Source organism: Faecalibacterium sp. IP-3-29, from assembly GCF_023347335.1.
GTDB classification, from domain to species: domain Bacteria; phylum Bacillota; class Clostridia; order Oscillospirales; family Ruminococcaceae; genus Faecalibacterium; species Faecalibacterium duncaniae.
On record NZ_CP094471.1, the window covers coordinates 518030 to 575254 of the forward strand.

Below are 57225 nucleotides of genomic sequence, written 5' to 3' on the forward strand. Positions count from 1 at the left end.
TTTTTTGCCGATCTGGCTGCCCGACGGGTCAAGGTAGGTGACCTCCATGCCCAGATCGTGAGCGGCGACCTCAAAGCTGCAGCGGGTGCGGGTGGAGGTCTTTTCAAAGATCAGGGCGATGTTCTTGCCTGCCAGCTGCTCATTGTGGCGGATGCCGGCCTTTTTCCTGGCCTTCAGGTCAGCGGCCAGATCGAGCAGCTCCTCGATCTCGGCAGGGGTGTAGTCCAGAAGCTTCAGAAAACTGCGATTTTTCAGACTCATTGTATACTTTCCTCTCTATGCAATGCAAAATGTATATTTATTCGATAAGATGGTTCTATTATATAACGAATAAACTGTATTTTCAAGGGAAAGTTTTGGGAGAAACCTCTCAGTCGCGGCAGCGCCCGCGACTGAGAGGTTTGATCACAGCTCCAGCAGTTCCTTCCGCCCGCTGGGGGTGTAGGCGGTCAGCCGCACGCCTGCCTTTTTGAACATGAACCGCGCCGCCACGCTGGAATCGGAATCGTGGTACTTGTCGCCGTAGTACACCACCTCGGAGATGCCGGACTGGATGATGGCCTTGGCGCACTCGTTGCAGGGGAAGAGGGTCACGTAGACCCGGGCACCCTTCAGGTTGTTGTGGGCGCTGTTCAGGATGGCGTTGAGCTCCGCATGGCAGACATACATATATTTCGTGTCCAGCGGGTCGCCCTCGCGCTCCCACGGCATGGCATCGTCATCGCATCCAATGGGCATTCCGTTGTAGCCCAGGGAGAGAATCTTGTTCTCCGGGCTGACGATACAGGCTCCCACCTGGCTGCTGGGGTCCTTGGAGCGCATGGCGGTGAGCAGGGCGATGCCCATAAAGTATTCATCCCAGTTGATGTAATCGGTGCGTTTCATGGCAAAGTGCCTCCCTCTATCTTTCATTGGGTCTATTGTACCATGCCAACCCACGTCCTGCAATCGATTTTGCGCGCATCCGGTCAAAATGCACAAAAGAACCCTGGGAAGTTTGGCGGGCAGATGAAAGAAAATTTCGGACAATCTATTTGAAAATCATTTGGAGTGTGGTATTATCTTTGTAAAATATGCCACAAAAACGGAGAGGCTGCTCCGTGCGGCGGAAATGAGGGAAAAACCGATATGAAATACGCAAGCAACAACATCCGTAATATCTTGATTGCAGGCCATGCCGGCAGCGGCAAAACGACGCTGACTGAGGCACTGGTCTATTTTTCGGGCGCAGCAGAGCGTATGGGCCGTGTTGAGGACGGCACCACGATTTCGGACTTTGACCCTGAGGAAGCAAAGCGGAAGGCAAGTCTGTCGGCATCCGTGGTGCCGGTGGAGTACGAAGGCATCAAGTACAACCTGATCGATGCGCCGGGCCTGTTCGACTTTGAGGCAGGTGAGTATGAGGGCATCCGTGCTGCCGAGAGCGTGCTGGTGTGTGTTTCCGGCCGCAGCGGCGTGACCGTGGGCGCGGAGAAAGCCTTCCAGCTGGCCCGCAAGAACGGCAAGGCCACCATGGTGTTCATCTCCAAGTGCGACCTGGAAAATGCCAACTACTTCAAGATCCTGGAGGAGATGAAGATCAAGTTCGGCTCCACTGTCTGCCCCTGTGTTGTGCCCGCCAAGCTGGACGACGGCACCCCTGTCTACATCAACCTGTTCAGCCAGAAAGCCTTCAAGTATGAGAGCGGCAAGCAGATCCAGGTGGAGCTGCCCGATATCGGCCACCGCTTCCAGGGCCTGATCGAGGCTATGAGCGAGGCCATTGCCGAGACCGACGATGAGCTGATGGAAAAGTTCTTCGGCGGTGAACCCTTTACGACCGAGGAGATCGTTGAGGGAATGCGCAAGGGCGTTAAGGACGGCCTGATCACCCCCGTGTTCTGCGGCAGCGCCGTCAACCAGCAGGCATTGGATATGCTGCTGTTCAATATGCACAAGCTCCTGCCCAGCCCGCAGCACGATGCCGCCATCCTGGCCGAGAATGCCAGCGGCGAGCCTGTGGAGCTGCACTGTGATGAGACCGAGCCCACCGCAGCCTATGTCTTTAAGACTGTGGCTGACCCGTTCGTGGGCAAGCTGAGCTACCTGCGCGTGATCAGCGGCAAGGTGACCGGCGGCGCTGCTCTGGTCAACGCCCGCACCGGCGAGACCGAGAAGATCGGCAAGCCCCTGACCGTCATCGGCAAGAAGCAGGTCGAGACCGACGGCATCGGTGCCGGTGATATCGGCGCTGTGGCAAAGCTGGTCAGCGCAAAGACCGGCGATACCCTGTGCGATGCTTCCCGCGTGGTCAAGCTGCCCGCCGCTGCCTTCCCGCTGCCCAGCCTGTTCATGGCAGTCACCGTGGCCAAAAAGGGCGATGAGGGCAAGATCTCCAGCGCGCTGGCCCGCCTGATGGAAGAAGATCCGACCCTGAGTTACATCAATAACGCCGAGACCCACCAGCAGATCATTGGTGGCCTGGGTGAGCAGCATCTGGATGTGGTCAAGGCCAAGCTGAAGAATAAGTTCGGCGTGGAGATCGGTCTGGAAGCTCCCCGCATTGCCTACCGTGAGTCCATCCGCAAGGCCTGCCAGAAGCAGGGCCGCCATAAGAAGCAGACCGGCGGCCACGGCCAGTTCGGCGATGTCGTCATCAACTTCGAGCCCTGTGACAGCGAGCAGGTCGTGTTTGAGGAAAAGGTGTTCGGCGGCAGCGTGCCCAAGAACTTCTTCCCGGCTGTGGAAAAGGGTGTCCGCCTTGCCGCCGAAAAGGGCGTGCTGGCCGGTTATCCTGTGGTCGGCCTGAAGGCCACCCTGCTGGATGGCAGCTACCACCCCGTGGACAGCTCCGAGATGGCCTTTATCATGGCTGCAAAGCTGGCCTATAAGGCTGCAATGCCCGAGGCAGGCCCCGTCATTCTGGAGCCCATCCATACCTTGAAGGCCCATGTCCCCAACGACAACACCGGCGATATCATGGGCGATGTGACCAAGCGCCGCGGCCGCGTGCTGGGCATGGAACCCGATGAGGATGGCATGCAGACCGTTATTGCCGAGGTCCCGCTGGCTGAGCTGAGCAACTTTACCACTTTTATCCGGCAGATCACCCAGGGCCGCGGCTGGTTCACCACCGAGTTTGCCCGCTACGAGATCCTGCCCGAGATGCTGGTGCCCGCTGTGGTGGAGCAGGCCAAGAAGCTGGGCAACCTGGATGAGGGCGCGGAGGACTGAACCTCTCCGTCTCGCATCCGCTCGACAGCTCTCCTGATAGGAGAGCCAAGTTAAGCTCATATTGACATTTCCGGAGCCCTGCTGGCAATTCCCTCTGCCGGCGGGGCTTTTTGTTGTTGGGGGAAGGGAACAAAACAGAAAAAGGCGGGGCATCAGCTTACTGCACTGATGCCCCGCCTTTTGCAGGTCAGATCATTTTTTCCGTTTTCCGGGTTTCTTTTTCCGCACGCTGTACCCGAAGGTGCCCAGCTTTTTGCCCAGGCTCAGGTACTCGCCGTGGCTGTACACGATCAGCTTTGCCTTGTCCAGGCAGAGCTTGCCGTTCTCGTCCAGCAGGCTCTCATCCACATCGCAGGCCACGACTTCGGCCAGGAACAGGTCATGGCTGCCCAGCGGGATGACCTGCGTGACCCTGCATTCCAGATTGACCGGGCTCTCCTCCAGGATGGGGCAGTCGGTCAGAACGCTGCCCGGTGCGGCGTGGAGCTTACAGGCGGCAAACTTGTCGTTGTCGCGGCCGCTCTTCACGCCGCACCAGTCCACCGCACGCACCAGCTGTTCAGTGGGCAGGTTGATGGCAAACTGTCCGCTCTCCTTGATGAGGTGGTGGCTGTACCGCTCGGGGCGGACGCTGATGGATACCATGCTGGGCTGGGTGCAGATGGTGCCTGTCCAGCCGATGGTGATGAGGTTGGGCTGCTCCAGCCCGCCGCAGGAGACCAGCACCGGCGGTTCCGGGTTCAGCAGGGTGCTGCCCCGCCAGCTCTGTTTGCTCATCCGTGATACTTCCTTTCATAGGGGGCCCAGGTGCGCTCCGAGATGATGTAGCGCGGGCGGGCCTTTGTTTCCATATAGATCTTGCCGATGTATTCGCCGATGACACCCAGGCAGACCAGCTGAACGCCGCCCACAAAGCAGACGATGCAGATGGTGGAGGCCCAGCCGGCCACCACGCTGCCCATGGCCGCCTGCACAATGGCCCAGATCACGCCGATGAAGCTGATGAGGCTGACCACGATGCCTGCCCCGGTGATGAGCCGGATGGGCTTGTTGGAAAGGCTGGTGATGCCATCAAAGGCCAGCGCCAGCATTTTGCGCAGGGGATAGTGGCTCTCACCGGCCAGCCGCTCGTGCCGCTCGTAGAGCACCTGCTCGCTCTGGAAGCCCACCAGCGGCACCATGCCGCGCAGGAAGATGTTGACCTCCTTGTAGTCGGCAAAGCTGTCCAGCACCCGGGCGCTGATGAGCCGGTAGTCGGCGTGGTTGAACACGATATCCGCACCAAGGGCATTCATCAGGTGGTAGAAGCCCTCGGCAGTGAACCGCTTGAAGAAGGTGTCGGTGTCCCGGCGGCTGCGCACGCCGTAGACCACCTCGGCACCGTCCAGATATTTCTGCACCATCTCGTCCATGGCGTTGATGTCATCCTGACCATCGCAGTCAATGGAGATGGTGATGTCGCAGTTGTTGGCGCGGGCCTCCATCAGGCCCGCCAGCACGGCGTTCTGATGGCCCCGGTTCCGGCTCTGGGAAATGCCGATGAAATGCGCATCCTGCTTTGCAAAGCTGCAGATGAGCTCCCAGGTCTTATCGCGGGAACCATCGTTGACGAACAGCACCCGGCTCTTGTCGCTGATCATGCCTTTTTCGGTGAGGCTGGTGATCTTTTGCAGGAACATCGGCGCTGTAATGGGCAGCACCTGCTCCTCGTTGTAGCAGGGGATCACGATCCAGAGAATTGGTTTAGACATAGTTACAGATCACTTTCCTTTTATAGAATCATCTGCCGCAGAGCTTCCGGCTCCAGCAGCTTGAAGCTGGAACGGTAGGTGTCCAGCAGGCCGTCCCGCTGCATCAGGCTCAGCTCCCGGGAAAGGGCGCTGCGGTCGCAGTTGAGGTAATCGGCCAACTGGATGCGGGAGAAGGGGATGGTAAAGGTCATGCTGCCCTGCTGCTCGGCCTCGCTGAGCAGGTAGGCGCAGACCTTGGCCCGCAGGGTCTTCATCACCAGCAGGTCCACCCGGCGGGAGAGCAGGAAATATTTATCGCTGATGGTCCGCACCAGATTCTGCAGCAGGCGCTGGCGGGCAGCGGAGCCGTCCGGCTGGAGCAGCTTCTCGTAGGGGAAGAGCAGGACCTCGCAGGGGGCGGATGCCACCACCGTGACCGGGCTGTCCAGGCTGGAACCGCCCAGCACGTCGCCAAACACGCCCCCCGGCCCCATGTGGGTGATGGGGATCCGTGCCCCGCCCGGTGCCGGGCGGTAGGCTTCGATGCTTCCGGTCAGCACAACGCCGACCCGGCGGCTGGGGGCCCCGGCCTGTACCAGCGCCTCGCCCCGGCCATAACTGCGGATGCAGGCCCCCAGCTCACTGAGCAGGGGGCGCAGTTCCCCGGCAGAGATCCCGGCAAAAAGAGAGGTGGATTGTAACAGCGGCAGATAGTTTTCCATGTCAGTTCCGTGAGGTTTTCCCCGGGCCCTCACCGCCCTTCTGCAATTCCGTTGCGTGGGCAACGGTATTTTTAGCTCCATTATAGTAAACTTGAGCGCGTAAAGCAAATGATTTTGCAAAATTTGCAAATTTTGTTTCTGGTTGGAACAACAAAGAGAGGAAGGAATCTGAACCATGATGAAAAAACTGACTTCCCTGCTGCTGTCGGCGGCGCTGATGATCAGCCTGCTGGCCTGCGGGGCTTTTGCCGCCAAAACAAAAAGCGGCGTGCGCATTGCGGGCCTGAAGGGCCCCACCACCATGGGCCTGGTCAATCTGCTGGATATGGAGCGCAGCGGCAAGGCCAGCCAGCACTACGACCTGCAGCTCTATGGTGCGGCGGACGAGATCGTGCCCAAGCTCATCAAGGGTGAGCTGGATATGGCCGCCATCCCCGCCAACCTGGCCGCGACCCTTTACCAGAAGACCAATGGCGGCATCCAGGTGATGGCAGTGAACACGCTGGGCGTGCTGTATGTGGTGGAAAAGGGCGACAGCGTCCACAGCTTTGCCGACCTGAAGGGCCGCACCATCCTGTCCACCGGCAAGGGCACTACGCCGGAGTATGTTCTGCGCTACCTGCTCACCAAGAATGGCCTGGACCCCGACAAGGATGTGAAGATCGAGTATTACAGCGAGGCCTCCGAGGTGACTGCCCAGATGGCCGCCTCCAAAAAGGATGCCATTGCCGTTCTGCCCCAGCCCTATGTGACCGCCGCCCAGCTGAAGGACAGCAGCCTGCGGGTGGTGCTTGACCTGACCAAGGAGTGGAACAAGGTCTGTGACACCCAGCTCATCACGGGTGTCACCGTTGTCCGCACGGAGTACGCCAAAGAGAACCCGGACATCGTGGCAAATTTCCTGCGGGATTACGAGAAGAGCATCAAGGCCGCCCAGACAGATATTGCCGGTACGGCGGCTCTCTGTGAGGAGACCGGCGTGGTGGCCAAAAAGGCCATTGCCCAGAAGGCGCTGCCCCAGTGCAACATCGTTTACCGTGTGGGGGACGAGATGAAGGCCGATGTCAACGCCTACCTCAAGGTGCTGTATGATGCTTCCCCCGCTGCAGTGGGCGGCAAGCTGCCGGATGCAAACTTCTACTACACCAAGGCCACGCCCGGCCAGGTGTTCTGGAAAAGCGTCCAGCGCAGTTTTCAGTAAACCGATAAAAAGGAGAGCCGTGCAGCCGCACGGCTCTTTTTGAGTGAGAACGGAGCAGATAAAATGAAGCAGACAAAAAAACGCTGCACAGGGCTGCTGGCAGCGGCGGTGTTCTGGCTGGCCGTCTGGCAGGCGGCGGCCATGGCCATCGGGCAGGAGGTCTTTCTGGTGTCACCCATTCAGGCGGCGGGCACCCTGATGGAGCTGCTGCCGCAGGCCGATTTCTGGCAGCGGGTGGGGTTCAGCGCCGGGCATATCCTGCTGGGTTTTGCGCTGGGCGTGGTGGTCAGCGTTCTGCTGGCGGCCGCCGCCGAGCGCTGGGCCTGGGTGGACACGCTGCTGGCCCCGGTCATCCAGCTGGTCAAGGCCACGCCGGTGGCCAGCTTCATCATTCTGGCGCTGGTGTGGGTCAGCGGGCGGTCGCTCTCCATCCTCATCAGCTTTCTGATGGTCCTGCCCGTGCTGTACAGTGCCGTACGCACCGGCATCGAGAGCGCGGACGTGCAGCTGCTGGAAATGGCACAGGTGTTCCACCTGCCGCTGGCCCGGCGGGTCAAAGCCATCTGGCTGCCCGCCATTCTGCCGGCCTTCCGGCAGGGGTGCAGCGTGGCGCTGGGCATCTGCTGGAAGAGCGGTGTGGCCGCCGAGGTCATCGGCCTGCCCGATGGCAGCATCGGAGATGCCCTCTACCGGGCAAAGATCACACTCTCCACCGGGGAGCTGTTCGCCTGGACGTTCGTCATCATCCTGCTGAGCGCAGGCTTTGAGAAGCTGTTTCTGGCCCTGCTGGACAAGGCGGTGGCCCGCGTGTTGGGAGAGGATGTGGCAAAAAATGATTAACAAACTGGAAATTTGCGGATTAACAAAACGCTTTGGAGAAAAAACGCTCTTTGAGGATCTGGATCTGACCCTTGCGGAGCCTGCCGTTCTCTGGGCACCCAGCGGCTGGGGCAAGACCACCCTGCTCCGCATCCTGATGGGGCTGGAAGTGCCGGATTCCGGCACGGTGCAGGGCGTGGGCCGGGTCGGTGCTGTCTTTCAGGAGGACCGGCTCTGCCCGCAGCTGACCGCCGTGCAGAACGTGAAACTGGTGCTTCCGGAGGGAAAAACACAATACAAAAAGCAAATCGTGTCGGATTTTCAACGATTTGGATATGATGAGCAGGCGTTTGCCCTGCCTGCCCGGAAGCTTTCCGGCGGGCAGAAGCGCCGTGCGGCCCTGCTCCGCGCCCTCTGGGCCGGGTGCGACACTCTGCTGCTGGACGAACCCTTCACCGGTATGGACCCGGAGACCATGAAAAAAGCCGCAGCGCTCCTGAAAGAGCGCCGCGGCGAACGGGCTGTTCTGTTGGCCACCCATGACCGGGAAGCCATCCGGGAGCTGGGGTGGAGGGTCATTGACCTGACGTAAGCAGGGGGCGGCTGTCCGGTCATTCCCACGCAAGTGAAACGGGCCATTCCATCGCCCGCCCTATTGCCTGCGGCAACAGGGTCCCACCCCAGCGGACACTTGCTTAGGGAACGCCCGGACAGCCGCTTACAGCAGCTCCGCCAGAATGCTGTTCTGCACAATGAGACCGGCGGGGGTGAGGGCAAGGGTGCTGCCATCGAAGGTGGCATAGCCGGACTTTACACAGTTTTTCACAAAGGCGAGCTGGGTGGTGGAAAACTCTTTCCCGTAGCGGGCCTTATAGGCGGCAAGATCCAGCCCCTTGCGCAGCCGCAGCTGTAAAATGAGATAGTCCTCTGCGCCGCAGCCTCCGTCCATAACGGGGGCTGCTTTGTCGTTCAGGAAGGCCTCGGTATCGGCGGGGTAATAGAATCGTCTGCCGCCCATGCAGGAGTGCGCCGCCGGGCCAAGGCCGAGGTAATCCCCACAGTCCCAGTAGATGAGGTTGTGCCTGCCCTCATAGCCGGGCTTTGCAAAGTTCGAGATCTCATACTGCCGGTATCCGTGGTGCTCCAGGTGTTCCACGGCGTAGAGGTAAAAGTCTGCTGCTTCGTCGGGGGAGGGCAGGCCCTCGGGCGGGTGCCTGCCAAAGGCGGAATCCGGTTCGATTTTTAAGAGGTAAGCGGAGATGTGCGTTGCCCCGCCCTCCGCAATGAGCTCCAGTGTCTCGTCGAATTCGGCCTGCGTATAATGGGGCAGGGCCAGCATGATGTCGCCGCTGATGTTGGTAAAGCCTGCCCGCCGTGCCGCCGCAAAAGCTGCCCGGGCCTGCCGGGCGGTGTGGGGGCGGCCCAGCGTTTTCAGCTGGCTGTCCCGGGCCGACTGCACCCCGAAAGAGATGCGGTTCACCCCGGCTTCCCGGAAACCGCACAGGGTCTGCTCGGTCACGGTCTCAGGGTTGGCCTCCAGCGTGATCTCCGCCCCGGGTGCCGGAGCTGCCGCCGCAATGAGCCGGGCGGCATCAGCAGGGGAGAGCAGGCTGGGGGTGCCGCCGCCAAAATAGATCGTGTCCGGGTGAAGAGGCGCTTCCGGCGCAAAGCGGGCAAGCTCCCGCAGAAGGGCATCCACATACTGGGTGGGCACGCCGCGCTGGCCGGGGGCAGAATAGAAATCACAGTACCGGCATTTGGAAAAGCAGTAGGGAATATGCAGATAAAGTCCAAGAGACATACAATATCACAGCCTTTTTCACGAAACGTTCATTTCTATGCAGTATACTATAAAACGTAGACCGGAGCAAGGCGGAATGCCCGCCCCGGCAAAAAGACTGGAGGAGTTCCACAATGGATTACAGAAATTATGACCGCGGCTATGCGGAGCCCACGATGAGCGCATCGGACTATATGACCCGCACCTACCGCTGGATGGCCTGCGGCCTGCTCATCACCTTCGCCATGGCCTATCTCACTGCGACGACCTCGCTTATCTATCTGGTCGATTCGCTCTATCTTGTGCTGACCATTGCGGAGCTGGCGCTGGTAATCGTGCTGAGCTCCCGGGTGCAGACCATGTCGGTGGGAGCTGCCCGCGCGGCCTTTTTCGGTTATGCACTGCTCAACGGCATGGTGCTGAGCTACTATTTCCTTGTTTTCTCGGCAAGCACCCTGATCATGGCGCTGCTGGCAACGTCCCTCTACTTCGGGCTGATGGCTGTTTACGGCACCACCACCCATAAGGACCTGACCGGCTGGGGCCCCCGCCTGATGATGGCTCTGGTTGCCATGATCATCACCGGCTTTGTGGGGATGCTGTTCGGCTTTGGCTTTGGCGGCTCGGTGCTCTACTGCGGCATCGGTCTGGTGGTGTTCATGCTGCTGACCGCTTACGATACCCAGAAGCTGCAGCAGATGTACAGCTACTACTCCGCTGATGCTGAGATGGCCGAAAAGGCTTCCATCTATGGCGCGCTGACCCTGTATCTGGACTTCATCAACATCTTCCTGTATGTTGTCCGCCTGATGGGCAACAACCGCCGCCGCAGCTGATCTGTGTATTTCAGCCCTCTCCGTCAAGGCCTCAGGCTTTGACGGAGAGGGTTTTCTTTTTATAAAATGTGTATAAACCCGGTTCCGGAATCGCATACTGCAATCAGAAAATCAAGCGAAACCATGACGGATTGGAGTAACGAACATGGAACAGATCAGGAAATTTCTGCGGGACAAAGGGTTTGCGCTGGCACTGCTGGCCTGTCTGGTGGCGGCAGCGGCGGCGGGGGTCTGGGCGGTGCGCACCGTGCGCGATGAGCTGGACAAGAACCTTTCGGGCCTGAAGACACCGGACAGCACATCCACGGCCCCCGGCATCGATGAGGGGCTTTCCACCACGCCACAGGAGGACGAAACAACATGGGAATGGCCGACCGAACCCGCCGCAAACAGTGTAAGCAATGTGCCCAAGGCGGCCTCCTCGGCATCGCGGAGTGCGTCTTCGGCCTCCTCTGCGCCGCAGGCTGGCTCTGGCTCGGTGCGCGAACCATCCGCGCTGCAAGGTGCATCCTCGCCTGCCAGCAGTTCGGCAGCGCCTGCTTCCACGCAGCCGATCTCTGGCAGGGTGCTCAATGGATACAGCGGCGATGAGCTGGTCTACAACAAGACCCTGGGCGACTGGCGCACCCACAACGGCATCGACTATGCCTGCGCAAAGGATGCTGCCGTCCAGAGCCCTACGGCGGGCACGGTGGTGCTGGCCGGTTCCGATGGCAGCTGGGGCCCCACTGTGGCGATCAAGGACAGTGCGGGCCGTGTCTGGCGGCTCTGCGGCGTGGCCAGCCCGGCGGTGAAGGAGGGCGAGACGGTCAGTGCCGGGCAGACTTTGGGCAAGGTGGGCAGCGTCAGCTGCGAATGCGCCGAGGAAAGCCATATCCATCTGGAAGTGAAGCAGGACGACAGTTATCTTGACCCCGCAAAACTGATGCAGTGACCCCAAGCGGCAGACACGACCGTCTGCCGCTTTTCTGTGCCTTTCCAAAGGAATGCAGATTGCAATTGCGTGCCGATTCTGGTATGATAAACTAGAACAAATTTCGACAGGCAGTGAATTGCGGGAGGAACCAGAATGGCAAAGGTGTTGATCGTGGGGGCCGGTGCGGCCGGGCTGATGGCGGCGGGTGCCGCTGTGCGGCAGGGGCATCAGGTAACGGTGCTGGAGCATACCGACAAGCCCGGTCAGAAGATCCTTGTCACGGGCAAGGGGCGCTGCAATGTGACCAACGACTGCACTGCGGAGGAGTTTCTGCACCATGTCCGCACCAATCCGCGCTTTCTGTTCTCCTCGCTGGGGGCGTTCCCGCCCGCCAGGACCATGGAGCTGTTCGAGAGCCTGGGCGTGGAGCTGAAGGTGGAGCGCGGCCGCCGGGTGTTCCCGGTGTCCGATAAAGCCGAAGAGATCCGGCAGGCACTGCTCCGCTACGCACAGGACGCGGAGATCGTCTATGATGGGGCAAAAAAGCTGCTTCTGGAAGAGCTGCCCCCGGAGCCGGAAGCCGCCCCTGCCATGCCGGAAAATCCGCGCCATCCCAAAAAGAAAAAAGCCGGGCCTGCCCTGCGGTGTGTCGGTGTGCGGGGGACTTCCGGGAAAGAATACCGGGCCGATGCCGTGCTGGTGGCCACCGGCGGTGTGAGCTACCCCACCACCGGCTCCACCGGTGACGGCTACCGGCTGGCCCGGCAGGCCGGGCACACCCTTGTGGAGCCGGTGCCCAGTCTGGTCAGTCTGGTCAGCCATGACCCGGACTGCAAAAAGATGATGGGGCTTGCCCTGAAAAATGTGACCTTGACCCTTTTTGAGGACGGCAAGGACATCTTTGAGGAGCAGGGCGAGATGCTGTTCACCCACTTTGGCATCAGCGGCCCGCTGACCCTGAGCGCGTCCAGCCATCTGGGCGATATGAAAAAGCACAAGTACCACGCCGAGATCGACCTGAAGCCCGCCCTGAGCGAGGAGCAGCTTTATGACCGCATCACCCGGGATTTTGCCCTGCTGGCCAACCATGCCGCCCAGGGGGCGCTGGTCAAGCTGCTGCCTGCCAGTATGCAGCCGGTCATGGTGGCACGCTGGGGCATTGACCCTGCCACAAAGGCCAACCAGATCACCCGGGAGCAGAAGCGGGAGCTGGTGCGCCTGATGAAGCACTGGAACGTGCCCATCGATGCCCGGGGCGACCTGGCCCATGCGGTCATCACTTCCGGCGGCGTGTCCGTGCGGGAGGTGGACCCCAGAACCATGCAGAGCAAGAAGGCGCTGGGCCTTTACTTTGCAGGTGAGGTGCTGGATGTGGATGCCTATACCGGCGGCTACAACCTGCAGATCGCTTTCTGTACGGCGCAGAGCTTTGCAAGGAATCTGGACTAAACCTCTCAGTCTCGCTGACGCTCGCCAGCTATCGGGTTGCGGCACCCAGCATCTGCATCGTGCCAGATATGGCACTCGCATCTTGCTGGCCGCGGCCCCAACAGCAACGCCCTCAATCCGCCACTGGCGGCGGTTGTTGCTGTTGCCCTAGTAGGGGAGCCCTTGGCATTACGTAAAGTTTATACTGACCGATAAAAGAAAAGCTTATATTATAAAAGGAGCGTATCAAATGGTTTCAGTTGCAATCGACGGCCCTGCGGGGGCAGGCAAATCCACCCTGGCGCGGCGGCTGGCCGCAGAGATGGGCTACATCTATGTGGATACCGGTGCCATGTTCCGCACCATCGGTCTGTATGCCCTGCGCAAGGGCGTGGACCCGAAGGACAATGCGGCGGTCAACACGCTGCTGCCGGAGATCGGCCTGCGGGTGGACTGCATTGACGGGGAGCAACATATCTATCTGAACGGTGAGGACGTGAGCACCGCCATCCGCACGGAGGAGGCCGGCATGGCCGCCTCTGCCGTGGGTGCCAACCCGGAAGTCCGCGCCTTCCTGCTGGAGCTGCAGCGCGGCATGACCAAGACCCAGAACGTCCTGATGGATGGCCGGGATATCGGCACTGTGGTGCTGCCGGATGCCACGGTCAAGATCTTCCTGACCGCCGCCCCCGAAGCCCGGGCCAGACGGCGCTGGCTGGAATACCAGCAGAAGGGCATGGAGGTCGCCTTTGAGGATGTGCTGGCTGATGTGAAGCAGCGGGACTATCAGGACACCCACCGTGCCGCCGCCCCCCTGAAGCAGGCCGAGGATGCGGTGCTGCTGGATACCTCTGACCTCAACTTTGAGCAGAGCCTTGCGGCGATGAAAAAGATTATTGCAGAAAAGGTTAATTAAATGGTACTATATTACATACTGCTGCCGCTGGCCTGGCTGGTGTTCCACATCGGCTTCCGGGTCCATACCGTTGGCCGCGAGAACCTGCGCAAGGTGCAGACCAAAGGCTGCATCATTGCCCCCAACCACGTTTCAGCCATTGACCCGGTGTTCATCGTCATCAGCCGGTTCTGGGGCAGGCGGATGCTCGTTTTTGCCAAAAAGGAGCTGTTTGAGATCAACGCCCTGCTCACCTGGTTCTTCCGCTGCTGCGGCGCGCTCTGCGTGCGCGGCACCAAGGAGGAGCTGGAGATCATTGACCGGACCGTGGAGGCCTGCCGGGCGGGGGAGACCCTGCTCATCTTCCCGGAGGGCACCCGCGAAAAAGAGGGCAGGCTCTTGCCGCCCAAGAGCGGCCTGTTTGTCATTGCGGCGCAGGCTGGAGTGGATGTGGTGCCGGTGCGCATCCGCTACGATACGCCGGACGGGAAGATGCGGCTGTTCTGCCGGGTGAACGTCATCTACGGCGAGCCGATGCCCGCCGCCCAGTTCGCCATGGAGAGCCGCCGGGATATGAAGGTGCTCCGGGCCAATAAGCAGGCACTGCTGGATGCCTGGGAACAGCTGAAGTGAGAACCTCTCCGTCACCTTCGGTGACACCTCCCCTGGTAGGGGAGACAAGAAAACAACAGCGTAAACTTGGCTCCCCTATTAGGGGAGCTGCCGAGCGAATGCGAGGCTGAGAGGTTTAGAGAAGGAGAAACGCTATGGAAATTCGTCTTGCCAAGACCGCCGGCTTCTGCTTTGGCGTGAACCGCGCGGTGGAGCTGACCTACAATCTGCTGAACGAGGGCCATAAGGTGGCAACGCTGGGCCCGCTGATCCATAACCCGCAGGCAGTGGCCGATATGGAAAGGCGCGGTGCGCTGGTGGCCGATACCGTGGACGATATCCCCACCGGGTACGAGGTCATCATCCGCAGCCACGGCGTGCCCCGCACCATCTATGATACTTTGGAGCAGCGCGGCCTTGTTTACCACGATGCCACCTGCCCCTTTGTGAAGAAGATCCAGAGCATTGCCGCCCGGGCCGAGGCCGAGGGCGCGGTGCTTCTGGTGGCCGGTGATGCTGCCCACCCAGAGGTGCAGGGCATCGTGGGCCATACCCGGGGAGAGGTATTTGTGTTCAGCGATCTGGACGAGCTGAAGGCCTGGAAAGGCCCTTCTGACCCCCAAAAGCCCATTTTTGCGGTTGCACAGACCACATTTCAGGTAACAAAATGGCAAGAAAGTTCGGAGTTTCTCAAAAAAGCCTATACAAACGCCCGAATTTTTGATACAATATGTAATGCGACGTGGGCGAGGCAACAGGAAGCGGAAGACCTCAGCCAACAATGCGACATCATTGTTGTCATTGGCGGTCATCATTCTTCCAATACCCAAAAGCTGGTACAGGTCGCCGCAAAGCATACGAAAGCCGTGACGGTCGAGACAGCGAGCGAACTTCGGCCGGAATGGTTTGCAGATGTAAAAACGGCGGGCGTAACAGCAGGGGCTTCAACGCCATCGTCTATTATTGAGGAGGTACTTAACAGTATGAGCGCAGAAATCAATGACAGCATGAGCTTCGAGGAGATGCTGAACGCATCCGAGGAGAAGCGTGTTCATGCAGGCAGTATTGTGAAAGGAATCGTGACCAGCATCTCTGCCAACGAGATCCAGGTGGATATCGGAGCCAAGCAGACCGGCTTTGTCAAGCTGAGCGAGCTGACCGATGATTCCTCCGCCAAGGTCGAAGACCTGGTGAAGGTTGGCGATGAGCTGGACCTCATCGTCGAGAAGGTTATGGACCAGGACGGCGTTATCCAGCTCTCCCGCAAGAAGCTCGCATCTCGCAAGGGCATGGAAGAGATCGCCAAGGCTGCTGAATCCGGCGAGGTCGTCGAGGGCGATGTCACCGAGTTCAACAAGGGCGGCGTTGTCGTCAACGTCAAGGGTGTTAAGGTGTTCGTTCCCCGTTCTCAGGCCACGATGCGCCGTGACGAGGACTACACTGCTCTGGTTGGCCAGCATGTCCAGCTGGTCGTTACCGAGTGCTCCGGCCGCAAGATCGTCGGCAGCATCAACAAGGTCACCGCTGAGCAGAACAAGGCAAAGCGTGAGGAGTTCTGGGCAAATGTCGAGGTGGGCAAGACCTACACCGGCGTTGTCAAGAGCCTGACCTCTTACGGTGCATTCGTCGATATCGGCGGTGTGGACGGCCTGTGCCACATCAGCGAGCTGAGCTGGAACCGCATCAAGCATCCCTCCGAGGTTGTCTCCGTTGGTGACACCATCGAAGTGTATGTGAAGGACATCGACACCGAGAACCACAAGGTCTCTCTGGGCTACAAGAAGGCTGAGGACAACCCCTGGGAGCAGCTGAAGAACAACTACCCCATCGGCAGCACCTTCCATGCTCCGGTCGTGTCCCTGACCAAGTTCGGTGCATTCGTCCGCATCCTGCCGGGTGTTGACGGTCTGGTCCACATCAGCGAGATCAGCAATGACCGCGTTGAGAAGGTCTCCGACGCACTGAAGGTCGGCGATATGGTCGATGTGAAGCTGCTGGATGTTGACTTCGACAAGAAGCGCATCAGCCTGTCCATGAAGGCTCTGCTGAACGACGACGCTGAGTAATCAGTCCGTGGTTCGCTGAGTTTCAGACACAATGCGACTGCAGCCCCGTTGCCGGGTAACGGCGGCGGGGCTGTTTTTGTTAACAAAGCCATGATGAAATTTTTTAAAAAGCACTGGGAGGTCATCTCCTACCTGATCTTTGGCGTGCTGACCACCCTGCTGAATATTGTGCTGTACGCCCTGTTCAACAGGCTGTTCGGCTACACCGCCGCCAATAGCTGGGGCAATGTGCTGGACAACATCCTCTGCATCCTGTTTGCCTACGCCACCAACCGGGCCTTTGTGTTCAACAGCAAGACCAGAGGCAGAGCGATGGCAAAGGAGTTTGGTGCATTTGTCACCTGCCGTCTGGGTACAATGCTGCTGGACACTGCAATTATGCTGGTGCTGGGCAATCTGCTGGCGGCCCAGGGCGCAGCGCTGATGGACGAGCTGATGCAGGGGGTGCTGAGCGTGGTGGCCCACTGGCTTGGCCCGGATACGGCCATACAGATGGCAGCCTCCTATGCAGGCACACCGGCGGGGGTCACGGATGGCTCTGCCGCTATTGCCGTCATCGGCGGTGCAGACGGCCCCACGGCAATCTTCGTTACCAGCCGCTACAATGCGCAGGCACTGTGGGGTCTTGCCGTGAAGGTCTTTTCCAATGTACTGGTGATCGTGCTGAACTATGTGTTCAGCAAGCTGATCATCTTTAAGAAGAAATAACTCCCTCTGTCTGCACCTACGGTGCAGCCACCTCCCTCTGGGAGGGAGGCATTGCCTTGCATTTGCCGACAAGGCTCCCTCTCAGAGGGAGCTGTCACCGAAGGTGACTGAGGGAGTTTTAAGTAACAAAACAATGGAGGTACGGTATTATGAAACGTGGTCTGAAAGGTTTTGCATTCCTGGTTTCCGGTCTTGTTCTGGGCATCATTGGTGCCACCGCATCCGTAACGGCAATTGCCCTGAGCGCTGTGGGCATGGCAAAGGTCCGCCGTGCCAGCAAGAATTGATGGAGGAAAATAATATGACCCGTGAAGAAATCCTCTCCCATGTCGATCATACCCTGCTGAAGCCTGAGGCCACCTGGCCCCAGATCCAGACCATCTGTGATGAGGCCATTGCCAACCACACCGCATCCGTCTGCATCAACACCTGCTATGTAAAGCAGGCGGTCGAGTATATGGCGGGCCGCATCCCGGTGTGCTGCGTGGTGGGCTTCCCTCTGGGTGCCATGGATACCGCCAGCAAGGCCTTTGAGGCCAAGACTGCCATTGAGAACGGCGCTGCCGAGGTGGACATGGTCATCAACATCGGCCGCCTGAAGAACAAGGAGTACGATGCTGTCCGTGAGGACATCCGTGCCGTCAAGGAGGCCGTGGGCGATAAGGTGCTCAAGGTCATCATTGAGACCTGCCTGCTGACCGACGAGGAAAAGGAAAAGATGTGCGACATCGTCTGCGAGGCGGGCGCTGACTACATCAAGACCAGCACCGGCTTCTCCACCGCAGGCGCTACCTTCCACGATGTGGAGCTGATGGTCAAGGGCGTGCATGGCCGCTGCAAGGTCAAGGCTGCCGGCGGCATCTCCACCGTGGAGGATATGGAAAAGTTCCTCGCTCTGGGCGCAGACCGTCTGGGCACCTCCCGTGCGGTCAAGCTGCTGAACGGCGAACAGGCCAAGGGTTACTAAGAGAGCTTCGGGAAACTCCCGGTACTTCTAGGGGAAATCCTAATCAATTTCGTTGAGATGTCTAAAAAGAGTGATACTCTTCTTGACAATCTGACGAAGAGATGATAAGATATCTCTCAGAAAACAACTGAATACCGACTTATCAAGAGCGGCTGAGGGGACAGGCCCTGTGAAGCCCGACAACCTGTGCGAAAGCATAAGGTGCCAAATCCTGCGGGAAACCGAAAGATAAGAGTGCAAACGCTCAGAGCTTCGGTTCTGAGCGTTTTTGTTTGCGCAAACTTGATGGACGTGTATGAAGCTGTGCAAGATTCACCACACACATGGAGGACAAAATTTATGGCAAGACACCTGTTTACTTCTGAGTCCGTCACCGAGGGACATCCTGACAAGATCTGCGACCAGATCTCCGATGCCATCCTGGACGAGATCCTGACCCACGACCCCGATGCCCGCGTGGCCTGCGAGACCTGCGCTTCCACCGGTCTGGTCCACATCATGGGCGAGATCACCACCAGCTGCTATGTCGATTTCCAGAAGATCGTCCGCGAGGTCATCTCTGACATCGGTTACACCCGTGCAAAGTACGGCTTTGACGCTGACACCTGCGCTGTTATCTCCAACATCGACGGCCAGAGCCCTGATATCGCACTGGGCACCAACGACCAGGTCGGCGGTGCCGGTGACCAGGGCATGATGTTCGGCTATGCCTGCGATGAGACCCCTGAGCTGATGCCCATGCCCATCAGCCTGGCCCACAAGCTGGCCAAGAAGCTGACCGAAGTGCGCAAGAGCGGCGAGCTGGATTACCTGCGCCCGGACGGTAAGAGCCAGGTCACCGTGGAGTACGATGAGAACAACAAGCCCATCCGGGTGGATGCAGTCGTCATCTCCAGCCAGCACAGTGAGAACGTGACCATGGAGCAGCTCCGGGCCGACATCATGGAGAAGGTCATCAAAGCCACCATCCCTGCCGAGCTGCTGGATGAGAACACCAAGTACTACATCAACCCCACCGGCCGCTTTGTTGTGGGCGGCCCGCAGGGCGACAGCGGCCTGACCGGCCGCAAGATCATCGTTGACACCTACGGCGGCTACGCCCGCCACGGCGGCGGCGCATTCTCCGGCAAGGACCCCAGCAAGGTGGACCGCAGTGCCGCTTACGCGACCCGCTGGGTTGCCAAGAACATCGTGGCTGCCGGTCTGGCCAAGCAGTGTGAGGTGCAGGTGGCCTACGCCATCGGCGTGGCAAAGCCTGTGTCCATCATGGTGGATACCTTTGGCACCGGCACCGTGGCCGATGAGAAGATCGAGCAGGCAGTGGAGAAGGTCTTTGACCTGACCCCCGCCGCCATCATCCGTGACCTCGGCCTGCGGAAGCCCATCTACCGCAAGCTGGCCGCCTACGGCCATATGGGCCGCGAGGATCTGGGCGTGAAGTGGGAGAACACCGACCGCGTGGATGAGCTCAAGGCCGCTGTGGTAGCGCTGTAAAACTGAAACGCAAAGCGCCCTGTACCGTGAAAGGTGCAGGGCGCTTTTCTATGGTGGGCGGCAGACAAACAAAAAACGCTCCCCCGTGCAGGTGGGGAAGCGTTTTTTGTTTGTCCTTTTCAGGACAGGGTAAATGATAAGAAGGTAAATGAAGAAAATAGCATAATAATAGAAGGATGAACAACAGGAGTGCCGGAAAGGAGAGCGCGTCGTTTCGCTTTGTATCCAACTGGCGTTCCTGTTGGATACAAGATAACACTTTTCACAGAAAAATACAAGAGCTTTTTTGAAAAAAGTTCTTTTGTTCGAGCAAAAAAAGTAATTTTGTCACAACGCACAAAAACGGGGGAGATGTGTTTGGCAAAGTGATGAAACAAGCACGGGCCGGGGCAGAGGTTCGGAATTGCAGAAGCTGATTCTTTACAACAGGATGCGGCTGTGTTATGATGGATACATCTATGAGAAAAGGACGCTCTGCGGCCCGGAAGGGCAGAAAGCGTGTGAAGAAGCGAGGAATAGAATGGAACATACGATCACAAAAAACGGAGCCCCGTGCTTTGGCGGGCGGGCCCCGCTGTTCAGCCAGCGTGACCTGCTCAGGCTGGTGGGGCCGCTGCTGGTGGAGCAGCTGCTGGCCGTGACGGTGGGCATGGCCGATACCATGATGGTCTCCCGCTGCGGCGAAGCCGCCATCTCGGGTGTCAGCCTGGTGGATATGATCAACAACCTCATCATCGTGCTGTTTGCGGCGCTGGCCACCGGCGGCGCGGTGGTGGTCAGCCAGTATCTGGGTGCAAAGGAGCAGAAGCACGCCAACGCAAGCTCGGGTCAGCTGATCCTGCTCAGCGCTCTGCTGGGCGTGGGTGTGGGGGTGTTCTGCTTTGTGCTGGCCCGCCCCATGATCCGGCTGTGCTATGGCAGCATCGATGCCGATGTGCTGGAGGCTGGTGTGCTCTACCTGCGCATCACGGCGGTTAGCTACCCGTTCCTGGCCATGTACAATGCCGGTGCGGCGCTCTTCCGCAGCATGGGTAACTCCAAAATCTCCATGCAGATCAGCATCCTGATGAACATCATCAACATCGTGGGCAATGCGGTCTGCATCTTTGTGCTGGGTATGGGCGTGGACGGCGTTGCCTGGCCCAGCGTCCTCTCCCGTGCTGTGGCGGCGGTGCTCATCCTGAACCGCTGCTACCAGAAGGGCCACATGCTCACCGTGCCCAAAACGATCCGGCTGGATGGCCGGATGGCAAAGCGCATCCTGGGCATCGGCATCCCGTCCGCCTTTGAGAACAGCTTGTTCCAGGCGGGCCGCATTCTGGTGGTGAGCATGATCTCCACCTTCGGCACCGTGCAGATCGCCGCCAATGCCGTGGCAAACAATCTGGACGGCATGGGCTGCATCCCGGGGCAGGCCATTGGTCTGGCCATGATCACGGTGGTGGGCCGCTGCGTTGGCGCAGGGGACAATGAGCAGACCGTTTTCTACACCCGCAAGCTGCTGCTCTGGGCCTACATCTCTATGGGGATCTTCAACGGCGGCATCCTGCTCTTCCTCAAGCCGCTGGTGGGCATCTACGCCCTCTCCGGCGAGACCATGGCGCTGGCCATCCTGCTGGTGCAGATCCACGCGGGCAGCGGTCTGTTCCTGTGGCCGGCCTCCTTTGTTCTGCCCAACGCCCTGCGCGCGGCCAACGATGTAAAATTTACCATGGTGGTCTCTGTGCTCAGCATGGCCATCTGGCGGCTGGGATTCAGCTACCTGCTCTGTGTCAGGATGGGCTGGGGCGCTGTGGGTGTCTGGATCGCCATGGTCATTGACTGGGTCTGCCGTGTCATCTGCTTTGTGGCGCGCATGAAGAGCGGCGCATGGAAAACAAAATATCAGGCATAAGAAAGGAACAGGATATGAAACTGATCAGCTGGAACGTCAACGGCCTGCGGGCCTGCCTGACCCACGATTTTGCCGCAAGCTTCGCGGCGCTGGATGCCGACATCTTCTCGGTGCAGGAGACCAAGATGCAGCCGGGGCAGGCTGATTTTGCCCCCGAGGGCTACACCGAGTACACCTACTCTGCCGAGAAAAAGGGCTACTCCGGCACGGCCTGCTGGTGCAAAACGGCCCCGCTGGCCGTGACCACCGGCATCGGCAGGGAGGAGCACGACCACGAGGGCCGGGTGCTGACGCTGGAATATCCCGGCTTCTATCTGGTCAACTGCTACACGCCCAACAGCCAGGACGGCCTGAAGCGGCTGGACTACCGCATGACCTGGGAGGATGCGTTCCGGGCCTACCTGCTGGAGCTGGACGCGAAAAAGCCGGTCATCCTCTGCGGTGACCTGAACGTGGCCCACACCGAGATCGACATCAAGAATGCGAAGACCAACCGGATGAGCGCGGGCTTCACTGACCAGGAGCGGGCCAAGATGACTGAGCTGCTGGCGGCGGGCTTTACCGACACCTTCCGCGCGGTTCACCCGGACGAGGTGAAGTACAGCTGGTGGAGCTACCGCTTCCACGCCCGGGAAAAGAACGCGGGCTGGCGCATAGATTATTTCATCGTTTCAAACCGCATCGCCGGCAAGGTGACCGCCGCCGAGATCCACAACGAGGTGTTCGGTTCCGACCACTGCCCGGTGGAGCTGGTCATCGACCTGTAAGCCGTTGCGATCATGATCTTATCATAAGGAGAAACCTGGATGCTCAAGTATTATCTGATGGTGTTTTTTGTCTCGATGGTGCCGGTCATTGAACTGCGCGGTGCCATTCCGATCGGGCTGGGCATGGGCCTGCCCGCCCTGCCCACCTATCTGGTCTGCGTGCTCGGCAATATGCTGCCGGTGCCCTTTATCTATCTGTTTGCCCGCAAGTTCCTCATCTGGGGCTACCACAAACCGGTCATCGGGCCGGTGTGCAAGTTCTTCATCACCAAGGGGGAAAAGGGCGGCCGCAAACTGGAGGAAAAGGCCGGCAAGGGCCTGACCGTTGCCCTGCTGCTCTTTGTGGGGATTCCGCTGCCCGGCACCGGTGCCTGGACCGGCACGCTGGCAGCCTCCATTCTGGACATGAAGTTCAAGGATGTTCTCATTGCCTGCATGGGCGGTGTGCTGCTGGCGGGCATCATCATGGGCCTGGCCAGCGCCGGTGTGTTGGGCGCGGCCAGCAGCCTGTTTGCAGTGTGACAGATAGGAGAATAAATCTCTCCGTCGCGGGCTTTGCCGCGACAGCTCCCCTGATAGGGAAACCAAGTCCTGCCTCGCCTATTAGGAGAGGTGGCATCGAGCGATAGCGATGATGACGGAGAGGTTTCGTACAGAAGCAGGCTGCCGAAGGCTGGCAAAAGCGCTTTAAGTGTGTTACAATAAACAGTAACGTGTCGTTACGACAAAGAAAGGACGAAGCAATCATGGATCAGGCATTGAATCAGAAGATCGACGCCTTTATTGCGGCGAACAAGGAGCAGATTCTGGAGGACATCGCGGCGCTGGTGGCCATCAACAGTGTGGAGGGCACCCCGACCGAGGAAGCTCCCTTTGGTGAGGGCCCCCGCGCGGCGCTGGACAAGACGCTGGAGCTGGCTGCAGGCATGGGTCTGGCGACCCGCAACTGCGAGAACTACATCGGCTATGCCGAGCTGGCCGGTGCAGACCCCGAGAAGTATCTGGCAACCATCTGCCATGTGGATGTGGTGCCCGTGGGCAACGGCTGGAGCCAGGACCCCTTCAAGATGCAGATCCGGGACGGCTGGATGATCGGCCGTGGTGTGGCTGATGACAAGGGCCCCATGGTGGCTACCCTGTACGCCCTGAAGTTCCTCAAGGAGGAGGGCGTTTCCCTGCGGTATCCCATCCGCGCAATGGTTGGTGACAACGAAGAGACCCACATGAACGATGTGGAATATTACCTCAAGAACTACCCGGCCCCGGTGTTCTGCTTCACTCCGGATGCAGAGTTCCCGGTGTGCAACGGCGAGAAGGGCCATTTCGGTGCGGAGCTGGTCAGCCCGGTCTGCAACGGTGAGATCAAGGAGTTTGAGGGCGGCGTTGCCAACAATGCAGTCCCCGACCGCGCCAGCGCACTGGTAGAGACTGACATCACCAAGCTGAAAAATGCCCCCAACATCACGCTGGAGCCGGAAGGCAATGGGGTGCGTATCCGGGGCTGGGGCAAGAGCGGCCATGCCGCCATGCCCGAGGGCACGGTCAACGCCATCGGTCTGGTGGTGAACTACCTGCTGGACAACGGTCTGTGCAACGATGCAGAGCGCGCCTATCTGGAAGCCCTGAAAAAACTGCACGCTTCCACCGCAGGCACCGGCCTGGGCATCGACTGCGCCGACGGCCCCTTCGGCCCCCTGACCATCATCGGCGGCCGCATCTTCATGCGGGAGGGCCGGATCGTCCAGACCATGGACAGCCGTTACCCCACCTGCACCAACGCCGAGAAGATGAAGGAGCAGATCAAAGCTGCCATTGGCACGGGTGCTTCTCTGGAGAAGGCCGAGGGTGCCGAGCCCTTCTATATCGCAGCCGATACCCCCGCCATCAAGGCCTGCATCGAGACCTACAACGAGGTCACCGGCGAGAATGCCACGCCCTTTACCATGGGCGGCGGCACCTATGCCCGCCACTTCCCCTATGCGGTGAGCTTTGGCCCCGAGCACGAGGACATGGTGCTGCCTGAGTTCGGCGGCCCGATGCACGGTGCCAACGAGGCAGCTCCCATCGATAAGCTGCTGGAGGCCCTGAAGATCTACATCATCGCCCTGCTGCGGCTGGAGGAGATCGACTTCTGATGAACGTTCTGGTCATTGACGGCCAGGGCGGCGGTCTGGGCCGCCAGCTGGTGGCGGCCATCTCTGCCGCCTGCCCGGAAGCCCGGCTGACCGCCGTGGGCACCAACAGCCTTGCGACTTCGGCCATGCTCAAGGCGGGGACGGTCCGCGCCGCCACCGGCGAGAACGCCGTGGTTGTGAACTGCCGCACCGCGGATATCATCGTGGGGCCCATCGGCATTGTGATCGCTGACGCGCTGCTGGGCGAGATCACCCCCGCCATGGCAGCGGCAGTCTGCCAGAGCCCCGCCCGGCGGGTGCTGGTGCCCATCAACCACTGTGAGAACATCGTGGTGGGCGTGCCCGACCAGCCCATCGGCCAGCTGGTGGCGGCAGCGGCACAAAAGGTCAAAGAACTGGTGGCAACTCCTTGTAAATAACAGAAAAGCAGCTGCGTTCCGTGTGTGCGGAGCGCAGCTGCTTTCGTTTTGCAGAAGCTTTGTGCAGTTTTTGCGGATAGTACCGCCATGCCAGCGGCTCCCCTATGAGGAAAGCTGGCACGCAAAGTGGGACAGAAAGGTTCAGCGCTGCTGTTTCTGGATGACCTCGTGGATGCTGGGGGGCACATCCCCCTGTGCGTCCTTTTCCAGCCTGCTGATGCGGCGGTCCAGCTCGGTGAGGCGCTGGGCCATGACATCCGGCAGATCCTGCTGGTCCAGGTCGTCGGCGGGGTTGACGGCCTTGTTGTTGATGCGCACCACCTCGGCAGGCACGCCCACGGCGGTGCAGTTGGCGGGCAGGTTGCGCAGCACAACGCTGCCTGCGCCGATGCGGGCGTTATCGCCGATATACACCGGGCCCAGCACCTTGGTGCCCGCGCCGATCAGCACATTGTTCCCCAGGGTGGGGTGGCGCTTGCCGGTGTCCTTGCCGGTGCCGCCCAGCGTCACGCCGTGGTAGATGGTGCAGTTGTCGCCGATCACGGTGGTTTCGCCGAACACGATGCCCATGCCGTGGTCGATGAACAGGCACCTGCCGATCCGGGCACCGGGGTGGATCTCGATGCCGGTCTTGTGGCGGCCGTGCTGGCTGACCCAGCGGGCAAGGAAAAAGTGCCCGTGCTCATACAGCCAGTGGGCAATGCGGTGGTAGACCAGGATATGGAAGCCGGGGTACAGCAGGATGACCTCCAGCACGCTGCGTGCGGCGGGGTCTTTGCGCTGGATGTTCCGTGCGTCCTCCAATAAGCTCATGTGGGGAACCCTCCCTTTTTGTTCAGCCGCCTCGGTGCGGCTCTCTCTTTTTGACAGATACTATAATAACACATGCAAACTTCAATGTACAGTACTTTGGTAGGAATTGACGGAGAAAAATCCCCCTCCGCGCAGGGATTATGGGGCGGGAAACTGGTTTTCGGTAGAGTAGCCAAAATTCCGGGAGATACAGCCAAAACCTTTTCACACAGGAATCTTACAGAAAGCATTGACACATTTTGCGTTTCTATGATAAAATATAACGAAAACAAATGCGAAGGAAAAGGAGAAGCGGACGAATGCTGTCAAAAATGAACGCTGAACTGAAAAAGCAGTTTGCAGCCGTTTTTGCGGTGGGTTCCGTGTTTCCTTTTTTCGCCTTTTGAACTTTTCCGTTTGTGGAAAAGTTCTTTTTTTTGCCTGTCTGCGGGCTGCAATGCCCGCATCCGCCCATCCGAAATACGAACAGGGAGGTAAAAGAATATGCTGCTCATCAACGCTGTAAACGCTGCGGGCCGCCCGGTGGAGCTTTTCGTGAAAGACGGAAAGATCGCCGCCGTGGGTCAGGATCTTTCCGCACTGGCCGGGGAGGGGGAGACTGTCCTCGATGCAGGCGGTCTGACCGTGCTGCCTGCCTTTGTGGACCTGCACTGCCACTGGCGCACCCCGGGCTTTGAATATAAGGAGGACATTGCCACCGGAAGCATGGCTGCGGCCGCAGGCGGCTACACCTTTGTCAACCTGATGCCCAACACAAAGCCGGTCTGCTCCTCTGCCGCACAGGCAGCCATGGTGGAGCAGAAGGCCGCCGAGGTGGGCCTGTGCGATGTGAACCAGACTGTTTCCATCACCGAGAACTTTGACGGCAAGACCATCGACCATCTCAAGACCCTGCCCGCCAGCGTGAAGTTCATCACCGAGGATGGCCACGGTGTGCAGGACAACGCCACCATGGCCCGGGCCTTTGCCATCTGCACCCAGCGGGATATCACCGTGATGAGCCACGCCGAGGATATGGAGATCAGCCCCTGGGATTACCGGCTGGCCGAGGATCTGGAGACCGTGCGCAACTGCTGGCTGAGCGAGTACTACCAGACCAGGCTGCACATGTGCCACGTTTCCACCCGTGGCGCGCTGGAGGCCATCCAGATGGCAAAGCTGCGCGGCGCACCCGTGACCTGCGAGGTGACCCCGCATCACCTGTGGTTCAACAATGAGACCTGCGATTACCGGGTCAACCCGCCCATCCGCACCGCGGATGATGTGCAGGCGCTCATCGATGGCATCCGTTCCGGTGTGGTGGATGCCATTGCTACCGACCACGCTCCCCACTCCGAGGAAGACAAGCTGAAGGGCATGGCCGGTATGGTGGGCAGCGAGACCGCCTTTGGGGTCTGCTACACCAAGCTCTGCAGGGAAGAGGGCCTGCCGCTGGAACTGCTGGTGCACCTGATGAGCACCCGCCCGGCAGAGATCCTGGGCCTTGCCAAGGGCCAGCTGGAGCCCGGCTACGATGCAGACTTCGTGCTGGTGGATCTCGACACCCCCTACACCGTGGACAAGGAAAAGCTGCACTCCAAGAGCCATAACTGCCCCTTTGATGGTGCACAGCTCTACGGCAGGGTCTATGCTACCATCAAGGGCGGCAAGCTGACCTATCAGGCTGAGGAGTAATGCGCTGAGGCCCTCTCCGTCATCGCTTGCGCGATGCCACCTCTCCCAAAGGGAGAGGCAATTGCGGCTCACGGCCAGCTGCTGCTGAACCTGGGATATGCATAGGCTCTCCCTTTTGGGAGAGCTGGACGCGAAGCGGCCTGAGAGGGCGAGGACGCTGACAAAAAGCCAACACAACAAAGAAATATAGATAATAAAAGAGAGACAGATACAGGAGGAACCCGACAATGACAAACATGGATAAGCTTTACGAAGCAGTTGCAGCCCGCGGCCCGGTGTGTGTGGGCCTGGACACTGATTTCAGCTACCTGCCCGCTGACTTTGTGGACACCGCCCTGACCAAGGGGGAGAACATCGTCCGCTTCAACAAGAAGCTCATCGATGCCACCAAGGCTGTGGCTGGCTGTTACAAGGTGCAGATCGCATACTACGAGTCCCTGGGTCTGGAGGGCATGAAGGCCTACGCCGAGACCCTGGCCGCTGTCCGCGAGGCTGGTATCCCTGTCATCGCCGATATCAAGCGCGGCGATATCGCCAAGACCGCCGAGATGTACGCCATGGGCCACTTCACCGGCGACTTCGAGTCTGATTTCGTTACCCTGGCCCCCTACATGGGTCTGGATTCCATCAGCCCCTATCTGCCCTATGCCGAAAAGCAGGGCAAGGGCATGTTCGTCCTCTGCCGCACCTCCAACGGCGGTGCCAAGGACTTTGAGTATGAGAAGCTGGCAGACGGCCGCCACGTCTATGATCTGGTGGGCGACAAGCTGAACGCTCTGGGCAAGGACTACATGGGTGAGCACGGCTACTCCTCCATCGGTCTGGTCATCGGCGGCACCCACATCGAGGAGGCCACCGAGATCCGCGCCAAGTATCAGGACAGCTTCTTCCTCATCCCCGGCTACGGCGCACAGGGCGGCAAGGCTGAGGATATTGCCCAGTACCTGACCAAGGGCAACGGCGGCGTGGTCAACTCCAGCCGCGGCATCCTGCTGGCCTACAAGAAGCAGCCCGGCGTGGCCTTTGATGAGGCCGCTTACAACGAGTGTGTGAACATGAAGGAGGCCATTGCTCATGCGTGCAGCCTGCTGTGAAGCTACCGTTCTGAGCCATGAGAGTATCCTGCCGGACATCCGGCTCCTGCGTGCCCTCTGGCCTGACCGGGAGCATGCCCCCCACGCCGGGCAGTTCTTTACCCTGCGTGCCTGGGGTGCCGATGAGGCTCCCTTCCTGTCCCGCCCCATCAGCGTGCACAAGTGGGAGCCGGAGACCCAGACCATTGAGTTCCTGTATCAGGTCATCGGCGAAGGCACTCACAAAATTGCCCAGCTGAAGACCGGCGATACCTTCCAGCTGACCGGCCCCATGGGCAACGGCTTTGATATCCCGGCCCTGACCGAACAATACCATAAGATCGCTGTGGTGGGCGGCGGCATTGGCACCGCCCCCATGTATCAGGTCACCCGGGAACTGGCAGCTGCCGGTGTTAAGCCGGACGTGTTCTTCGGCTTCCGGGATACCCCCTACTGTATGGAGGAGTACCGCTCCATCGCAAATGTGGTAAAGGTCTCCACCGATACCGGCGCGGTGGGTTTCCACGGCTTTGTGACCCAGCTGTATGACCCGGCAGATTACGATGCCGTGCTGATCTGCGGCCCCACCGTGATGATGAAAAACGCTGCCCGGATGTGTGCCGAAAAGGGCACCCCCTGCTTCGTGAGCCTGGAAAAGAAGATGGCCTGCGGCATTGGTGCCTGCCTTGGTTGCACCTGTGAGACCAAGGGCGGCGAGGGCAAGAGCGTGTGCAAGAATGGCCCGGTCTTTGATGCAACGGAGGTGTTCTTCTGATGGCTGACCTGAAAACAAACCTGCTGGGCTTTGTGATGAACAGCCCGGTCATCGGCGCTTCCGGCACTGTGGGCTACGGTGTGGAGTACGAAGAACTGGCCGATTTTTCCAAGATCGGCGGCATCTCCGGCAAGGGTCTGACCCTGCACGGTCAGTACGGCAACAAGGGTGAGCGCCTGTGGGAGACCCCCTCCGGCCTCATCAACAGCATCGGCCTGCAGAACCCCGGCGTTCAGCATTTCATTGACGTGGAGCTGAACGAGATGCTGGAGCTCAAGCAGAAATACGGCACAGTGGCCATTGCCAACTTGGGTGGACACAGTGAGGAAGAGTATGTTGAGGGCGCGGCTCTGCTGAGCGAGAGCGCTGTGGACATCGTGGAGCTGAACATCTCCTGCCCCAACGTCAAGGTGGGCGGCATGGCCTACGGCGTGAAGGCCGAGGCTGCCGGTGAGGTGGTGCGGATGGTCCGCGCGGCCTGCAAAAAGCCCCTGATGGTCAAGCTGAGCCCCCAGGCAGAGAACATCCCCGAGATGTGCAAGGCTGTGGAGGCCGCCGGTGCGGATGCCATCAGCCTGACCAACACCTTCCAGGCCTGCGCCATCGATCTGGAAAAGCGCAAGCCGGTGTTCAACAACATCTTTGCCGGTCTGTCCGGCCCGGCGGTGCGGCCCATTGCCCTGCGCATGGTCTGGCAGGCTGTGGGTGCCGTGAACATCCCGGTGGTGGGTCTGGGCGGCATTGCCACCGGCCGTGACGCACTGGAATTCATCATGGCAGGTGCCACGGCGGTACAGGTGGGCGCGGCAAACTTTGCCAACCCCCGCGCCATGGAGACCATTGCCGACGAGATGGCACAGTGGATGGATGCCCACGGCGTGAAAACGCTGGAGGAAATCCGCGGCTGCGCCCGAAATGCTGAATAATTGAGCTGATATACCAGGATAACCATGGCTTATGCGTATAAAGCGAAAAATTGCGTATAAATTTGCAATTGCTGCAAAAGCGTGGTACAATACCGTTCAAAAGATATTTTTCATAAAAAAGAGAGGGAGAACTACAATGAGTGAAGCACTTGAAATTCTGAAGAGCTGTGACGCATTCCTGGAGGGCCATTTCCTGCTCTCCTCCGGCCGCCATTCCAGCGCATACTGCCAGATGGCCTACCTGCAGCAGTACCCTGACCGCTGCGCCGAGGTAATGAAGGCTGTGGCCGATCAGATCAAGAAGCTGGATGTGGATGTCATCGTGGGACCTGCCATGGGCGGCATCGTCTATGCTTACGAGCTGGCCCGCCAGACCGGCAAGCGCGCCATCTTCACCGAGCGCGTGGACAATGTGATGACCCTGAAGCGCTTTGCCATCCATCCGGGTGAGAAGTGCATCATTGCTGAGGACGTTGTCACCACCGGCATCTCCTCCCTGGAGACCAAGCGCGTGATCGAAGAGGCCGGCGGCATCTGCCTGGGCATCACCTGCGTGGTGGACCGCACCAAGCCCGAGGCTCCGTCTCCCATTCCCATCCTGGCCAGCGCCCTGAAGCTGGACCTGCCCAACTACGCACCCGAGGAGTGCCCCATCTGCAAGGAGGGCAAGCTGCCTCTGGTGCACCTGGGCAGCCGCAAGATGAAGCAGGAAGCCAAGCAGACCCTGTAACTTGACAACAACCGTGTTGAAACAAGGAGTACCTATGAACGCTTATCTTCTTTTGGCAAACGGCATGGTCTTTGCAGGCCAGTCAGTGGGCGCTGAGGGCGTTACCGTGGGCGAAGTCGTCTTTGCCACCGGTATGGTGGGCTTTGAAGAGACCCTGACCGACCCCAGCTACTACGGCCAGATCATCACCCAGACCTATCCCCTCATCGGCAACTACGGCATGAACAAGGACGATATGGAGTCGGACCGCATCTGGGCCAAGGGCTACATTGTGCGCGAGGCCTGCACCACCCCCTCCAACTGGCGCTGTGAGGAGACGCTGGACAGCTTTTTGAAGAAAAACAATACCATCGGCATCGAGGGCATCGACACCCGCCACCTGACCCGTATCATCCGGGAGAGCGGCGTGATGAACGGTGCCATCCTGACCACCTTTGACCCCGCTGACCCTGCCAACAAGGCCGAGACGGAGAAGCTGCTGGAGACCATCCGCGCCTATGCCGTGACGGATGCCGTCAAAAGCGTGACCTGCGAGAAGCCCGAGGTCTTTCACGAGAAGGGCGAGACCCACATCGTGCTGATGCACTACGGCTGTAAGCGCAATATCGTGCGCTGCCTGGTCAAGCGCGGCTGCAAGGTAACGGTGATGCCCGCCTTTGCCACCGCTGAGGAAGTGGCTGCCCTGAACCCGGACGGCATCATGCTGTCCAACGGCCCCGGCGACCCCGCCGAGCCGGTGGAGGTCATTGAGAACCTGAAGCAGATCTTTGCGCTGGGCATCCCCACCTTCGGCATCTGCCTGGGCCACCAGCTCAGCGCTCTGGCCGCCGGTGCCAAGACCATGAAGCTGAAGTATGGCCACCGCGGTGCCAACCAGCCTGTCACTGATTTTGAGTCCGGCCGCACCTTCATCACCAGCCAGAACCACGGCTATGCGGTCGTGGGCGAGGAACTGCCCGCCGAGATGGGCGAGGTGGCACAGGTGAACGCCAACGACGGCACCTGCGAGGGCATCAAGTACAAGAAGTGGAACTGCTTCACGGTCCAGTTCCACCCGGAAGCCAACGGCGGCCCCAAAGACACGGAGTTCCTGTTCGACCGCTTCCTGAACAACGTCAAAGCAGCAAAAAAGGAGGTGCGCTGAAATGCCCAAGGACCCCAGAATCAAAAAGGTGCTGGTCATCGGCTCCGGCCCCATCATCATCGGCCAGGCCGCTGAGTTCGACTACTCCGGCACCCAGGCGTGCCGCGCCCTGAAAGCAGAGGGTATTGAGACCGTTCTGCTCAACTCCAACCCCGCTACCATTATGACCGACCCGGATGTGGCCGATCATGTCTATATCGAGCCCATGACCCTTGAGGTGGTGGAGCGCATCCTGGAGATCGAGAAGCCCGACTCCGTTCTGCCCAACCTGGGCGGCCAGATGGGCCTGAACCTCTCCATGGAGCTGGCCCGTTCCGGCTATCTGGACCGCACCGGCATCCGCCTGCTGGCCTGCAAGCCCGAGACCATCGACCGCGCCGAGGACCGTGAGCTGTTCAAGGAGACGATGGAAAAGCTGCATCAGCCCATCATCCCCTCTGAGGTCGTGGAGACCCTGCAGGATGCGCTGGCCTGTGCGGACCGCATCGGCTACCCCGTCATTGTCCGCCCTGCCTTTACCATGGGCGGCACCGGCGGCGGCATCTGCGAAAACAAGGAAAAGCTCATCGAGATCGGCACCAACGGCCTGCGGCTTTCCCCCATCCATCAGATCCTGGTGGAAAAGTGCATCGCCGGTTGGAAAGAGATCGAGTACGAGGTCATGCGCGACCACAAGGGCAACGTGATCACCGTCTGCAACATGGAGAACCTGGACCCCGTCGGTATCCACACCGGCGATTCCGTGGTCGTGGCTCCCTCCCAGACCCTGACCGATCACGAGTACCAGATGCTGCGCACCGCCGCACTGGATATCATCACCGAGCTGGGCATCGAGGGCGGCTGCAACTGCCAGTTTGCCCTGAAGCCCGACAGCTACGATTACGCGGTCATCGAGGTCAACCCCCGTGTGTCCCGCTCCTCCGCTCTGGCCTCCAAGGCCACCGGTTACCCCATTGCCAAGGTGGCCACCAAGATCGCCATCGGCTATACGCTGGACGAGATCACCAATGATGTCACCGGCAAGACCTGCGCCTGCTTTGAGCCTGCGCTGGACTACATCGTGGTCAAGTACCCGAAGTGGCCCTTTGATAAGTTTGTCTACGCCGACAAGTCTCTGGGCACCCAGATGATGGCCACCGGCGAGGTGATGAGCATTGGCAACAGCTTTGAGGCGGCCATGATGAAGGCGGTCTCCTCCATCGAGCTGGGGATGGACACCCTGACCCACAAGCCCTTTGAGGAGCTGACCGATGACGAGATCGTGGCCCACCTGCATGTGCAGGATGCGGAGCGCGTGTTCTGTGTCTACGAGGCCCTCAAGCGCGGCATCGACCACGAGACCATTTGGAAGATCACCAAGATCGACTGGTGGTTCCTGGATAAGATGCAGCACCTGGCTGACCTGGAAAAGGGTCTGGCAAAGTGCAACGGCGTGCTGAGCCTGGAGCAGTATCAGACCGCCAAGAAGTATGGTTTCCAGGATAAGACCATCAAGCGTCTGGCACAGGTGGATGTTCTGCCTGTGGAGAACTACCGCGCCGGTTTCAAGATGGTCGATACCTGTGCTGCTGAGTTCTCGGCCAACACCCCGTACTTCTACTCCACCTACGACGGCGACAACGAGGCCGCCGAGTTTATTGCCGCCAGAGAGGCTGAGGCTGCCGCCAACGGTCAGCCCAAGAAGAAAAAGGTGCTGGTCTTTGGCTCCGGCCCCATCCGCATCGGTCAGGGCATCGAGTTCGACTACTGCTCTGTCCACTGTGTCTGGACTCTGAAGAACCACGGCTGCGAGGCTATCCTCGTCAACAACAACCCCGAGACCGTCTCCACCGACTTTGACACCGGCGACCGTCTGTACTTCGACCCCCTGAACCCGGAGAGTGTGGACAACATCATCGCCACCGAAAAGCCCGATGCCTGCGTGGTCCAGTTCGGCGGCCAGACCGCCATCAAGCTGGCAAAGCACATGGATGAGATCGGCCTGCCCATCCTGGGCACCCCGGCGGATGCCATTGACGAGGCAGAGGACCGTGAGCGTTTTGACGAACTGCTGGAGCGCTGCAAGATCCCCCGTGCGCCCGGCCGCACCGTATTCAATCTGGAGGAGGCTCTGGCCGCTGCTGATGAGATCGGCCTGCCTGTCCTGATGCGTCCCTCCTATGTTCTGGGCGGTCAGAACATGATCGTGGCCTACACCAAGGCCGATGTTATCGAGTACATGGGCGTTATCACCGAGCATGTGGACATGGATCACCCTGTTCTGCTGGATAAGTATATCATGGGTACCGAGTGTGAGGTCGATGCCATCTGTGATGGCGAGAACTTCCTCATCCCCGGTGTCATGGAGCAGGTGGAGCGTACCGGTGTCCACTCCGGCGACTCGATCTGTGTCTACCCGGCACAGCATCTGACCCAGGCCGAGATCGACACCATGGTGGATTATACCGGCCGCTTTGCCCGCGAGCTCCACGTCACCGGTCTGGTCAATGTCCAGTACGCGGTTTCCAACGGCAAGGTCTATGTCATCGAGGTCAACCCCCGTTCCTCCCGTACCGTGCCTTACATCTCCAAGGTCACCGGTGTGCCCATGGTGGATCTGGCCGTGCGCTGCTGCCTGGGTGAGAAGCTGGCAGATATGGGCTACGGCATCGGCCTGCACCCCAACGCCCCCTATGTGGCCGTTAAGGTGCCTGTGTTCAGCTTTGAAAAGCTGCACGGCGTGGATACCCAGTTTGGCCCTGAGATGAAGTCTACCGGCGAGGTGCTGGGCATTGCTCCCAACTATCACGATGCCCTGCTCAAGGGCCTGATCGGCGCGGGCTATACCTTTAAGACCCCCGGCCCCGCCTCCTGCTGCATCTTCACCGTGAAGGACAGCGACAAGCCCGAGTTTGTGGATATCGCCTGGAAGCTCAAGAGCATGGGCTACAAGCTGTACGGCACCTCCGGCACCTGTGCATGGCTCAACAAGCACATGGTCCCCTGCAACGAGGTGCGCAACATGTCCGGCGAATCCCCCAACATCGTGGACCTGCTCCAGAGCGGTCTGGTGGACTATGTGTTCTCCACCAGTGCCAAGGGCCGTGACCCCAAGCGCGATTCTGTCCGCCTGCGCCGCAAGGCTGTGGAGCTGAGCATCCCCTGTATCACTGCTGTGGATACCGCCAACGCACTGGTCGATTGCCTGCGCAGCGACCATGACCTGAAGAATATCCCGCTGGTGGATATTGCAACGCTGTATCATAAAAAATAACGCACAAAATGTAACTCGTGCGCAATATTATGCGTTTCGTGCGCAATCTCTCGTAATGAGGGGCTGCATTTGTTATACTCAACAACGCAAAATTTGCCAAAAGACGTTACTTTTGGACGTTCCAGGAGGATATCGATACAATGACTCGTTCCCAGATGATCGAAACCGTGGCACGCAAGACTGGCTTTACCGAAGCACAGGTCGAGACCACGATGGACGCTTTGTTTGACCAGATCGCTGACTGCCTGCGTGCAGACGAGAAGGTGACCATTGCCGGCTTTGGCCGTTTTGAGATGCGTCCCCGCAAGCCCAAGGCTTACACCAACCCCAAGACCAAGGTCTCCAGCCGTCTGGAGTCCACCTCCATCCCTGGCTTCAAGGCCAGCGGCCGTTTCAAGCAGAAGCTGGAAGCAGGCCGTGCCGCTGCTCAGAGCGTGGAAGAGACCGCCTGAGCGCCAGAACAGTTCCTCTGACCGCAGAGCCGTGCCCCAAAAGGGTGCGGCTCTTTTTGCGTGCTGACAAGCGCCGCGTTTCATGGTATACTGAACAAAACAAGGGTAGAAGGATAAGGAGTATCAAACATGCTTTACAGTGAGTTGCAGTGCAGTGAAGCCATCCACAAGGCCGTGGAGCGGATGGGTTTTGCAGAGATGACGGAAATTCAGGAAAAGACCATCCCTGTGATGCTGGCAGGCCGGGATGTGATCGCCAAGGCCCCCACCGGCACCGGCAAGACCTGTGCCTTCGGTATCCCGGTGGCGGAGCATATCGACCCGGAAAAAAAGTACCCACAGGCTGTGATCATGGCCCCCACCCGGGAGCTTGCCCAGCAGATCGCCGAGGAGCTGACCGAGCTGACCTACTTTATGCCTGAGGTGCAGGTGGCCTGCGTGTACGGCGGTGCCAACATGGAAAAGCAGGCCAGGCGTTTGGCAGAGGGTTGCCAGATCGTGGTGGCCACCCCGGGCCGCCTGATGGACCACTATAAGCACCACAGCATCGATCTGGCCCATGTGACCCAGGTGGTGCTGGACGAGGCCGACGAGATGCTGAACATGGGCTTTTATAAGGATGTGCGGCATATCATTGAGCTGATGAAGGCCCGCAAAAGCCTGTCCATGTTCTCCGCCACCATCAGCCGCGAGGTCATGGACATCGGCTGGCTGTATCAGAACAACGCCGAGGAGATTACCGTTCAGCCCAGGGAGGAGAGCCAGCCCAAGATCACCCAGTACATGCTGGAGACCTCCGGCCGCAACAAGCTGTCCGACCTGGCCCAGATCATCATTGGCGAGGGCTACAAGCGGGTCATGGTGTTCTGCGATACCAAGTTCAATACCGCCACCCTGGCCAACCAGCTGGCCCGTCTGGGCTTCTCTGTGGACTGCCTCCACGGCGACCTCTCCCAGAAGGAGCGCAACCAGATCATGCAGAACTTCCGGGACGGTAGGCTGGCTATCCTTGTGGCCACCGATGTGGCTGCCCGCGGCATCGATGTCTCGGATGTGGATGCGGTCATCAACTACGATGTCCCCGGCGACAACGAACATTACACCCACCGGATCGGCCGCACCGGCCGCGCCAAAAAGGAGGGCGTGAGCTATCTGTTCTATGTGCCCGAGGAGAAAAAGCGGGTGCAGGAGCTTCTCCGCCTGACCCGCAACACCGACCTGTGTACCCCGGTCCATTTTGATTTCAACCATGAGCGCATCGTGGTGGAGAAAAAGCAGGACAATGCCGACCGGTTCCAGATCAAGTGCTATTTTTAAGGGAAGAAACTCCCCCAGTCTGCTCCGCAGACAGCCCCCTCAAGGAGGGAGCCTGCCCGTACGGTAAGCCTCCCTCTCTGAGGGAGGTGTCGAACGAATGCGAGACGAAGGGAGTTCTTTTTTCAAAAAACCATTGACCTTCCCCTTTCTGGAAGGTGTAAGATGGTGCCTGTAAGGAGGCTGCAGAGCCAATGAAGATCAACGAGGTGGAAGCCGCCGTGGGCGTGACCAAAAAGAATATCCGCTTTTATGAGGAAGAGGGACTTATCAGCCCCCGACGGGAGCCCGGCAACGGCTACCGCAGTTACTCGGAGGCAGATGTCGAGCGTCTGCGGCGCATCAAACTGCTGCGCAAACTGGATGTGCCGCTGGCCGAGATCCGGCAGATGCTGGAGGGAGAGTGCACGCTGGCTGAGGGAATGTCCCGGCAGCTGGAACGCTTGAACACCCGCCGCACCGATCTGGACGAGGCAGTGAACTTCTGCACTCTGCTTCAAAAGGAACCTGTCAGCCTCAATGAACTGGATGTGGAACAGACGCTGGCGCGCCTGGCCGCAAAAGAGGAACAGGGGGTAACATTTGTGGATATCGAACAGGTGGACCGGAAGGCCGAGCGCGTCAGGGGCGCGCTGGTGGGAGCCGGATTGTTTACTGCGATCATGCTGCTGTCCATCGGCATCATGGCGTGGGCGTTCTGCGTCGATCCGCAGGATGTGCCGCCGCTGCCGCTGCTGGTGGTGCTGTTCGGCATCCCGACGGGCTGCATCATCGGCACGCTGAAGGTGCTGGTGGATCGTCTCAAAGAGATCGGAAAGGGAGAAGAAGATGCTTATCGTAACTATTAATGAAGTCCCCGGTAAAAAGATCGAGGCTCTGGGGGTGGTGCGGGGCAGCACCGTGCAGAGCCGCAACCTTGGCCACGACATCATGGCCGGGTTCCGCACCCTTGTGGGCGGCGAAGTCACCGACTACGCTGAGATGCTCACCGAGGCCCGGCAGATCGCCACAGGCCGCATGGCAAAGAATGCGGAGGAACTGGGAGCCGATGCTGTGGTTGGGATGCGTTACGCCTCCGCCAGCGTCATGCAGGGCGCAGCAGAGGTCATTGCCTACGGAACGGCGGTGAGATTTGTATGAGTGCAAAAGAAAAACAGGGCTTTTCCCTTTATTTCCTGATTACCTTTGGTCTGGCGTGGCTGTGCCAGGTGGGCGGCTGTATGGCCCTGCTCCAGCAGAAGAATGCCGTGTTGTATCAGCTGGCACTGATCGCCACTATGTTTTGCCCGCTGCTGGCTGTGCTGCTGGTGCAAAAAGTATTTCTGCGCCAGCCTGTCGGTATCGGCTGGAAGGTGCAGGGCAAACGGCGGTTCTGGCTGGCCGCGTGGTTCGGCCCGGCAGTGTTCACCCTGCTGGGCGCAGTGCTGTATTTTGCCGTGTTCCCCTCCCGGCTGGACTTTTCCTGCAGCTGGCTGGTAGCCGCCTACGGCGGTGAGATGGATGCCCAGACCCTGCGCAGCGAGCTGGGGGTCTCTACCCTCAGCTATCTGCTGCAAAACGGGCTGTTTGCGGTGATCCTTGCCCCCGCCATCAACATGTTTCCTGCACTGGGCGAGGAAGTCGGCTGGCGCGGCTACATGATGCCCCGCCTGAAGGAGCGGTTCGGCCTGCTGAATGGTCGTCTGCTGGGCGGCGTTGTGTGGGGTGTCTGGCATTGGCCCCTAATGCTGCTGGTGGGTTACGAGTACGGCACAAACTATCTGGGCGCACCGGTGCTGGGGCTTGTAGTGTGGTGTGTGGTCTGCTTTGCCCTGAACACCCTGCTGGATCTCCTCTGCGAGAAAACAGGCTGTATCTGGGTGCCTGCCATTGCGCATGGTGCTTTCAATGCCATTGCGGCGCTGCCGCAGGTACTGATCACCCCGGCAGATGCATATTATAATGTGCTTGGTCCCATGCCCATCGGTTTGATCTCTGTGCTGCCCATGCTTGCTGTGGCAGTAGGATTGACCCTGCATCAGATGAAACAGGAACAGTAAGAAGAAAACGCAATCCCCGGCGGTCAGATCGACTGCCGGGGATTTTCTGCGCTTATAATATAAATAAGGAAAGCAGCGTTCAAGCGATGGCGCAGACCCTGCCCGGAAGCACTCATTTTGCGAAATATAGAAAAAACTCAAAAAAGATGCAAAAAAGTGTTGACAGAAGGGCGGGGATGTGGTATTATACTTGAGCGCCAAGGGCCGCCGGAAAGAATGACTTCTGAAAGCGGCAGAAGCAAAGCGAAAAGAACCAATATGGATACGTTGAAAAACGAGCCACAAGTTCGAAAAGATCGAAAAGCTTCCGAAAAAGTGCTTGACAAAAAATCACTTCTGTGGTAAAATAATCAAGTCGTCAGCCGCTAAGGCTGAGGCGCACAGGACCTTGAAAATTGAACAATATCGAAAAACTTGTAACGGAACCTATTTTCGTGTTGGAAAAACACGTTAAACAATTCCAAACAAAGTAATTCACACAGGACGCAAGCGATTGCGTACTGAGCGAAGAAGATTTAACACTTTTTAAGTGATAAATATCATTTATAAAGAGTTTGATCCTGGCTCAGGACGAACGCTGGCGGCGCGCCTAACACATGCAAGTCGAACGAGAGAGAGGAAGCTTGCTTCCTCAATCGAGTGGCGAACGGGTGAGTAACGCGTGAGGAACCTGCCTCAAAGAGGGGGACAACAGTTGGAAACGACTGCTAATACCGCATAAGCCCACAGCTCGGCATCGAGCAGAGGGAAAAGGAGCAATCCGCTTTGAGATGGCCTCGCGTCCGATTAGCTAGTTGGTGAGGTAACGGCCCACCAAGGCGACGATCGGTAGCCGGACTGAGAGGTTGAACGGCCACATTGGGACTGAGACACGGCCCAGACTCCTACGGGAGGCAGCAGTGGGGAATATTGCACAATGGGGGAAACCCTGATGCAGCGACGCCGCGTGGAGGAAGAAGGTCTTCGGATTGTAAACTCCTGTTGTTGAGGAAGATAATGACGGTACTCAACAAGGAAGTGACGGCTAACTACGTGCCAGCAGCCGCGGTAAAACGTAGGTCACAAGCGTTGTCCGGAATTACTGGGTGTAAAGGGAGCGCAGGCGGGAAGACAAGTTGGAAGTGAAATCTATGGGCTCAACCCATAAACTGCTTTCAAAACTGTTTTTCTTGAGTAGTGCAGAGGTAGGCGGAATTCCCGGTGTAGCGGTGGAATGCGTAGATATCGGGAGGAACACCAGTGGCGAAGGCGGCCTACTGGGCACCAACTGACGCTGAGGCTCGAAAGTGTGGGTAGCAAACAGGATTAGATACCCTGGTAGTCCACACCGTAAACGATGATTACTAGGTGTTGGAGGATTGACCCCTTCAGTGCCGCAGTTAACACAATAAGTAATCCACCTGGGGAGTACGACCGCAAGGTTGAAACTCAAAGGAATTGACGGGGGCCCGCACAAGCAGTGGAGTATGTGGTTTAATTCGACGCAACGCGAAGAACCTTACCAAGTCTTGACATCCTGCGACGATGCTGGAAACAGTATTTTCCTTCGGGACGCAGAGACAGGTGGTGCATGGTTGTCGTCAGCTCGTGTCGTGAGATGTTGGGTTAAGTCCCGCAACGAGCGCAACCCTTACTGTCAGTTACTACGCAAGAGGACTCTGGCAGGACTGCCGTTGACAAAACGGAGGAAGGTGGGGATGACGTCAAATCATCATGCCCTTTATGACTTGGGCTACACACGTACTACAATGGCGTTAAACAAAGAGAAGCAAGACCGCGAGGTGGAGCAAAACTCAGAAACAACGTCCCAGTTCGGACTGCAGGCTGCAACTCGCCTGCACGAAGTCGGAATTGCTAGTAATCGTGGATCAGCATGCCACGGTGAATACGTTCCCGGGCCTTGTACACACCGCCCGTCACACCATGAGAGCCGGGGGGACCCGAAGTCGGTAGTCTAACCGCAAGGAGGACGCCGCCGAAGGTAAAACTGGTGATTGGGGTGAAGTCGTAACAAGGTAGCCGTAGGAGAACCTGCGGCTGGATCACCTCCTTTCTAAGGAGTCAGGCAGATGGAAGAACATCGAAGATGGTCGGCCATCTGGAACAGGTGACAGATACAAGCAGAGTAGATATTGTTCGATTTTGAGGGCCCTGAAAAGGACACTCAAAGACGTACCTTGAAAACTGAATAATAACTGCGAAACAAAGATTATAGTAAGTTCTTTTAAGAAATATTGCAATTTCAAAAGGAAGGGTAACAATAATCTTCGTTGGCAAAAGAGAGAATCAAGAGGATACCAAATGTTCTGAAAGAACGTTTGAAAGGTCAAGCGAACAAGGGCGCAGGGCGAATGCCTTGGCACTGGGAGCCGATGAAAGACGTGATAAGCTGCGATAAGCTTCGGGGAGCTGCAAATAAGCATTGATCCGGAGATTTCTGAATGAGGAAACTCATCTGGGTTCATACTCAGGTACAATGCACTGAAATTTAAAATAGGTGTATTGAGGGAACCGCCTGAACTGAAACATCTAAGTAGGGCGAGGAAGAGACATCAAACGAGATTCCGTAAGTAGTGGCGAGCGAACGCGGAAGAGGGCAAACCGAGAGTAGAAATACTTTCGGGGTACGGACTGCTTTTAAGACTTAATCTGTTAACCGAACGGCATGGGAAGGCCGGTCAGAGAGTGTGAGAACCACGTAGGTGAAAACGGAGAGAGCTGCGCAGGATCCAGAGTACGGCCAGACACGTGAAACCTGGTCGGAATACGGGGGGACCACCCTCCAACCCTAAATACTACCCAGTGACCGATAGCGTATAGTACTGTGAAGGAAAGGTGAAAAGCACCCCGGGAGGGGAGTGAAAAAGAACCTGAAACCCTGTGCCTACAAGCACCTAGAGCGCGTCAAAGCGTGATAGGGTACTTTTTGTAGAACGGTCCGGCGAGCGATTGTATGCAGCAAGGTTAAGGACTTAAGGTCTGGAGCCGAAGCGAAAGCGAGTTTGAAAAGGGCGTTAAGTTGCATATAATGGGCCCGAAACCGGGTGACCTACCCATGGTCAGGTTGAAGTGGAAGTAAAATTCCATGGAGGACCGAACCGACCTCCGTTGAAAAGGCGGCGGATGAACTGTGGGTAGCGGAGAAATTCCAATCGAACCCGGAGATAGCTGGTTCTCCCCGAAATAGTTTTAGGACTAGCCTCAAGTTAGATACCTGGAGGTAAAGCACTGAATAGCCTAGCGGCCGAGAGGTTAGCGAAGCTTATCAAACTCAGAATGCCAGAGTATTGATGCTTGGGAGTCAGACAGTGTCAGATAAATGTCATTGTCAAAAGGGAAACAGCCCAGATCTACAGCTAAGGTCCCAAAGTCAGGTTAAGTGGAAAACGATGTGAAGATACGCAGACAACCAGGATGTTGGCTCAGAAGCAGCCACTCATTCAAAGAGTGCGTAATAGCTCACTGGTCGAGCGTCTTTGCGCGGAGAATTTAACGGGGCTAAACCTGACACCGAAGCTTAGGCAATGTAGTAATACATTGGGTAGGGGAGCGTTGTATACGCGGAGAAACAGTAGCGCAAGCGGCTGTGGAGTGTATAGAAGTGAGAATGCCGGAATGAGTAGCGCGAATGCAGTGAGAATCTGCATGGCCGAAAGCCTCAGGTTTCTGGAGGAAGGTTCGTCCGCTCCAGGTTAGTCGGGAGCTAAGGTGAGGCTGGAAGGCGTAGCCGATGCACAGACGGTAGAGATTCCGTCACCACCAAAAGAGTTAAGCACAGGGACACATATGAAGTCTCAGAGCCGGGTGTTGGTTCCGGTAGAGATCGAGGGAAATTAGTACCGAAGTCTGAGATGGAAGATGGCGAGAAAAGCTGTGTGTATTTCTGAGGTGCCCGTACCGCAAACCGACACAGGTAGGTAGGAAGAAGATTCTAAGGCCAACGGGAGAAGGGTTGTTAAGGAACTCGGCAAATTGACCCCGTAACTTCGGGAGAAGGGGTGCTCCAGAGATGGAGCCGCAGAGAATCGGCCCAAGCAACTGTTTACCAAAAACACAGGTTTGTGCTAAATCGAAAGATGACGTATACGAGCTGACGCCTGCCCGGTGCTGGAAGGTTAAGAGGAGATGTGCAAGCATTGAATCGAAGCCCCAGTGAACGGCGGCCGTAACTATAACGGTCCTAAGGTAGCGAAATTCCTTGTCAGGTAAGTTCTGACCCGCATGAAAGGCGTAATGATTTGGGCACTGTCTCAACAGCCCGCCCGGCGAAATTGTAGTACCGGTGAAGATGCCGGTTACCCGCGACAAGACGGAAAGACCCCATGGAGCTTTACTGTAGCCTAATATTGGGTTTCGATGTTGCATGCACAGGATAGATGGGACTCTGGGAAACCAAGGCTTTGGCTTTGGCGGAGAGGCCGTTGGGATACCATCCTTGCGATATTGGAATTCTAACCTGCGGCTCTGAATCGAGTCGGGGGACATTGTTAGGTGGGCAGTTTGACTGGGGCGGTCGCCTCCTAAAGAGTAACGGAGGCGTTCAAAGGTTCGCTCAGCTTGAACGGAAATCAAGCAAAAGAGTGCAAACGCAGAAGCGAGCCTAACTGCGAGACTGACGGGTCGAGCAGTAACGAAAGTTGGAGTTAGTGATCCGGTGGTATGTGAGTGGAAATGCCATCGCTCAACGGATAAAAGTTACCCTGGGGATAACAGGCTGATCTCCCCCAAGAGTCCACATCGACGGGGAGGTTTGGCACCTCGATGTCGGCTCATCGCATCCTGGGGCTGTATTCGGTCCCAAGGGTTTGGCTGTTCGCCAATTAAAGCGGTACGCGAGCTGGGTTCAGAACGTCGTGAGACAGTTCGGTCCCTATCTGTCGTGGGCGCAGGATATTTGATGGGAGCTGTCCCTAGTACGAGAGGACCGGGACGGACGTACCTCTGGCGCACCAGTTGTTCCGCCAGGAGCATAGCTGGGCAACTACGTACGGATCGGATAAACGCTGAAAGCATCTAAGCGTGAAGCCGACCCAAAGATAAGATATCCCACTGATTCAATCAGGTAAGATCCCTTGTAGACTACGAGGTTGATAGGCACGATGTGTAAGTGGAGTGATCCATTCAGCAAGTGTGTACTAATAGATCGAGGGCTTGACCACAATTCGCTTGAATTCTCAAGTCAATGACAAAATGTAAGCAGTGATTATTCAGTTTTGAAGGCACGTCCTTCTAAGAAACACTGGACAAAGTAGAACAGAAATGTTATACTGAGCCAGTCATATTGGTCGGTGACGATGACGGTGAGGTTCCACCTGTTCCCATTCCGAACACAGAAGTTAAGCTCACTCGTGCCCAAGATAGTTCGCTGGAAACGGCGCGTGAAAATAGGTAGTCGCCGACTTACATGAAACCCCTGAGGAAGAAATTCCTTGGGGGTTTGTTGTTTTTGTGCGGTATTTTCTTTCACTGGCAAAAATATTGCCAAAGGTTTCTATTTTTGCTTGATTTTTTTGTGCATTATGTTATGATGATATTGAGGATGCTGGTTGACCAATCCTATTCTATAATGACGTGTTATCTAGTGACCTCGGATCCGCTTATTCAACATTAGACAGAAGAAAGGAAATCAGAAAGGATTAAATTATGAAACGTGCAATACTTATACTGCTTTCGGTTGTTCTGATGCTGGGTGTGCTGTGCAGTTGCAGCACCAACGATAAGGCTGCGGATGATTCGGTTCAGACTACCACCTCTTCTCACCACTCTGGTCATCATGCAGAACCCGGTGAACCAAACCATCATAAATAAATCGGCATAGAAGGCTACGGAACATCGTGAAGTACGCTGTGGACACTAAGGTATGTGTAAAACAACTATAAAGAACCGAAAGGAGACGAGAAAGATGAAAAAGCGGATGGGAAGCCTGTTCCTTGGAGCGATGATGGTGCTTCTACTGGCTGTTCCGGCGTTTGCTGCAGGGGATGCAGTGGACGTATCTGGAAGCAGTTGGTGCAGCTGCGGAGGAAAGATGACGGAATCTGTCCACTATACCGGCTGGGTGACGCAGCAATTTGTGGACTGCACCCACGGAATTGCACACAGCAAGGATGCATATCAGACCTGTCTCCGTGTTACGACTACGGTATGCCCGAAGTGCGGAAACGGCGAAACGACCGAAGAAGTGCAGGAACGGTATGTGTGCTATGCTTCCCGGAGCACAGTGGAAGCGTTGGAGGCACTTCCGGAAGTGCTGCAGTGCCCTGAGTGCGATGAGGGTGAAGTAGTAAAAATCAGCCACCGCCAGACCCCGTGGATCACCGTTGCACAAACGGAAAACGGCCTGTCGGAGCAGACCTGCATTGATGTGACGACCTACCGCTGCGATTTCTGCGGCTACGGATTCAATCAGGAAGAAACACAGCACCGAACGGTAAAACTGCATGGATAAAACCGGATAGAGGAAAAGTATGCAAAATGAAAGAAGCGCCTTACCTGACAGGGTAAGGCGCTTCTTTTCTCATAAATAATGGGTGCTTACTGCCCTCCGTGGCGGCGGGCTTCGGCGGCAAGCTCCTGCTGCAGCGCGGCCTTGCGATGGTCGAGCAGCAGGTCTTTGTTGTACCGGAAATAGCGGTCGCAGCCATTTTCGGTGATGAAAGCATGGGAAGCAGGGTTCAAGGTCAGCTCCGTGACGAACACCACCATCTCCTGGCTTTCGGCAAAGGCGTTCTCCATAAAGTCAAATGCAGCTTCCAGCGCGGCGCTGGCGGCTTCCTGTGCCTGATCCCGGGCCTCGGCAAGGGACTGGAACTGTGTGCGCAGGAGGTCAAAGGCGGGCTGTGTGCTCACCGCATTGGCGCGGCGCAGCTCCGCATCCCAGCTGCGGAGGGCGGCATACACCTGCAGGCGGGTATTCAGCGCGTCATGGCTCAGCAGACCGGCGGCACGCTGGCGCTGGGTCTCGGCATCATAGTCCGTGACCATCTGAGCGAACAGGGTAAGCTCCCCATCCGGGATGTCTGCAGGCAGGGTGGAAAAGCCCTGTTTGGCCTCCCGCAGGAAGGCATAGCAGGCATCGGCGACGGCATCGGCCTGCCGGGAGGCAGTGAACCGGGTGTTCAGACCGGACAGGATCAGACTGACCAGCGAGAGCCGTTCATCAAACGGTGCATTGAGCAGGCGGGCATAAACGGCAGGCTTGACCTGACCGGCCAGGATCTCCTCTACGCCGTAGTCATCACGGTACTTATAATAGAGATCAAGATAGGCAGAGAAGTCCTCTGCGATCTTCTGGTGCTGGAGATACTGCCGGATGAGTGCTTCATCTGCCTGCAGGCCCAGCGATTCATAGGTGTCCAGCAGGTTGGACAGATCCTCCCAGCCGCGGGCAGTGACGAACTGTGTGCCGTCCACATCGGCGTTGATCTGGTAGAAATTCTGGGGATGCAGATCGAGGTAGCTCAGGATGGCACTGTGGATGTGGGCTGTGCGGGCGTAATCTTTCCATACCTGCAGGTCGGGCTCAATGTCCATCCGACGGACACGGTCCAGCGTGACGATATCGAAATCGCGGACGGATTTGTTATACTCCGGCGGGTTGCCTGCCGCCACGATGACCCAGCCGGCAGGCACTGCCTGGTTGCCGAAGGTCTTGCACTGCAGGAATTGCAGCATGGTGGGGGCCAGCGTCTCGGAAACGCAGTTGATCTCGTCGATGAAGAGGATGCCCTCTTTCAGGCCGGTGGCTTCCATCTTGGCGTAGACGCTGGAAATGATCTCGCTCATGGTGTATTCGGTCACAGAGACATCCTTGTCGCCATAATGGCGCTGCCGGATGAAGGGCAGGCCCACGGCGCTCTGGCGGGTGTGGTGGGTGATGGTGTAGGCCACCAGTGCCACGCCGCACTCCCGGGCGGCCTGCTCCATGATCTGGGTCTTGCCGATGCCCGGAGGACCCATCAGTAGGATGGGGCGCTGCCGGATGGAGGGAATGGCATACTCGCCCAATGTGTCCTTGGCCAGGTAGGCTTTGACAGTGTGTTCGATCTCTTCTTTGGCGCGTTTGATATTCATAAGTTCACATCCTCACGAGTTGTTCAATTCACGGTAAGGGTCGTCCTCTTCGGCCAGCGCGTCGGCCAGTGCCGATGCGGCCCGGGCCGTTGGCCCTGAAAATTCATCCTCATCCAGAACCACCTTCATGGCCCAGGGGGGAACGTTGGCATCATCGAATTTTTCGCCCAGGAACAGGAACGCGGTATCGTAGGCTGGGCGGCGGGCCGGGTAGGTGCCCATGCCATCGGTAAAATAGAGCAGGCCCCGCAAGTTGGAGAACTTCTTCTCGGCGCAGAGCTGGTTCACATATTCAAAGGCAGGCCGGAAATCGGTGCCGCTGCCGCCCCGCAGCTCAAAGTGGTTCATGGCATGGATGAGCTCGTCTTCGTTACGGATACGCAGATCCTGCCGGATGGCGTTATCTGCCTGAATGAGATGCAGGTTCATCCGGTGGAAGAAGTTCTCCCGCCCTTTCAGCAGGGTGTAGGTTTCGGCCAGAAAGGCCCGTACCAGCTCGCCGGAGGTGGAGTAGCTGGTGTCAATGACCAGCGCCAGCTCCTCGATCTTCTTGCTTTCCCGGGTCTCCAGGGGCTCGATCAGGGGCATGTTTCCGTAGACCGACAGGCCGTAGGTGTAGAAGTTCAGGTCGAACTCATCCGGATCGAGGTGGACCTCCTCCCGGGTCACGCAGAACCGCCGCAGGAAATCCTGATAGCTCCGGCGGCTGCGGTTGGCGGCCTTGACCTGCTGCTTCAGGGCATCGGCACCGTCACCGGCTTCCTTGTCCCGCAGGTCCAGCTCGGTCTGCATCCGCTCACCGATCTTCTGCCACGTCTTCTGGGGCAGGGGCGTGGGCATCTGCTGGGGCTGCTCGGGGGCATCCTTGGGCCACAGGCGGTGGTCATCGGTGTAGAATTCCCGCTCCAGCTGGCGCAGAATGCCGGGGGTCTGGCCCGCCAGCCACCGGTAAGCCGGAGCAGCGGCCACCACCCTGCCCTCCGCGGCAATGGCGGCGTAGGCGTTCTGGCGCACCCAGGTCAGCGGGCGCTTGACACTGGAACGATTCAGGCTGTCCAGCACATTCTCCACGGCGATATCGCAGGCCAGATTCCACAGCCGGGCATCACGCTTGCCCTTGAGCCAGAGATGGCGAAATACGCAGTGGAATACCGTGTGCAGATACAACCGATTGAGATATTTTGGGTTCTCCTGGTAGAGCCGCAGCAGGGCGCTGGGCTGATAATAGAGGTTCACGCCGTCTGTGGCCAGCACGCCGCACCGCTCGTCCGGTACCGGGGTCAGGGCACTGAGCGCCATATCCAGAAAGCGGAAGTCGAGGTACAGCCCGCTGCGCACCACAGCCAGCACCTCGCCGCCCATCCGGGCCTGCCACTCCTCGTGGGTCTCTGGCCGTTTGGATGCAAAGGGCTTGCGGGGGTCGAAGAATTTCTCTTTTTCAGAAATCAAAATCATACCTCCGCTTCTTCGGGGCGGAACCCCTCTTTTTGTGCTCTGCGTCGGCCAGCAGTGCAGCGGCAGCTGCGTTGTCTGCCTTGGCGGCAAGCGCCGCGCCCTCAGCAAAGGCAGCAGCATCCAGCACATCCAGCGCCAGCAGATCCTTTATGCTGTCGGTATCCTGTGCCTTCAGCAGGCGCTGGAGCACAAGGCCGGTGTGAGCGGCCAGAAATTCACGGTAGGGGGCCTTTGCCTTTTCGGTCAGGTTCCATGGCCAGCGCAGGCGGTCAAAGCAGAGCATGGCCGCCACGCCCTGATCCTCGGCAGCGTGGCCGTCCGGGAAGATGGCATCATATTCTGCGGAAAGGATTTTTCCATCCAGAAAACACTGCCTGTAATGATATCCCTGCCCTGAAAAGGTGTGGAGCAGGATGTGGGCGGGGCTTTCCTCTACGTCCTCCCAGTAGGCGGGGTACCATAGCCCTGCCCGGGGACGCGCCTCGCCCGGGAGCCAGAACAGTGCCCGCACGGCCTCGGTGATGTTGTTCACAAGGGCGAACAGGCCGGTCTTTTCCTCGGGAGCGGCCCGGACAAGGAGGTCTGCCAGCGCAAAACAGTTCAGGAACACGTCGCTGCCCACGGTCAGATCTCCGGCTCCCACACTGAGCCGCCGCAGCCTACGGCAGTTGTAAAAGGCGCAGCTGCCGATGACCTGCAGGCTGTCCGGCAGGATGATCTCCTCCACGAAATTGCCGCACACCGGGTGCAGCTCCTCCGGGGCAGCAGACCCTTCCCCGAAGTCGAGGTCATAGCGGCCATGCCGTCCGGTCAGGTCGCGGCCAAAGGCCTGCACAAGGGTGCAGGTACCGTCCGGGCCGACTTCATAGCGGCAGAGCGCATCGGCCCCGGGCAGACTTCTGGGCTTCTCGGAGAAGCAGTAGTCCCCCAGCTCAGTGATGGCCAGCACCCCGCCCTCCGGGCCCGGTACGCTTGCGGGAAGGGCCGCACAGGGCGCGTCGCCGTAAACACGGGTCAGGCGGGCGGTGTTCTTCTGTAACGGGATGATATCGATAAACATAGGGTCTCCTAACAAAAAAACTGCTGCACGGGCAGAGCCGTGCAGCAGTTGGGAGGGATGCGGTTACTGTGCGGCCTGTGAAGAAGCGGTAGAGGCGGCCGCATTGTCGGCAGCTGGAACCGTGCCGGTATTGGCAATATACAGGCTGAGGAACACACCCATGATGAGGGTGGCAACAGCCATCAGGATCGCATTCCGGATCAGATGCTTTTTCATCTGTTTGTACTCCTTTGAAAGGATTTACTTTGCAGGCTTGAAGCTGTCGCGCAGGGTGACCACGCGGTTGTACACGCCGGGGTTCTTGCTGTCCGGGGTGAAGAAGCCGGTGCGGACAAACTGGAACTTCTCGCCGGGCTTGGCATCCTTCAGGCTCTCTTCCAGCTTGCAGCCCTTGCGCACCACAACGCTCTCGGGGTTCAGGTAATCCTTGTAGTCGCTGCCCTCGGGGATGGCGTTCATATTGGCCTCGGTAAACAGCTTGTCATACAGGCGGACTTCAGCATCCACAGCGTGGTCAGCGCTGACCCAGTGGATGGTGCCCTTGACCTTGCGGCCATCAGCGGGGTTGCCGTTGCCGGTCTCAAGGTCGGCGGTGCAGTGGATGGCGGCGATGCTGCCGTCGGGGTTCTTCTCCACGCTCTCACACTTGACGATGTAAGCGCCCATCAGACGGACTTCACCGCCAATGGTCAGACGCTTGAACTTCGGGGGCGGCACCTCAGCAAAGTCCTCGCTCTCGATCCACAGCTCGCGGGTAAAGGCGACCTTGCGGGTGGAGGCATCGTTGGCTTCGCGGTTGGGGTTGTTGGCCACCTCAAAGAATTCGGTCTTGTCGGCGGGGTAGTTGTCCACGACCAGCTTCACAGGGTCCAGTACGGCGATCCGGCGCTGGGCGGTCAGGTCCAGCTCACTGCGGATGCAGGCTTCCAGCTGACGCATGTCGATCAGGTTGTCGGACTTGGAGATGCCGGCCTCCCGGACAAAGGTGAAGATGGAGGTGGGGGTGTAGCCGCGGCGGCGCAGGCCGCACAGGGTCGGCATCCGGGGATCATCCCAGCCGTCCACGATGCCCATTTCCACCAGCTCGCGCAGGTAGCGCTTGCTCATCACGGTGTTGGTCATGTTCAGGCGGGCGAACTCGCGCTGCTTGGGGAACTCGGTGCCAAAGATATTCTCGATGACCCAGTTGTACAGGGGACGATGATTCTCGAACTCCAGGCTGCACATGCTGTGGGTGATGCCCTCAATGGCATCCTGGATGGGATGCGCAAAATCGTACATGGGGTAGATGCACCACTTATTGCCCTGGCGGTGGTGTTCAGCATACTTGATGCGGTAGATGGCCGGGTCACGCATATTCATGTTGGGGCTGGCCAGGTCAATCTTGGCACGCAGAGTCTTTTCACCCTCCTGGAACTCACCGGCACGCATCCGGCGGAACAGGTCCAGATTTTCCTCCGGGGTGCGGTCACGCCACGGAGAGGGACGGCTGGGCTTGCCGGCATCGGCACCACGGTACTCGCGCATCTCGTCACGGGTCAGGTCGTCCACGTAGGCCTTGCCTTCCAGGATGAGCTTCTCGGCGTACTCGTAGCACTTGTCAAAGTAATCGCTGCCATAGAAGATGCCGCCGTTGGGGTCAGCGCCCAACCAGTGCAGATCCTCAATGATGCTGTTGACATACTCCTCACCTTCGCGGGCGGGGTTGGTGTCGTCCAGGCGCAGGTTGAACTTGCCGCCATACTGGTTTGCGATGGACCAGTTGATGTAGATGGCCTTGGCGCTGCCGATGTGCAGGTAGCCGTTGGGCTCCGGCGGGAAGCGGGTATGGATCTCGCTGATCTTGCCCTCGGCCAGGTCAGCATCGATGATCTCCGTCAAAAAGTTTTTATCTGCCATAGTGGTTTCCCCCTTGGTTTCAGGGCATCGCAGCCCGGAATTACACTTTCTTTCAATACACTTTATAATACACCATTTTTGGCTCTGCTTCAAGGCAAAAATACAAAGTAAGGGTGGTTTTCGGTGCCATGAGCAGATTTCCGCATTCTGCGCACTTGACGAATGCGCAAAAAAAGGGTATAGTATGATAGTATTCAGATTTTACGGGGTGTTGCGCAGTTGGTAGCGCGCCTGCTTTGGGAGCAGGAGGCCGCGAGTTCGAGTCTCGCCACTCCGACCAGACAAAAATAATCCGAACTTGTTTCCGATAGGAGATGGGGTCGGATTTTTTGTTTTCTTCGGAAAGTTCAATAGAGGTTTCCGACAGAAGCTGAAATCCGAAATCATAGATTGACCGAAACAAATCAAACACTGATTTCAGGAGGACACGATTATGAAGTACGATGCAAGAGCCTGTTCGTTCAACATGGATACTGGCTGTGTGGAGCTGCTGCTCCGGGATGGCAGAAAAATTTCCATCGACTGCACCGGGGTCGAAGATGCGCTGGATGTTACCATTGCGCAGCGGTCTGAACTGGACTACCTCATCTATAATGACCCGCTGGCGTATGCTGAGCTGATTCTGAACGGCGAACCGGGGGAATATTTGAAGAACGTGGCGGGAAGCCACGGATTAGAGGACTAAACACAAAAACAGGGCGCGTCCACCCGGACGCACCCTGCAAAATCCACACACGATAAGTAAGGCAGGGAGTTCCCCGACGGGAACTTCCTGTTTTTCTTTGGTTGCAATATGAGCCTGTTCCGCCTGCCATGCAGCAAACTCCCGTTGACCTTCCTCGCTGTTCCAGCAGGCAAGGATTGCCGGGTAGAATGCCCGTGCCAGACGTTCGATGGCTTCATCGGGATACGGGGAAAGATTTGTGGATTTTTTCTTCTTGTTCAAACGCACACTCCTTTGATCGTCCCACTGCGGCGAAGTCGGGCGGGAAAATCAGGATTACATGTTATATCAGGCGCAAGGGGCGGAAGTTTTCTACCCTGCACTTGCTTTTGGTGGATTTGTTGGTGACGTATAAGTGCCTTCCGTTATGCGGTCTTTTCTTCTTCAAGGGCTTCTGCAAGAGCCTTTTCCAGATAGGTTTCGATTTCAGTCAGATAGTTAGCAGGCCTCTGCATTGCGAAGCGGAGAACCTTCTGCTTTTCCGGGTCAGTGAAATAACTGGGATTGTTTTTGAGCGTTTTCTTCCATGAGTTTTTCATCATTTCGGTCGCGCGGCTCAAGGACTTGTAAACCTTCATAAACTCGTCCGGTACATGATAGCACCGGAATTCTTCTGTTTGTGGTGTGGGCATGGAAACAGGTTCCGCTTTTTCAGGTTCAAACTCTGCGCTGGCAGATTCCAGTACTTCCAATGCCTCTGGATGCAGGATTTGAGCAAGAACATCTAAACGATGCTCGGCACTTGCCTGCACGAGCTTGGACATTTCTTCGTTCGTGAACTTTACTTCGCCGGAAAAGACTTTCTGCTTGATGCCGGGAGAAAGCGTATCTGCGATGTCGATGCCCCGTGTATAGTGGCTGGCACGGAGAACAGAGGCACGGCTGACACCGTTTTCCTCTGCGATCCGGTCGCAGGTTTTCTTCCCGGAGTGGTGGTTATCATCGTGAGCACCACCACTTTTCTTTGCTAAAGTGTACTGGTTGCCCCGAAAGATTTTTGCAGCTTTCTTCTCGGCTTCGTACTGTTTGCCAATCAGATAACGCTTCTGTTCGGGACTCAAGTTGCGCCGCCCCAACTGATTTTTGCAGATCCATGCGAGGACTTCTTCTCTGCTTTCAAATCGGAGCGGCATGGTGGAGAAGTAAATCTCCGGGTGCTTCTGGAGGATGGCATAACGGTTGTGGCCGTCAACGAGGGTGTTTCCCCAGACGATCAAAGGAGAAAGCAGCTTGCCTTCCTTGAGGATGTTTTCTTCAAGCTGCTTGTACTCATCGTCCGTCAGCGGCGGAATCTGATTCTGGAACTCCGGGTCGATTTTCAGATTGATCATACGCACACTCCTTATCTCTCGTGATGCTGCGTCTGTTTTTCCTCCCGGAAGAACAGGGCAACATTCTGTTTTGCGTCTTTCAGTTTGAGCAGCTCGGACTTGGCTTCCTTGTACTGCTCATAAAACTGGGCCTTTTCGGAGGCAAGCGCGCAGTATTCCGCTTCCAACTTGTTCGGGCTGGGCAGGCAGGTGATGTTGTTTGCCTTGAGATAGGCTGCTGCCGCCCGGTATGCTGTCAGTTCTGCACGGTACTGATCTTCAAAGGCTGCGGGGGATTTGACAGCGTTCCGTTTCTGCGTAAGCGGTCGATACTGCTTGTAGGCAGCAGCGTGGCTGCGCAGCTTCTGATTGTCTGCCATGCGGGTTTCGAGGTCGAGCACGACTTCCTTTGCACTGTCGTACTGCGTTTGCAGTTCATCAATGCGCTGGTCAAGTGCGCCCTCGTTGAGCAGACCTTTCTCCTGCAAGAGAATCAAGGTCTGGGCCATGGCTTTGAGGTTATGCTTCTTCGCCCAACGCTCGTAGCCAATGCTCTTGCCCTGCTTCAGCTTCGCCTGAATGTCCACCAGTTTCTGAATCCTGTCGGGCTTGTCTGTTGCGATAGGCTGGATGGTCGGGGCAAGCCGGATGTTCTGAGCGAGTGCGGCGAGCACCTGCTTTTTCTCAAACTTCTTGCTCAGCTTCCGGGCGGTGATGAACTTTACCCGATTGGGCGGGCAGTAGCTCAATCGCCCTCGGCTCTCTTTCACGGCAACGCCGTGTTCCTGCATGAGCAATGCAGAAAATTCCTCGAAGGTGGTAGCCTTCTTCAGAACAGAGTCGATTTGCTTTCGCAGCGTTTCCAGTTCCGTCTGGTAGACAGTCTGTTTAGGCTTCTGCCCCGCTACGATCAGTCGTGCGTTGGCTTGGTCAAGCCGTTTCTGTCCACGCCGCCGCGCCCAGTATTCCCGTTCAGAAACACGGTTGCCTTGTGCTTCCAGTAGGTTGATCTGGTGCAGGTCAGCGCATTCGCACATTTCCATGACTGCGACACGCAGGTGCCGCATGGTCTGGGCTGTGCTGGAGTGCTTCATGCCCTCACGCCAGTCACGAGGCTTCTGCATATAGGGCTTGCGTTCCACTTCTCGTGTGCGGATGCTGCCGATCACGATGTGGACATGGATATTTCCCGAATGGTTATGCCCATCCGGGTGGGTGCAGACGATGGCAGGATGACCGGGAAAGTTTGCTTTACAGAAGTTCAGGCCGAGAGCCTGTGCTTTTTCCATGGTCAAGCCGTTGTCGGCTGCATCTCTGGGGTCAAAGCTGATGATATACTGGTGGCTCTTAATATCATCGGGGTGGTTGTTCTTGTTGTACTTTCGGTTTGCCAGCAGGCAGGCCGTTGCAAACGAGAAATCGCCGCATTCAAGCGTATCCAGAATGTACGAATCCCGCAGCATGGGCCTGCCTTGTTGATCAAGAAGCTGCTTCCCGGTGAACTCATCGTGCTGGTAAATCAGGTACGCTTCGATGGCGGAGTAGTCCGAATTCTTAGAGGCGATATGCTTGAGCGTTGCCATACAGTTCACCAAGAATTTTCTCGGCGTTGAGCCGGAAGGCAGTCAGGTCTGTAAGTTCGTCAAGAAGTTTCGCCCGGAGTTGTTCGGTATCTGCTCCACCGGAGTTGAAGTGTCGTGCGAGTTGGTTCAGGTTTCCGCCCACCTTGCCGCACTGGGCAAGCAGAGTGGAAACGGCGTTCAGGGTTTCTTCTCCGCCGCCGGCAACGACAACCGTGCGCTCGATCTTTGCACTGTGCAGCGCACGGCGGATGAGAGTGGACAGGGAGAGATGAAGGAGTTTTGCGGTATTTTCAAGTTCCAACTTTTCAGTTTCCGTCACACGGAACTTGATGATGTGCGTTTTGTTGTTCGGCGTGTCGTGGCGGTGGGTCGTGCTGGGATTCGCTTTGACATTCGTTTTGTTCATTGAACCTCCTGTCGTCTTGCTAGCTTCTCGGTGAAGCTATGTAAGCACGACACGCCGTTCTTTCGCACCGCAAGGTGCGAATATGAGCAGGGTTTGGGGCAGGCACGCCCCAACAAGATCACTTCGGAAATGCAGATGTATTGAAGAAGTGAAGTCCCGATGGAGCACAACATTTTCAAGAATTGAAAATTTGTGGCCACGGGACGGTTCTTGCCCTCCACCGCTGCGCTCAAAACGTATTTCCGAAAATTGTTTCCGAATTGTTAAGACACAAAAATAAGTAGAGAGTTCCGCTGCTCGTGTATGTTGATCGCCGTTTGACCCGAACGAAGTTCCTGCCCCTGTTTTGCAGCGGCGTTGGCCGGAAAGCCGGTATCACATTCGGACGGCTCATGAAATTTTCAAGGTACAGCTTCCCGGAAAAGAAAAAGACCGCCCACGCAGTACAGGCGAAGGATTTTGTCGGGTGAAACGGCGGCAAAACGATCGGGTGTGTTGTGGGGCGGTACGTTCTTTTGGGGGCAATCACTCACTGAAAGTGGTGGTTATCACGGTGAGAACCACCACTTTTCATAGCAAGCCAACTTTTCAATGCATCGGCAACATCGTTGGCTTGCATATCGCAAATATGAAGTTTCGGTTGAGCCAATTTCTTATCTTGCGATAATGTGATTTGTGACAAAGGGTATCATGGTTTGCAAGGTGCGTCAAGATGGTTTTGAGTATTTTATTGTGGTAAAGCAATAATAGTAGGACTTATAGAAAAAATTGGAAGCTTTCAGCATAGCGGACACTTCCATAAGTTTTTACCCATTCATACTGAAATTTCAAGTCTATGTTTCGGATAAAAAACTGTTCTGCTTTTCAACGTATATCTTCTGCCAGGGCACCGCCAGTGGCACGATATACAGCTGGCGTACAGCCGTAGCGCACCTGAAACTTTTTATAAAAGAAGTTCTGGTTGGAATAGCCACACTGGTTGGCGATCTGACTAATAGGTGCTTCGGTGGTCAACAGCAGGAAGGCGGCGCGGGACAGCCGCCCATCCGATACCAGATCCTTGAAGGCACTGCCGGTGCCCTCCTTGACCATGCGAGAAAGGTAATTGGGGTGGAAGCCAAAATGCGCTGCGGTGCTTTCCAGTGTGCAGTCGATGCAGTGGTCATCCATGTATTGCAGCACTTCGGTGAGGTAGTTCTTGTTGGATTTGTGGTATTCGTGTTCCTGATTGCCCTGATAGCAGCGTGCCAGCTCGATGAAGATCAGGCTCATATAATTCTCCACCGCACCCGCCGTGCAGGTGGTAGGGTCCAGATATTCGCAGAACACACACTCAAACAGATCCCGGAAAATATACGACCGCTCCGTATGAAACAGCAGATAATGGTCGTGATCGTTGCGCTCGTTCAGCGCATTGGAAAGAAACCGCGGCACCGCTCCACTGGCGGCAAGCCGCTCGATGAAGCTTGCCTTGAAATAATTCTGCCCCATCAGGCAGTTGAGCAGGATGTCGTTTTCGCCGGTGGGCAACACCCGGTGCACCACATCCCGGTCCAGAATGGTCACATCGCCGGTGTGCATCTCAACCGTCTGGCCGTTGATCTCTTGCACGCAGGTGCCGGAGTACACATAGTTCATTTCAATGTAGTTGTGGCGGTGCAGCGGCACCATGCCAAAACGGGTCTGCTTGTTAAAGGCCAGATTGCCTCCCTCCAGCACGCGGGGCGCAATTTTTGGGGAGATCACACCATGCAGATTGGAGGCCGCCTGTTTTTTAGGGGACGGAAAAAACAGGATCTCATCGCTGTTGTCCGCACCCGTCACAACAGTCGCTTCGCCCTCATACCGGAAATTTTTGAAATAGATCAGAGAATCCTCCGGGTGCTCCCGGTAGTGCAGTTCTTTTTCACTGAGGGGAAA

51 protein-coding genes, 1 tRNA gene, 3 rRNA genes and 1 riboswitch (2 of these 56 only partly in view) are annotated in these 57225 nt (G+C 57.7%); of the genes, 38 read left to right on the top strand and 17 right to left on the bottom strand.

The features are described from left to right. Positions 1–261, bottom strand: partial view of an ornithine carbamoyltransferase gene (argF, locus tag MTP40_RS02400; protein WP_005929339.1) — the 5' end (the start) only. 738 nt of this gene lie to the left of the window's left edge; 261 of the gene's 999 nt are visible here — the first part of the coding sequence; the start codon lies at positions 259–261; its stop codon lies beyond the left edge, outside the window. Between the two features lie 144 nt (positions 262–405). Beyond that, entirely contained in the window at positions 406–885 is a 480-nt protein-coding gene (locus MTP40_RS02405) for a deoxycytidylate deaminase (RefSeq protein ID WP_035393303.1), read from the bottom strand. A gap of 243 nt (positions 886–1128) precedes the next feature. Here MTP40_RS02405 and MTP40_RS02410 point away from each other — a divergent pair, with 243 nt between their 5' ends. After that, positions 1129–3213 (top strand): elongation factor G, encoded by a 2085-nt coding sequence (locus MTP40_RS02410; RefSeq protein ID WP_215698168.1) that lies wholly within the window; start codon positions 1129–1131, stop codon positions 3211–3213. A 192-nt stretch (positions 3214–3405) separates the two neighbouring features. On the opposite strand, the gene MTP40_RS02415 is transcribed toward MTP40_RS02410, so the two are convergent. From MTP40_RS02415 to MTP40_RS02425, 3 genes are read right to left on the bottom strand one after another with little or no spacing between them, the layout of a single operon-like run. Then, entirely contained in the window at positions 3406–3990 is a 585-nt protein-coding gene (locus MTP40_RS02415) for a flavin reductase family protein (RefSeq protein WP_005929331.1), read from the bottom strand. Next, positions 3987–4964, bottom strand: coding sequence for a glycosyltransferase family 2 protein (locus MTP40_RS02420; RefSeq protein ID WP_207684763.1), 978 nt, complete (start codon positions 4962–4964; stop codon positions 3987–3989). The genes MTP40_RS02415 and MTP40_RS02420 overlap by 4 nt, the downstream gene beginning before the upstream one ends. 20 nt (positions 4965–4984) lie before the next feature. Beyond that, positions 4985–5665, bottom strand: coding sequence for a Crp/Fnr family transcriptional regulator (locus MTP40_RS02425; RefSeq protein ID WP_097769964.1), 681 nt, complete (start codon positions 5663–5665; stop codon positions 4985–4987). Positions 5666–5843: 178 nt separating this feature from the next. Here MTP40_RS02425 and MTP40_RS02430 point away from each other — a divergent pair, with 178 nt between their 5' ends. From MTP40_RS02430 to MTP40_RS02440, 3 genes are all read left to right on the top strand, one after another. After that, positions 5844–6866: an ABC transporter substrate-binding protein gene (locus tag MTP40_RS02430; protein WP_156066825.1), complete on the top strand. Its 1023-nt coding sequence runs from the start codon at positions 5844–5846 to the stop codon at positions 6864–6866. Positions 6867–6929: 63 nt separating this feature from the next. Next, positions 6930–7706, top strand: coding sequence for an ABC transporter permease (locus MTP40_RS02435; protein ID WP_207684761.1), 777 nt, complete (start codon positions 6930–6932; stop codon positions 7704–7706). Beyond that, the gene (locus tag MTP40_RS02440) at positions 7699–8277 is read left to right on the top strand and encodes an ATP-binding cassette domain-containing protein (protein ID WP_249259752.1); all 579 of its coding nucleotides are present in this window, start codon (positions 7699–7701) and stop codon (positions 8275–8277) included. The genes MTP40_RS02435 and MTP40_RS02440 overlap by 8 nt, the downstream gene beginning before the upstream one ends. Positions 8278–8403: 126 nt before the next feature. Here MTP40_RS02440 and hemW read toward each other — a convergent pair whose 3' ends face one another. Continuing rightward, positions 8404–9486 carry a radical SAM family heme chaperone HemW gene (gene hemW / locus MTP40_RS02445; protein ID WP_249259753.1) on the bottom strand — a complete coding sequence of 361 codons (1083 nt, stop codon included), beginning with the start codon at positions 9484–9486 and terminating at the stop codon, positions 8404–8406. Positions 9487–9599: 113 nt separating this feature from the next. Between hemW and MTP40_RS02450 the strand changes: the two genes are divergently transcribed. The 15 genes from MTP40_RS02450 (at position 9600) to MTP40_RS02520 (ending at position 24602) form a co-directional block, all read left to right on the top strand. Continuing rightward, the gene (locus MTP40_RS02450; RefSeq protein ID WP_117535667.1) at positions 9600–10301 is read left to right on the top strand and encodes a Bax inhibitor-1/YccA family protein; all 702 of its coding nucleotides are present in this window, start codon (positions 9600–9602) and stop codon (positions 10299–10301) included. Between the two features lie 145 nt (positions 10302–10446). Continuing rightward, a complete protein-coding gene (locus MTP40_RS02455) occupies positions 10447–11235 on the top strand; it encodes a M23 family metallopeptidase (RefSeq protein WP_249259754.1) in 789 nt (262 codons plus the stop codon). Between the two features lie 135 nt (positions 11236–11370). Beyond that, on the top strand, positions 11371–12666 hold the full coding sequence (locus MTP40_RS02460; RefSeq protein WP_117534539.1) for an NAD(P)/FAD-dependent oxidoreductase: 1296 nt from the start codon (positions 11371–11373) through the stop codon (positions 12664–12666). Positions 12667–12895: 229 nt separating this feature from the next. Then, complete coding sequence (gene cmk / locus MTP40_RS02465) at positions 12896–13561, top strand: (d)CMP kinase (RefSeq protein WP_005929308.1); 666 nt, start codon at positions 12896–12898, stop codon at positions 13559–13561. Beyond that, positions 13562–14173, top strand: coding sequence for a lysophospholipid acyltransferase family protein (locus MTP40_RS02470; RefSeq protein WP_005929305.1), 612 nt, complete (start codon positions 13562–13564; stop codon positions 14171–14173). It abuts the gene before it with no gap. Positions 14174–14307: 134 nt separating this feature from the next. Next, positions 14308–16218 (top strand): bifunctional 4-hydroxy-3-methylbut-2-enyl diphosphate reductase/30S ribosomal protein S1, encoded by a 1911-nt coding sequence (locus MTP40_RS02475; RefSeq protein ID WP_005929303.1) that lies wholly within the window; start codon positions 14308–14310, stop codon positions 16216–16218. Positions 16219–16308: 90 nt separating this feature from the next. Then, positions 16309–16926 carry a GtrA family protein gene (locus MTP40_RS02480; protein ID WP_249259755.1) on the top strand — a complete coding sequence of 206 codons (618 nt, stop codon included), beginning with the start codon at positions 16309–16311 and terminating at the stop codon, positions 16924–16926. 149 nt (positions 16927–17075) lie between these two features. Beyond that, positions 17076–17213, top strand: a complete 138-nt coding sequence (locus tag MTP40_RS02485) for a hypothetical protein (protein ID WP_005929299.1) — start codon at positions 17076–17078, stop codon at positions 17211–17213. A 14-nt stretch (positions 17214–17227) separates the two neighbouring features. After that, positions 17228–17893: a deoxyribose-phosphate aldolase gene (gene deoC, locus MTP40_RS02490; protein ID WP_117534535.1), complete on the top strand. Its 666-nt coding sequence runs from the start codon at positions 17228–17230 to the stop codon at positions 17891–17893. 136 nt (positions 17894–18029) lie between these two features. Continuing rightward, positions 18030–18128, top strand: a riboswitch (SAM riboswitch). Positions 18129–18232: 104 nt separating this feature from the next. Continuing rightward, a complete protein-coding gene (gene metK, locus MTP40_RS02495; RefSeq protein WP_249259756.1) occupies positions 18233–19387 on the top strand; it encodes a methionine adenosyltransferase in 1155 nt (384 codons plus the stop codon). A 520-nt stretch (positions 19388–19907) separates the two neighbouring features. Next, a complete protein-coding gene (locus tag MTP40_RS02500) occupies positions 19908–21281 on the top strand; it encodes an MATE family efflux transporter (RefSeq protein ID WP_249259757.1) in 1374 nt (457 codons plus the stop codon). A 14-nt stretch (positions 21282–21295) separates the two neighbouring features. Continuing rightward, complete coding sequence (locus MTP40_RS02505; protein WP_098923261.1) at positions 21296–22048, top strand: exodeoxyribonuclease III; 753 nt, start codon at positions 21296–21298, stop codon at positions 22046–22048. Positions 22049–22087: 39 nt separating this feature from the next. Further along, on the top strand, positions 22088–22570 hold the full coding sequence (locus MTP40_RS02510; protein WP_207684754.1) for a COG2426 family protein: 483 nt from the start codon (positions 22088–22090) through the stop codon (positions 22568–22570). Between the two features lie 224 nt (positions 22571–22794). Then, on the top strand, positions 22795–24183 hold the full coding sequence (locus tag MTP40_RS02515) for a Sapep family Mn(2+)-dependent dipeptidase (RefSeq protein ID WP_156061785.1): 1389 nt from the start codon (positions 22795–22797) through the stop codon (positions 24181–24183). Further along, positions 24183–24602, top strand: coding sequence for a DUF3842 family protein (locus tag MTP40_RS02520; protein ID WP_156066670.1), 420 nt, complete (start codon positions 24183–24185; stop codon positions 24600–24602). Before MTP40_RS02515 ends, MTP40_RS02520 begins: the two co-directional genes overlap by 1 nt. Positions 24603–24743: 141 nt before the next feature. Here the strand turns inward: MTP40_RS02520 and epsC are convergent, their stop codons facing one another. Further along, positions 24744–25415 (bottom strand): serine O-acetyltransferase EpsC, encoded by a 672-nt coding sequence (gene epsC, locus MTP40_RS02525; RefSeq protein WP_097772761.1) that lies wholly within the window; start codon positions 25413–25415, stop codon positions 24744–24746. Between the two features lie 483 nt (positions 25416–25898). Between epsC and MTP40_RS02530 the strand changes: the two genes are divergently transcribed. The 17 genes from MTP40_RS02530 to MTP40_RS02610 all read left to right on the top strand — a co-directional run bounded on the left by MTP40_RS02530 (position 25899) and on the right by MTP40_RS02610 (position 45243). Then, positions 25899–27089, top strand: coding sequence for a dihydroorotase (locus MTP40_RS02530; protein WP_005929278.1), 1191 nt, complete (start codon positions 25899–25901; stop codon positions 27087–27089). Between the two features lie 227 nt (positions 27090–27316). Then, the gene (gene pyrF, locus MTP40_RS02535; protein WP_097769949.1) at positions 27317–28183 is read left to right on the top strand and encodes an orotidine-5'-phosphate decarboxylase; all 867 of its coding nucleotides are present in this window, start codon (positions 27317–27319) and stop codon (positions 28181–28183) included. Continuing rightward, entirely contained in the window at positions 28164–28937 is a 774-nt protein-coding gene (locus tag MTP40_RS02540) for a dihydroorotate dehydrogenase electron transfer subunit (protein ID WP_249259758.1), read from the top strand. Before pyrF ends, MTP40_RS02540 begins: the two co-directional genes overlap by 20 nt. Further along, complete coding sequence (locus tag MTP40_RS02545) at positions 28937–29863, top strand: dihydroorotate dehydrogenase (RefSeq protein ID WP_005929272.1); 927 nt, start codon at positions 28937–28939, stop codon at positions 29861–29863. Before MTP40_RS02540 ends, MTP40_RS02545 begins: the two co-directional genes overlap by 1 nt. A gap of 136 nt (positions 29864–29999) precedes the next feature. Next, a complete protein-coding gene (pyrE, locus tag MTP40_RS02550) occupies positions 30000–30593 on the top strand; it encodes an orotate phosphoribosyltransferase (protein ID WP_035393285.1) in 594 nt (197 codons plus the stop codon). Between the two features lie 34 nt (positions 30594–30627). Then, on the top strand, positions 30628–31737 hold the full coding sequence (locus MTP40_RS02555) for a carbamoyl phosphate synthase small subunit (RefSeq protein ID WP_005929268.1): 1110 nt from the start codon (positions 30628–30630) through the stop codon (positions 31735–31737). Position 31738: 1 nt separating this feature from the next. Continuing rightward, the gene (carB, locus tag MTP40_RS02560) at positions 31739–34990 is read left to right on the top strand and encodes a carbamoyl-phosphate synthase large subunit (protein ID WP_249259759.1); all 3252 of its coding nucleotides are present in this window, start codon (positions 31739–31741) and stop codon (positions 34988–34990) included. A gap of 140 nt (positions 34991–35130) precedes the next feature. Next, a complete protein-coding gene (locus MTP40_RS02565) occupies positions 35131–35442 on the top strand; it encodes an HU family DNA-binding protein (RefSeq protein WP_005929264.1) in 312 nt (103 codons plus the stop codon). A gap of 129 nt (positions 35443–35571) precedes the next feature. Next, on the top strand, positions 35572–36759 hold the full coding sequence (locus MTP40_RS02570; RefSeq protein WP_005929262.1) for a DEAD/DEAH box helicase: 1188 nt from the start codon (positions 35572–35574) through the stop codon (positions 36757–36759). Between the two features lie 191 nt (positions 36760–36950). Beyond that, entirely contained in the window at positions 36951–37604 is a 654-nt protein-coding gene (locus tag MTP40_RS02575) for a MerR family transcriptional regulator (protein ID WP_249259760.1), read from the top strand. Then, a complete protein-coding gene (locus tag MTP40_RS02580; RefSeq protein ID WP_097769942.1) occupies positions 37585–37896 on the top strand; it encodes a heavy metal-binding domain-containing protein in 312 nt (103 codons plus the stop codon). Before MTP40_RS02575 ends, MTP40_RS02580 begins: the two co-directional genes overlap by 20 nt. After that, a complete protein-coding gene (locus MTP40_RS02585) occupies positions 37893–38795 on the top strand; it encodes a CPBP family intramembrane glutamic endopeptidase (RefSeq protein WP_249259761.1) in 903 nt (300 codons plus the stop codon). Before MTP40_RS02580 ends, MTP40_RS02585 begins: the two co-directional genes overlap by 4 nt. A gap of 117 nt (positions 38796–38912) precedes the next feature. Further along, the gene (locus tag MTP40_RS02590) at positions 38913–39140 is read left to right on the top strand and encodes a hypothetical protein (RefSeq protein ID WP_249259762.1); all 228 of its coding nucleotides are present in this window, start codon (positions 38913–38915) and stop codon (positions 39138–39140) included. A 197-nt stretch (positions 39141–39337) separates the two neighbouring features. Beyond that, positions 39338–40848 (top strand): 16S ribosomal RNA (locus tag MTP40_RS02595). Between the two features lie 271 nt (positions 40849–41119). Continuing rightward, positions 41120–43954: ribosomal RNA gene (locus MTP40_RS02600) — 23S ribosomal RNA — on the top strand. Between the two features lie 125 nt (positions 43955–44079). Next, positions 44080–44196 (top strand): 5S ribosomal RNA (rrf, locus tag MTP40_RS02605). The 16S, 23S and 5S rRNA genes sit together here, the layout of an rRNA operon. Before the next feature lie 501 nt (positions 44197–44697). Beyond that, the gene (locus tag MTP40_RS02610) at positions 44698–45243 is read left to right on the top strand and encodes a hypothetical protein (protein ID WP_156075130.1); all 546 of its coding nucleotides are present in this window, start codon (positions 44698–44700) and stop codon (positions 45241–45243) included. A gap of 86 nt (positions 45244–45329) precedes the next feature. On the opposite strand, the gene MTP40_RS02615 is transcribed toward MTP40_RS02610, so the two are convergent. The 5 genes from MTP40_RS02615 to MTP40_RS02635 form a co-directional block, all read right to left on the bottom strand. Further along, complete coding sequence (locus tag MTP40_RS02615; RefSeq protein ID WP_249259763.1) at positions 45330–46868, bottom strand: AAA family ATPase; 1539 nt, start codon at positions 46866–46868, stop codon at positions 45330–45332. A 12-nt stretch (positions 46869–46880) separates the two neighbouring features. Then, positions 46881–48323 (bottom strand): vWA domain-containing protein, encoded by a 1443-nt coding sequence (locus tag MTP40_RS02620; protein ID WP_249259764.1) that lies wholly within the window; start codon positions 48321–48323, stop codon positions 46881–46883. After that, positions 48307–49383: a leucine-rich repeat protein gene (locus MTP40_RS02625; RefSeq protein ID WP_249259765.1), complete on the bottom strand. Its 1077-nt coding sequence runs from the start codon at positions 49381–49383 to the stop codon at positions 48307–48309. Before MTP40_RS02625 ends, MTP40_RS02620 begins: the two co-directional genes overlap by 17 nt. A 63-nt stretch (positions 49384–49446) precedes the next feature. Beyond that, complete coding sequence (locus tag MTP40_RS02630; RefSeq protein ID WP_005936439.1) at positions 49447–49599, bottom strand: hypothetical protein; 153 nt, start codon at positions 49597–49599, stop codon at positions 49447–49449. Positions 49600–49623: 24 nt separating this feature from the next. Continuing rightward, positions 49624–51282: a glutamine--tRNA ligase/YqeY domain fusion protein gene (locus MTP40_RS02635; protein WP_156075173.1), complete on the bottom strand. Its 1659-nt coding sequence runs from the start codon at positions 51280–51282 to the stop codon at positions 49624–49626. 204 nt (positions 51283–51486) lie between these two features. On the opposite strand from MTP40_RS02635, the gene MTP40_RS02640 reads away from it, so the two are divergent. Then, positions 51487–51562, top strand: a tRNA-Pro gene (locus tag MTP40_RS02640). 153 nt (positions 51563–51715) lie between these two features. Then, a complete protein-coding gene (locus MTP40_RS02645; RefSeq protein ID WP_223388600.1) occupies positions 51716–51967 on the top strand; it encodes a DUF6061 family protein in 252 nt (83 codons plus the stop codon). On the opposite strand, the gene MTP40_RS02650 is transcribed toward MTP40_RS02645, so the two are convergent. The 5 genes from MTP40_RS02650 to MTP40_RS02670 form a co-directional block, all read right to left on the bottom strand. Continuing rightward, positions 51956–52234, bottom strand: a complete 279-nt coding sequence (locus tag MTP40_RS02650; protein ID WP_442900434.1) for a transposase — start codon at positions 52232–52234, stop codon at positions 51956–51958. The two genes, MTP40_RS02645 and MTP40_RS02650, sit on opposite strands and share 12 nt — an antisense overlap. A gap of 137 nt (positions 52235–52371) precedes the next feature. Next, positions 52372–53337 carry a hypothetical protein gene (locus MTP40_RS02655; protein ID WP_154256254.1) on the bottom strand — a complete coding sequence of 322 codons (966 nt, stop codon included), beginning with the start codon at positions 53335–53337 and terminating at the stop codon, positions 52372–52374. 11 nt (positions 53338–53348) lie between these two features. Further along, positions 53349–54899 carry a relaxase/mobilization nuclease domain-containing protein gene (locus MTP40_RS02660; RefSeq protein ID WP_249259767.1) on the bottom strand — a complete coding sequence of 517 codons (1551 nt, stop codon included), beginning with the start codon at positions 54897–54899 and terminating at the stop codon, positions 53349–53351. Beyond that, positions 54871–55305 (bottom strand): plasmid mobilization protein, encoded by a 435-nt coding sequence (locus MTP40_RS02665; RefSeq protein WP_227624322.1) that lies wholly within the window; start codon positions 55303–55305, stop codon positions 54871–54873. Before MTP40_RS02665 ends, MTP40_RS02660 begins: the two co-directional genes overlap by 29 nt. 864 nt (positions 55306–56169) lie before the next feature. Beyond that, on the bottom strand, positions 56170–57225 hold the 3' portion of the coding sequence (locus MTP40_RS02670; RefSeq protein ID WP_154256248.1) for an AraC family transcriptional regulator. Its footprint extends 33 nt past the window's final position; only the last 1056 of its 1089 coding nucleotides appear in the window; its start codon lies off the right edge, out of view — the gene reads right to left on this strand; the stop codon is at positions 56170–56172.

Bases quoted from the DNA above. Each gene is read 5' to 3' on its own strand.
- MTP40_RS02405 (WP_035393303.1), bottom strand. From the start codon at position 885: ATGAAACGCACCGATTACATCAACTGGGATGAATACTTTATGGGCATC.
- MTP40_RS02410 (WP_215698168.1), top strand. From the start codon at position 1,129: ATGAAATACGCAAGCAACAACATCCGTAATATCTTGATTGCAGGCCAT.
- MTP40_RS02415 (WP_005929331.1), bottom strand. From the start codon at position 3,990: ATGAGCAAACAGAGCTGGCGGGGCAGCACCCTGCTGAACCCGGAACCG.
- MTP40_RS02420 (WP_207684763.1), bottom strand. From the start codon at position 4,964: ATGTCTAAACCAATTCTCTGGATCGTGATCCCCTGCTACAACGAGGAG.
- MTP40_RS02425 (WP_097769964.1), bottom strand. From the start codon at position 5,665: ATGGAAAACTATCTGCCGCTGTTACAATCCACCTCTCTTTTTGCCGGG.
- MTP40_RS02430 (WP_156066825.1), top strand. From the start codon at position 5,844: ATGAAAAAACTGACTTCCCTGCTGCTGTCGGCGGCGCTGATGATCAGC.
- MTP40_RS02435 (WP_207684761.1), top strand. From the start codon at position 6,930: ATGAAGCAGACAAAAAAACGCTGCACAGGGCTGCTGGCAGCGGCGGTG.
- MTP40_RS02440 (WP_249259752.1), top strand. From the start codon at position 7,699: ATGATTAACAAACTGGAAATTTGCGGATTAACAAAACGCTTTGGAGAA.
- hemW (WP_249259753.1), bottom strand. From the start codon at position 9,486: ATGTCTCTTGGACTTTATCTGCATATTCCCTACTGCTTTTCCAAATGC.
- MTP40_RS02450 (WP_117535667.1), top strand. From the start codon at position 9,600: ATGGATTACAGAAATTATGACCGCGGCTATGCGGAGCCCACGATGAGC.
- MTP40_RS02455 (WP_249259754.1), top strand. From the start codon at position 10,447: ATGGAACAGATCAGGAAATTTCTGCGGGACAAAGGGTTTGCGCTGGCA.
- MTP40_RS02460 (WP_117534539.1), top strand. From the start codon at position 11,371: ATGGCAAAGGTGTTGATCGTGGGGGCCGGTGCGGCCGGGCTGATGGCG.
- cmk (WP_005929308.1), top strand. From the start codon at position 12,896: ATGGTTTCAGTTGCAATCGACGGCCCTGCGGGGGCAGGCAAATCCACC.
- MTP40_RS02470 (WP_005929305.1), top strand. From the start codon at position 13,562: ATGGTACTATATTACATACTGCTGCCGCTGGCCTGGCTGGTGTTCCAC.
- MTP40_RS02475 (WP_005929303.1), top strand. From the start codon at position 14,308: ATGGAAATTCGTCTTGCCAAGACCGCCGGCTTCTGCTTTGGCGTGAAC.
- MTP40_RS02480 (WP_249259755.1), top strand. From the start codon at position 16,309: ATGATGAAATTTTTTAAAAAGCACTGGGAGGTCATCTCCTACCTGATC.
- MTP40_RS02485 (WP_005929299.1), top strand. From the start codon at position 17,076: ATGAAACGTGGTCTGAAAGGTTTTGCATTCCTGGTTTCCGGTCTTGTT.
- deoC (WP_117534535.1), top strand. From the start codon at position 17,228: ATGACCCGTGAAGAAATCCTCTCCCATGTCGATCATACCCTGCTGAAG.
- metK (WP_249259756.1), top strand. From the start codon at position 18,233: ATGGCAAGACACCTGTTTACTTCTGAGTCCGTCACCGAGGGACATCCT.
- MTP40_RS02500 (WP_249259757.1), top strand. From the start codon at position 19,908: ATGGAACATACGATCACAAAAAACGGAGCCCCGTGCTTTGGCGGGCGG.
- MTP40_RS02505 (WP_098923261.1), top strand. From the start codon at position 21,296: ATGAAACTGATCAGCTGGAACGTCAACGGCCTGCGGGCCTGCCTGACC.
- MTP40_RS02510 (WP_207684754.1), top strand. From the start codon at position 22,088: ATGCTCAAGTATTATCTGATGGTGTTTTTTGTCTCGATGGTGCCGGTC.
- MTP40_RS02515 (WP_156061785.1), top strand. From the start codon at position 22,795: ATGGATCAGGCATTGAATCAGAAGATCGACGCCTTTATTGCGGCGAAC.
- MTP40_RS02520 (WP_156066670.1), top strand. From the start codon at position 24,183: ATGAACGTTCTGGTCATTGACGGCCAGGGCGGCGGTCTGGGCCGCCAG.
- epsC (WP_097772761.1), bottom strand. From the start codon at position 25,415: ATGAGCTTATTGGAGGACGCACGGAACATCCAGCGCAAAGACCCCGCC.
- MTP40_RS02530 (WP_005929278.1), top strand. From the start codon at position 25,899: ATGCTGCTCATCAACGCTGTAAACGCTGCGGGCCGCCCGGTGGAGCTT.
- pyrF (WP_097769949.1), top strand. From the start codon at position 27,317: ATGACAAACATGGATAAGCTTTACGAAGCAGTTGCAGCCCGCGGCCCG.
- MTP40_RS02540 (WP_249259758.1), top strand. From the start codon at position 28,164: ATGCGTGCAGCCTGCTGTGAAGCTACCGTTCTGAGCCATGAGAGTATC.
- MTP40_RS02545 (WP_005929272.1), top strand. From the start codon at position 28,937: ATGGCTGACCTGAAAACAAACCTGCTGGGCTTTGTGATGAACAGCCCG.
- pyrE (WP_035393285.1), top strand. From the start codon at position 30,000: ATGAGTGAAGCACTTGAAATTCTGAAGAGCTGTGACGCATTCCTGGAG.
- MTP40_RS02555 (WP_005929268.1), top strand. From the start codon at position 30,628: ATGAACGCTTATCTTCTTTTGGCAAACGGCATGGTCTTTGCAGGCCAG.
- carB (WP_249259759.1), top strand. From the start codon at position 31,739: ATGCCCAAGGACCCCAGAATCAAAAAGGTGCTGGTCATCGGCTCCGGC.
- MTP40_RS02565 (WP_005929264.1), top strand. From the start codon at position 35,131: ATGACTCGTTCCCAGATGATCGAAACCGTGGCACGCAAGACTGGCTTT.
- MTP40_RS02570 (WP_005929262.1), top strand. From the start codon at position 35,572: ATGCTTTACAGTGAGTTGCAGTGCAGTGAAGCCATCCACAAGGCCGTG.
- MTP40_RS02575 (WP_249259760.1), top strand. From the start codon at position 36,951: ATGAAGATCAACGAGGTGGAAGCCGCCGTGGGCGTGACCAAAAAGAAT.
- MTP40_RS02580 (WP_097769942.1), top strand. From the start codon at position 37,585: ATGCTTATCGTAACTATTAATGAAGTCCCCGGTAAAAAGATCGAGGCT.
- MTP40_RS02585 (WP_249259761.1), top strand. From the start codon at position 37,893: ATGAGTGCAAAAGAAAAACAGGGCTTTTCCCTTTATTTCCTGATTACC.
- MTP40_RS02610 (WP_156075130.1), top strand. From the start codon at position 44,698: ATGAAAAAGCGGATGGGAAGCCTGTTCCTTGGAGCGATGATGGTGCTT.
- MTP40_RS02615 (WP_249259763.1), bottom strand. From the start codon at position 46,868: ATGAATATCAAACGCGCCAAAGAAGAGATCGAACACACTGTCAAAGCC.
- MTP40_RS02620 (WP_249259764.1), bottom strand. From the start codon at position 48,323: ATGATTTTGATTTCTGAAAAAGAGAAATTCTTCGACCCCCGCAAGCCC.
- MTP40_RS02625 (WP_249259765.1), bottom strand. From the start codon at position 49,383: ATGTTTATCGATATCATCCCGTTACAGAAGAACACCGCCCGCCTGACC.
- MTP40_RS02630 (WP_005936439.1), bottom strand. From the start codon at position 49,599: ATGAAAAAGCATCTGATCCGGAATGCGATCCTGATGGCTGTTGCCACC.
- MTP40_RS02635 (WP_156075173.1), bottom strand. From the start codon at position 51,282: ATGGCAGATAAAAACTTTTTGACGGAGATCATCGATGCTGACCTGGCC.
- MTP40_RS02645 (WP_223388600.1), top strand. From the start codon at position 51,716: ATGAAGTACGATGCAAGAGCCTGTTCGTTCAACATGGATACTGGCTGT.
- MTP40_RS02655 (WP_154256254.1), bottom strand. From the start codon at position 53,337: ATGATCAATCTGAAAATCGACCCGGAGTTCCAGAATCAGATTCCGCCG.
- MTP40_RS02660 (WP_249259767.1), bottom strand. From the start codon at position 54,899: ATGGCAACGCTCAAGCATATCGCCTCTAAGAATTCGGACTACTCCGCC.
- MTP40_RS02665 (WP_227624322.1), bottom strand. From the start codon at position 55,305: ATGAACAAAACGAATGTCAAAGCGAATCCCAGCACGACCCACCGCCAC.